This window comes from Bacillus sp. UNC41MFS5, assembly GCF_000686805.1.
In genome coordinates, this window is the sequence record NZ_KK366020.1 from 57,672 (window position 1) to 115,342 (window position 57,671).

At 40.6% G+C, this 57,671-nt stretch carries 56 protein-coding genes (2 of these 56 cut by a window edge); 41 read left to right on the forward strand and 15 right to left on the reverse strand.

The features are described from left to right. The 3 genes from BR30_RS38250 to BR30_RS0129000 form a co-directional block, all read left to right on the forward strand. Positions 1 to 80, forward strand: partial view of a hypothetical protein gene (locus BR30_RS38250; RefSeq protein ID WP_231507851.1) — the end only. The gene continues 97 nt to the left of window position 1, outside the view; 80 of the gene's 177 nt are visible here — the last part of the coding sequence; its start codon lies beyond the left edge, outside the window; its stop codon occupies positions 78 to 80. After that, positions 67 to 1,230: a Gfo/Idh/MocA family protein gene (locus BR30_RS0128995; RefSeq protein ID WP_026568090.1), complete on the forward strand. Its 1,164-nt coding sequence runs from the start codon at positions 67 to 69 to the stop codon at positions 1,228 to 1,230. Before BR30_RS38250 ends, BR30_RS0128995 begins: the two co-directional genes overlap by 14 nt. Before the next feature lie 182 nt (positions 1,231 to 1,412). Then, positions 1,413 to 2,855: an alkaline phosphatase PhoX gene (locus tag BR30_RS0129000; protein WP_026568091.1), complete on the forward strand. Its 1,443-nt coding sequence runs from the start codon at positions 1,413 to 1,415 to the stop codon at positions 2,853 to 2,855. Between the two features lie 153 nt (positions 2,856 to 3,008). Here BR30_RS0129000 and tatC read toward each other — a convergent pair whose 3' ends face one another. After that, the gene (gene tatC / locus BR30_RS0129005) at positions 3,009 to 3,731 is read right to left on the reverse strand and encodes a twin-arginine translocase subunit TatC (RefSeq protein ID WP_026568092.1); all 723 of its coding nucleotides are present in this window, start codon (positions 3,729 to 3,731) and stop codon (positions 3,009 to 3,011) included. 63 nt (positions 3,732 to 3,794) lie between these two features. After that, positions 3,795 to 3,992, reverse strand: coding sequence for a twin-arginine translocase TatA/TatE family subunit (locus BR30_RS0129010; protein WP_026568093.1), 198 nt, complete (start codon positions 3,990 to 3,992; stop codon positions 3,795 to 3,797). Positions 3,993 to 4,221: 229 nt separating this feature from the next. Between BR30_RS0129010 and hprK the strand changes: the two genes are divergently transcribed. Next, positions 4,222 to 5,157 (forward strand): HPr(Ser) kinase/phosphatase, encoded by a 936-nt coding sequence (hprK, locus tag BR30_RS0129015; RefSeq protein WP_026568094.1) that lies wholly within the window; start codon positions 4,222 to 4,224, stop codon positions 5,155 to 5,157. A gap of 49 nt (positions 5,158 to 5,206) precedes the next feature. On the opposite strand, the gene BR30_RS37065 is transcribed toward hprK, so the two are convergent. Continuing rightward, the gene (locus tag BR30_RS37065) at positions 5,207 to 5,353 is read right to left on the reverse strand and encodes a hypothetical protein (RefSeq protein WP_155928929.1); all 147 of its coding nucleotides are present in this window, start codon (positions 5,351 to 5,353) and stop codon (positions 5,207 to 5,209) included. Positions 5,354 to 5,509: 156 nt separating this feature from the next. Between BR30_RS37065 and BR30_RS0129025 the strand changes: the two genes are divergently transcribed. Then, positions 5,510 to 6,841, forward strand: a complete 1,332-nt coding sequence (locus BR30_RS0129025; RefSeq protein ID WP_026568095.1) for a hypothetical protein — start codon at positions 5,510 to 5,512, stop codon at positions 6,839 to 6,841. A 72-nt stretch (positions 6,842 to 6,913) separates the two neighbouring features. On the opposite strand, the gene BR30_RS0129030 is transcribed toward BR30_RS0129025, so the two are convergent. Beyond that, positions 6,914 to 7,957, reverse strand: a complete 1,044-nt coding sequence (locus BR30_RS0129030) for a CdaR family transcriptional regulator (RefSeq protein WP_026568096.1) — start codon at positions 7,955 to 7,957, stop codon at positions 6,914 to 6,916. 585 nt (positions 7,958 to 8,542) lie between these two features. On the opposite strand from BR30_RS0129030, the gene dapA reads away from it, so the two are divergent. The 7 genes from dapA to BR30_RS0129065 all read left to right on the forward strand — a co-directional run bounded on the left by dapA (position 8,543) and on the right by BR30_RS0129065 (position 15,583). Continuing rightward, the gene (gene dapA, locus BR30_RS0129035) at positions 8,543 to 9,439 is read left to right on the forward strand and encodes a 4-hydroxy-tetrahydrodipicolinate synthase (RefSeq protein ID WP_026568097.1); all 897 of its coding nucleotides are present in this window, start codon (positions 8,543 to 8,545) and stop codon (positions 9,437 to 9,439) included. Positions 9,440 to 9,465: 26 nt separating this feature from the next. Beyond that, the gene (locus tag BR30_RS0129040) at positions 9,466 to 10,788 is read left to right on the forward strand and encodes a gluconate:H+ symporter (protein WP_026568098.1); all 1,323 of its coding nucleotides are present in this window, start codon (positions 9,466 to 9,468) and stop codon (positions 10,786 to 10,788) included. A gap of 198 nt (positions 10,789 to 10,986) precedes the next feature. Next, entirely contained in the window at positions 10,987 to 11,874 is an 888-nt protein-coding gene (gene garR / locus BR30_RS0129045) for a 2-hydroxy-3-oxopropionate reductase (protein WP_026568099.1), read from the forward strand. A 162-nt stretch (positions 11,875 to 12,036) separates the two neighbouring features. After that, positions 12,037 to 13,389: a glucarate dehydratase gene (gudD, locus tag BR30_RS0129050; protein ID WP_026568100.1), complete on the forward strand. Its 1,353-nt coding sequence runs from the start codon at positions 12,037 to 12,039 to the stop codon at positions 13,387 to 13,389. 52 nt (positions 13,390 to 13,441) lie between these two features. Next, on the forward strand, positions 13,442 to 13,576 hold the full coding sequence (locus BR30_RS38595) for a hypothetical protein (protein WP_269320660.1): 135 nt from the start codon (positions 13,442 to 13,444) through the stop codon (positions 13,574 to 13,576). A gap of 50 nt (positions 13,577 to 13,626) precedes the next feature. Further along, entirely contained in the window at positions 13,627 to 14,754 is a 1,128-nt protein-coding gene (locus BR30_RS0129060) for a glycerate kinase (protein ID WP_026568101.1), read from the forward strand. A gap of 112 nt (positions 14,755 to 14,866) precedes the next feature. Next, the gene (locus BR30_RS0129065; RefSeq protein WP_026568102.1) at positions 14,867 to 15,583 is read left to right on the forward strand and encodes a FadR/GntR family transcriptional regulator; all 717 of its coding nucleotides are present in this window, start codon (positions 14,867 to 14,869) and stop codon (positions 15,581 to 15,583) included. A 203-nt stretch (positions 15,584 to 15,786) separates the two neighbouring features. Here the strand turns inward: BR30_RS0129065 and BR30_RS0129075 are convergent, their stop codons facing one another. The 3 genes from BR30_RS0129075 to BR30_RS0129085 form a co-directional block, all read right to left on the reverse strand. After that, positions 15,787 to 16,593: a 3D domain-containing protein gene (locus BR30_RS0129075; RefSeq protein ID WP_026568103.1), complete on the reverse strand. Its 807-nt coding sequence runs from the start codon at positions 16,591 to 16,593 to the stop codon at positions 15,787 to 15,789. A gap of 214 nt (positions 16,594 to 16,807) precedes the next feature. Further along, complete coding sequence (locus BR30_RS0129080; RefSeq protein ID WP_026568104.1) at positions 16,808 to 17,398, reverse strand: 3D domain-containing protein; 591 nt, start codon at positions 17,396 to 17,398, stop codon at positions 16,808 to 16,810. A 354-nt stretch (positions 17,399 to 17,752) separates the two neighbouring features. After that, positions 17,753 to 18,670 carry an aldo/keto reductase gene (locus tag BR30_RS0129085; protein WP_026568105.1) on the reverse strand — a complete coding sequence of 306 codons (918 nt, stop codon included), beginning with the start codon at positions 18,668 to 18,670 and terminating at the stop codon, positions 17,753 to 17,755. 363 nt (positions 18,671 to 19,033) lie between these two features. Here BR30_RS0129085 and BR30_RS0129090 point away from each other — a divergent pair, with 363 nt between their 5' ends. Then, entirely contained in the window at positions 19,034 to 20,578 is a 1,545-nt protein-coding gene (locus BR30_RS0129090; protein WP_026568106.1) for a flavin monoamine oxidase family protein, read from the forward strand. Between the two features lie 80 nt (positions 20,579 to 20,658). Here BR30_RS0129090 and BR30_RS0129095 read toward each other — a convergent pair whose 3' ends face one another. Next, entirely contained in the window at positions 20,659 to 21,198 is a 540-nt protein-coding gene (locus BR30_RS0129095) for a helix-turn-helix domain-containing protein (RefSeq protein ID WP_026568107.1), read from the reverse strand. Positions 21,199 to 21,231: 33 nt separating this feature from the next. Next, on the reverse strand, positions 21,232 to 21,939 hold the full coding sequence (gene rluF, locus BR30_RS0129100; protein WP_026568108.1) for a 23S rRNA pseudouridine(2604) synthase RluF: 708 nt from the start codon (positions 21,937 to 21,939) through the stop codon (positions 21,232 to 21,234). A gap of 263 nt (positions 21,940 to 22,202) precedes the next feature. On the opposite strand from rluF, the gene BR30_RS36330 reads away from it, so the two are divergent. The 3 genes from BR30_RS36330 (at position 22,203) to BR30_RS0129115 (ending at position 27,062) form a co-directional block, all read left to right on the forward strand. Further along, a complete protein-coding gene (locus BR30_RS36330) occupies positions 22,203 to 23,390 on the forward strand; it encodes a L,D-transpeptidase family protein (RefSeq protein WP_081825624.1) in 1,188 nt (395 codons plus the stop codon). Between the two features lie 1,876 nt (positions 23,391 to 25,266). Next, on the forward strand, positions 25,267 to 26,445 hold the full coding sequence (locus BR30_RS0129110) for a ParM/StbA family protein (protein ID WP_026568109.1): 1,179 nt from the start codon (positions 25,267 to 25,269) through the stop codon (positions 26,443 to 26,445). A gap of 11 nt (positions 26,446 to 26,456) precedes the next feature. Further along, the gene (locus BR30_RS0129115; protein ID WP_026568110.1) at positions 26,457 to 27,062 is read left to right on the forward strand and encodes a hypothetical protein; all 606 of its coding nucleotides are present in this window, start codon (positions 26,457 to 26,459) and stop codon (positions 27,060 to 27,062) included. A 234-nt stretch (positions 27,063 to 27,296) separates the two neighbouring features. Here the strand turns inward: BR30_RS0129115 and BR30_RS0129120 are convergent, their stop codons facing one another. Further along, on the reverse strand, positions 27,297 to 27,422 hold the full coding sequence (locus tag BR30_RS0129120) for a DUF4023 domain-containing protein (protein ID WP_026568111.1): 126 nt from the start codon (positions 27,420 to 27,422) through the stop codon (positions 27,297 to 27,299). 157 nt (positions 27,423 to 27,579) lie between these two features. Here BR30_RS0129120 and BR30_RS0129125 point away from each other — a divergent pair, with 157 nt between their 5' ends. Next, positions 27,580 to 28,521: a phosphotransferase gene (locus tag BR30_RS0129125; RefSeq protein ID WP_026568112.1), complete on the forward strand. Its 942-nt coding sequence runs from the start codon at positions 27,580 to 27,582 to the stop codon at positions 28,519 to 28,521. A gap of 40 nt (positions 28,522 to 28,561) precedes the next feature. On the opposite strand, the gene pepT is transcribed toward BR30_RS0129125, so the two are convergent. Beyond that, entirely contained in the window at positions 28,562 to 29,794 is a 1,233-nt protein-coding gene (gene pepT, locus BR30_RS0129130; protein WP_026568113.1) for a peptidase T, read from the reverse strand. Positions 29,795 to 29,890: 96 nt separating this feature from the next. On the opposite strand from pepT, the gene BR30_RS38600 reads away from it, so the two are divergent. After that, positions 29,891 to 30,013, forward strand: a complete 123-nt coding sequence (locus tag BR30_RS38600) for a hypothetical protein (RefSeq protein ID WP_269320661.1) — start codon at positions 29,891 to 29,893, stop codon at positions 30,011 to 30,013. A 61-nt stretch (positions 30,014 to 30,074) separates the two neighbouring features. On the opposite strand, the gene BR30_RS0129140 is transcribed toward BR30_RS38600, so the two are convergent. Next, positions 30,075 to 31,028 (reverse strand): nuclease-related domain-containing protein, encoded by a 954-nt coding sequence (locus BR30_RS0129140; RefSeq protein ID WP_231507852.1) that lies wholly within the window; start codon positions 31,026 to 31,028, stop codon positions 30,075 to 30,077. A 219-nt stretch (positions 31,029 to 31,247) separates the two neighbouring features. Here BR30_RS0129140 and BR30_RS0129145 point away from each other — a divergent pair, with 219 nt between their 5' ends. Genes BR30_RS0129145 through BR30_RS0129160 form a run of 4 tightly spaced genes read left to right on the forward strand, consistent with a single transcriptional unit; the run spans position 31,248 to position 34,420 of the window. Then, positions 31,248 to 31,871, forward strand: a complete 624-nt coding sequence (locus tag BR30_RS0129145) for a TetR/AcrR family transcriptional regulator (RefSeq protein ID WP_026568115.1) — start codon at positions 31,248 to 31,250, stop codon at positions 31,869 to 31,871. 43 nt (positions 31,872 to 31,914) lie between these two features. Next, complete coding sequence (locus BR30_RS0129150; protein ID WP_026568116.1) at positions 31,915 to 32,799, forward strand: ABC transporter ATP-binding protein; 885 nt, start codon at positions 31,915 to 31,917, stop codon at positions 32,797 to 32,799. A 6-nt stretch (positions 32,800 to 32,805) separates the two neighbouring features. Continuing rightward, complete coding sequence (locus BR30_RS0129155) at positions 32,806 to 33,603, forward strand: ABC transporter permease subunit (RefSeq protein ID WP_026568117.1); 798 nt, start codon at positions 32,806 to 32,808, stop codon at positions 33,601 to 33,603. Between the two features lie 16 nt (positions 33,604 to 33,619). Then, positions 33,620 to 34,420 carry an ABC transporter permease subunit gene (locus tag BR30_RS0129160; RefSeq protein ID WP_026568118.1) on the forward strand — a complete coding sequence of 267 codons (801 nt, stop codon included), beginning with the start codon at positions 33,620 to 33,622 and terminating at the stop codon, positions 34,418 to 34,420. Between the two features lie 40 nt (positions 34,421 to 34,460). On the opposite strand, the gene BR30_RS0129165 is transcribed toward BR30_RS0129160, so the two are convergent. Continuing rightward, on the reverse strand, positions 34,461 to 35,171 hold the full coding sequence (locus tag BR30_RS0129165) for a hypothetical protein (RefSeq protein WP_051633840.1): 711 nt from the start codon (positions 35,169 to 35,171) through the stop codon (positions 34,461 to 34,463). A gap of 125 nt (positions 35,172 to 35,296) precedes the next feature. Here BR30_RS0129165 and BR30_RS0129170 point away from each other — a divergent pair, with 125 nt between their 5' ends. The 12 genes from BR30_RS0129170 to BR30_RS0129220 all read left to right on the forward strand — a co-directional run bounded on the left by BR30_RS0129170 (position 35,297) and on the right by BR30_RS0129220 (position 48,928). Further along, on the forward strand, positions 35,297 to 36,040 hold the full coding sequence (locus tag BR30_RS0129170; RefSeq protein WP_026568120.1) for a gluconate 2-dehydrogenase subunit 3 family protein: 744 nt from the start codon (positions 35,297 to 35,299) through the stop codon (positions 36,038 to 36,040). A 200-nt stretch (positions 36,041 to 36,240) separates the two neighbouring features. Next, positions 36,241 to 37,956, forward strand: a complete 1,716-nt coding sequence (locus tag BR30_RS0129175) for a GMC family oxidoreductase (RefSeq protein ID WP_026568121.1) — start codon at positions 36,241 to 36,243, stop codon at positions 37,954 to 37,956. 34 nt (positions 37,957 to 37,990) lie between these two features. Continuing rightward, positions 37,991 to 38,143, forward strand: a complete 153-nt coding sequence (locus BR30_RS38255; protein ID WP_231507853.1) for a hypothetical protein — start codon at positions 37,991 to 37,993, stop codon at positions 38,141 to 38,143. Positions 38,144 to 38,209: 66 nt separating this feature from the next. Beyond that, positions 38,210 to 38,560, forward strand: a complete 351-nt coding sequence (locus tag BR30_RS0129180) for an ASCH domain-containing protein (RefSeq protein ID WP_026568122.1) — start codon at positions 38,210 to 38,212, stop codon at positions 38,558 to 38,560. A 144-nt stretch (positions 38,561 to 38,704) separates the two neighbouring features. After that, the gene (locus tag BR30_RS0129185; protein WP_026568123.1) at positions 38,705 to 40,435 is read left to right on the forward strand and encodes an ABC transporter ATP-binding protein; all 1,731 of its coding nucleotides are present in this window, start codon (positions 38,705 to 38,707) and stop codon (positions 40,433 to 40,435) included. Next, positions 40,435 to 42,303 carry an ABC transporter ATP-binding protein gene (locus BR30_RS0129190; RefSeq protein ID WP_026568124.1) on the forward strand — a complete coding sequence of 623 codons (1,869 nt, stop codon included), beginning with the start codon at positions 40,435 to 40,437 and terminating at the stop codon, positions 42,301 to 42,303. Before BR30_RS0129185 ends, BR30_RS0129190 begins: the two co-directional genes overlap by 1 nt. Before the next feature lie 271 nt (positions 42,304 to 42,574). Next, positions 42,575 to 43,780 carry an MFS transporter gene (locus BR30_RS0129195; RefSeq protein WP_026568125.1) on the forward strand — a complete coding sequence of 402 codons (1,206 nt, stop codon included), beginning with the start codon at positions 42,575 to 42,577 and terminating at the stop codon, positions 43,778 to 43,780. A gap of 316 nt (positions 43,781 to 44,096) precedes the next feature. After that, positions 44,097 to 45,269: an ABC transporter substrate-binding protein gene (locus tag BR30_RS0129200; protein WP_026568126.1), complete on the forward strand. Its 1,173-nt coding sequence runs from the start codon at positions 44,097 to 44,099 to the stop codon at positions 45,267 to 45,269. 329 nt (positions 45,270 to 45,598) lie between these two features. After that, complete coding sequence (locus tag BR30_RS0129205; RefSeq protein WP_026568127.1) at positions 45,599 to 46,477, forward strand: branched-chain amino acid ABC transporter permease; 879 nt, start codon at positions 45,599 to 45,601, stop codon at positions 46,475 to 46,477. Between the two features lie 15 nt (positions 46,478 to 46,492). After that, positions 46,493 to 47,467 (forward strand): branched-chain amino acid ABC transporter permease, encoded by a 975-nt coding sequence (locus BR30_RS0129210; protein WP_026568128.1) that lies wholly within the window; start codon positions 46,493 to 46,495, stop codon positions 47,465 to 47,467. Beyond that, positions 47,442 to 48,221 (forward strand): ABC transporter ATP-binding protein, encoded by a 780-nt coding sequence (locus BR30_RS0129215; protein ID WP_026568129.1) that lies wholly within the window; start codon positions 47,442 to 47,444, stop codon positions 48,219 to 48,221. The genes BR30_RS0129210 and BR30_RS0129215 overlap by 26 nt, the downstream gene beginning before the upstream one ends. After that, positions 48,221 to 48,928 (forward strand): ABC transporter ATP-binding protein, encoded by a 708-nt coding sequence (locus BR30_RS0129220; protein WP_026568130.1) that lies wholly within the window; start codon positions 48,221 to 48,223, stop codon positions 48,926 to 48,928. The genes BR30_RS0129215 and BR30_RS0129220 overlap by 1 nt, the downstream gene beginning before the upstream one ends. An 81-nt stretch (positions 48,929 to 49,009) precedes the next feature. Here BR30_RS0129220 and BR30_RS0129225 read toward each other — a convergent pair whose 3' ends face one another. Continuing rightward, positions 49,010 to 50,818: a TIGR04190 family B12-binding domain/radical SAM domain protein gene (locus BR30_RS0129225; RefSeq protein ID WP_026568131.1), complete on the reverse strand. Its 1,809-nt coding sequence runs from the start codon at positions 50,816 to 50,818 to the stop codon at positions 49,010 to 49,012. A gap of 284 nt (positions 50,819 to 51,102) precedes the next feature. Between BR30_RS0129225 and ybaK the strand changes: the two genes are divergently transcribed. From ybaK to BR30_RS37540, 3 genes are all read left to right on the forward strand, one after another. Further along, the gene (gene ybaK, locus BR30_RS0129230) at positions 51,103 to 51,579 is read left to right on the forward strand and encodes a Cys-tRNA(Pro) deacylase (RefSeq protein WP_026568132.1); all 477 of its coding nucleotides are present in this window, start codon (positions 51,103 to 51,105) and stop codon (positions 51,577 to 51,579) included. 94 nt (positions 51,580 to 51,673) lie between these two features. Then, the gene (locus BR30_RS0129235; RefSeq protein WP_026568133.1) at positions 51,674 to 52,777 is read left to right on the forward strand and encodes a PRK06851 family protein; all 1,104 of its coding nucleotides are present in this window, start codon (positions 51,674 to 51,676) and stop codon (positions 52,775 to 52,777) included. Between the two features lie 93 nt (positions 52,778 to 52,870). Further along, the gene (locus tag BR30_RS37540) at positions 52,871 to 53,503 is read left to right on the forward strand and encodes a hypothetical protein (RefSeq protein WP_197032436.1); all 633 of its coding nucleotides are present in this window, start codon (positions 52,871 to 52,873) and stop codon (positions 53,501 to 53,503) included. A 41-nt stretch (positions 53,504 to 53,544) separates the two neighbouring features. Here BR30_RS37540 and BR30_RS37545 read toward each other — a convergent pair whose 3' ends face one another. Continuing rightward, positions 53,545 to 53,703 carry a hypothetical protein gene (locus tag BR30_RS37545; RefSeq protein ID WP_197032437.1) on the reverse strand — a complete coding sequence of 53 codons (159 nt, stop codon included), beginning with the start codon at positions 53,701 to 53,703 and terminating at the stop codon, positions 53,545 to 53,547. A gap of 123 nt (positions 53,704 to 53,826) precedes the next feature. Between BR30_RS37545 and BR30_RS0129255 the strand changes: the two genes are divergently transcribed. The 4 genes from BR30_RS0129255 to BR30_RS0129270 all read left to right on the forward strand — a co-directional run. Further along, the gene (locus BR30_RS0129255) at positions 53,827 to 54,495 is read left to right on the forward strand and encodes a DNA alkylation repair protein (protein ID WP_026568135.1); all 669 of its coding nucleotides are present in this window, start codon (positions 53,827 to 53,829) and stop codon (positions 54,493 to 54,495) included. A gap of 71 nt (positions 54,496 to 54,566) precedes the next feature. Next, entirely contained in the window at positions 54,567 to 55,421 is an 855-nt protein-coding gene (locus tag BR30_RS0129260) for a Cof-type HAD-IIB family hydrolase (RefSeq protein WP_026568136.1), read from the forward strand. 16 nt (positions 55,422 to 55,437) lie between these two features. After that, positions 55,438 to 56,511 carry a PQQ-dependent sugar dehydrogenase gene (locus tag BR30_RS0129265; RefSeq protein WP_026568137.1) on the forward strand — a complete coding sequence of 358 codons (1,074 nt, stop codon included), beginning with the start codon at positions 55,438 to 55,440 and terminating at the stop codon, positions 56,509 to 56,511. 717 nt (positions 56,512 to 57,228) lie between these two features. Then, positions 57,229 to 57,671, forward strand: the 5' portion of a protein-coding gene (locus BR30_RS0129270) for a beta-glucoside-specific PTS transporter subunit IIABC (RefSeq protein WP_035446358.1). 1,480 nt of this gene lie beyond the right edge of the window; only the first 443 of its 1,923 coding nucleotides appear in the window; its start codon is at positions 57,229 to 57,231; its stop codon lies beyond the right edge, outside the window.

A 57,671-nucleotide genomic window follows, 5' to 3' on the forward strand; every position in this document is an offset into this window, starting at 1 on the left:
AAAGTTTCCAAATGATTTCTTTATATAAACTGTTAAACAAACGTCAAAAATCGATGAGGGATTTAGATGAGTTTAGTTAAGGTTGGTGTTATCGGGATAGGAAATATGGGTAGTTTACATGTTCAAATGTTGAGTAAAGGACAAATTAAAGGAGCTGTGTTAACGGCGGTTTGCAGCAGTAATGAAGGTCGAATAGCATGGGTTAAAGGCAATACAAATGAAGAGGTGAAAATTTTTAAGGAGGAAGAAGCTTTTTTCAATGAATCAGGAATTGATGCTGTACTAATTGCAACACCGCATTACAGTCATCCGGAATTAGCCAAAAAGGCCTTTGCAAAGGGGAAACATGTCCTTATCGAAAAACCGGCTGGCGTCTATTCCAAAAATGTACTAGAAATGAATGCTGCAGCGAAAACTTCTGGGAAAAAGTTTGGCATTATGTATAATCAAAGGGCAAATCCGCTTTATCAAAAAGTTCGGGACCTTATTCAATCAGGCCAACTAGGGGAATTAAAAAGGATGAATTGGATTATTACAAATACGTACCGCCCACAAAGCTATTATGATTCGAGCAAATGGAGAGCCACATGGAACGGAGAAGGCGGAGGTGTTTTATTAAATCAGGCACTTCACAAAATAGATGTTTTGCAGTGGACAACGGGGTATATGCCAAAGTGCATTCGTTCAATGAGCAGTTCTGGAAAGTATCATGATATTGAAGTGGAGGATGATGTAACTGCATTTTTGGAATATGAAAATGGAGCGACAGGTGTGATTATAGCTTCGACAGGAGAGGCACCAGGTACAAATCGCTATGAGATTGTTGGAGACCGCGGGAAAATCGTCGTTGAAAATGAGGAACTTACTTTTTACCAATTAACACAATCTGAGCGCGAATTTAATTCTTCTTATAAAGGTGGATTCGGCCAGCCTGAATCCCAAAGAATCGAAATTCCTGTAAAAAGTGATAATGCCAATCATGCAATCATTATTCAAAACTGGATTGATGCCATTGTTAAGGATTCACCCCTACTTTCACCAGGTGAAGAGGGTGTGAAAGCACTCGAAATATCAAATGCCATCTATTTATCCACATGGTTGAACGAAACGGTAGTATTGCCAATCGACCCAGACCTATATTATGAAAAATTGCAAGAAAAAATCAAGCATTCCACATTTATGAAAAAGAATGTAACAAACACTACATTGGATGTCAGTGGGACGCATTAGTACAGGAAATCAACAATCTAGCACTATTTATTAAAGTCAGTTTTATTTAATCCTCCGGAGTATTTTTACATTTCTTTAATCTTATTTACTTAATTCTTACATAATTTCCATTATTCCTTAAAGATAGCTAGCTAAACTATAAATAGTTAGTTAAAGCATTAATGAGGAGGAATATTGATTTTATGGAAAATCAAGTATCTAATAATGGCATGGATCGACGCAATTTCTTAAAAGTGGGTGGAATGAGCACGCTCGCCCTTACCCTTGGATCAACGGGAGTGTTAGCATTGGGTTCAAAAGCATTTGCGGATACCACCAATAATCCAACGAGCGGTTTTGGCGGTTATGGTCCTTTGATTTCGGATCCGAATGGAATTCTCGATCTTCCAAAAGGTTTCCATTACAAAATTATCTCTGAAGAGGGCGGTCAGCTGACAAACGGCGGTAAAATCCCGGGTGCCTTTGACGGAATGGCAGCTTTTGAAGGACCTAACAATACGACCATTCTTGTGCGTAATCATGAATTAAGCAATGGTGCAGCAAATCCGGTGATTGGCACTAAGCCATATGATGCCGCATCTGCAGGGGGGACAACCGCTCTAGTTGTAGGTCCAAATCGAAACGTTATCAAAGAATATGTAACCTCTTCCGGTACAATACGAAATTGTGCAGGAGGAGCAACACCTTGGGGTACCTGGCTGACTTGTGAAGAAACACGTACTGCGACACACGGATATGTATTCGAAGTGGACCCGCAGCAGCCGGAGAATGAAATGTCCAGAACCCCAATTAAGGATATGGGACGCTTTTCTCATGAAGCCTGTGCGATTGATCCGGCGACAGGATATGTTTACTTGACTGAGGATGCATCCCCAAGTTATTTCTATCGTTTTATCCCAAATGACACCACTCAACAGCCGGGTGCCCTGCAAAAAGGCGGCAAGCTTTATGCGGCGGCGATTGAAGAGGTGGCTGGCCCATCAGCAAGTACCTTTAAAACAGGACAAACATTTAAGATTGTCTGGAAGGAACTAGATCCTCATTTATGCCGTGAGGATGCCAAGGCACAAGGCTGTATTGAATTCAAAAAATTAGAGGGAGCATTCTTCCAAGCGGGTGTCTTTTGGTTTGATGACAGCTCTGCCGGCGAAAAAAGTCTTGGACGCATTTACCGCTATATTCCACACACTAATACCTTGGAGCTTTTCTATGAAGCAACAGATGCAAAAGACATGGAATCTCCAGATAATATTGCCATGACTCCATGGGGCGACCTTTGGTTCGTGGAAGATGGAGCAGGTGACGATCGACTTAGGGGGATTACACCTGAAGGCAAAATCTATCCTTTTGCACATAACCGTCTTAATGGATCTGAAATGACAGGTCCAACCTTCTCGCCTGACGGAAACACGCTTTTTGTCAATATTCAAAGCCCAGGAAAAACCTTTGCCATCTGGGGTCCTTTCCAACGTCATAACGCGGCACGTGCAAGGGAAATGTCCTATGCTACTCCTTCAAAGCAATTTGCACCACAAGTTTCTGACAAGCTGGTTGCGTTTGCTGAGCATAATGGAATGTCGATTCTGGAAGCCGCAGCATTTGAGCGCCACGGACTGAAGATTTAAACTTTATATGAATCTATAAAAAGATGTAAACAAGCCTCGTGTCTAGTTTACATCTTTTCTTTTTGACTTATATTGATATTTACATAGGTAAAGATGAGGGACGATTTCATAAAAAAGAGGTCTTAGCACATTGTCTAAGACCTTTTGATAATTTTACGCGGCTAGATTCAATTGTTGTTTTCGCCGATAAACAACCCTTGATAATAGGACGCTGCATTCATAGAGGAAAATCAAGGGGATGACTACCAAAATGTCTGATAGAAAATCCGGCGGGGTAACGAAGATTGCGATTAAAATTAGGACAAAATAGGCGTATTTTCGAATCTTTTGCAATCGATAGGGGTTCAGCACTCCGACACTTGTTAAGAACATAATAATCACTGGCAGTTCGAATAAAAACCCAAATGGCAGCGTCATATGAATTAAAAACATAAAGTACTTTTCTGTTGTAAAGAAGGTCATAAACATTTCCTCTGACATCGAGAGGAGGAATTGAAATACCGTAGGAAAAATGACAAAATAGCCGAAGCAAATTCCCAAAATAAATAGAAGGAATAGAGCTGGAATATATGCCAGCGTTACTTTACGTTCCGATTCTTTCAATGCAGGGCGGACAAACAGCCAGATCTGATAGGCGGCCATAGGAATGGTTCCTGCAATGGCAGCGACACTTGATAGGATCATATAGACCCATAAAATGTCGCTCGGTCCTAATATGGCCAGTTTCACTTCCAGATCCTTCACTAGCCAGTGATATATGTCCTTTACATAGATAAAAGATACAATGAAGAACAGGATAAAAGTACCTAGTACAAATATGAGACGTTTACGTAATTCTTCAAAATGACCAATAAGAGCCATATCGTGGTTTTTCATTGGGGCCTCCTTATGAAAAAGAAGATGCAAGCCTCCTTACATCCTCCCAAAATATGATTTGGATTAAATTGCCTTTTCCTCTTTTTTGTGCTGTGTTTTTACGGGTTCTTCATCGGAAACTAAATCTCTTGTTGATTTTTTAAACTCCTTCAATGTTGATCCAACTGCTCGTCCTAATTCCGGTAATTTTGAAGGGCCAAAAATGATTAAGGCGATTACAAGAATAAGAATCAAACCAGGAATTCCGATATTTTGTAACATTTAACATTTCCTCCTCTTATATGTTTTCCTTTGTTGGCTGTAAAGTGCTTAGTGGATTGTCCTTTCCACCTATGATTATAGGTTACTACCATGACTATGTTAATTAAGGGAGTGTAAAGAATTGTAAACACATGATTAATTCTGACTTTGGTAAATAGATGGGATGACTGTTCCAGTATTATTCAGTATAATTCAACTATAGGAAGACTATTAGGACGGTGAGTATAGGGTGAAAAAAATAACAGTTGAAAACTTGGTTCGGAAGTTTTCATTGAAAGTACTGGCCGGTGAAGATCAACTGCAGAAAATGATTACGCAATCACGGGTTCATCGCCCAGGCCTGGAATTTGTTGGCCATTTTGATTTTTTTCCAACAGAACGAGTTCAAATTTTAGGGAAAAAGGAAATTACTTATTTACATAAGTTAAGTAAAGAGGAACGTAGAATACGAATTGGAAATATTGTTCATTATCATCCTCCATGTTTTATCGTTACAGCTGGCGAAGAAGGACTTACCTATTTAACCCACCATTGTGTTGAACAGGGTATTCCCTTGTTAGTGACGAATAAACCTGAGATAACATCAGAATTTATTACCAAATTGGATGCATTTTTAGTAAAGGAATTAGCACCGGAAATCGCTGTGCATGGAGTTTGTATGAATGTGTCTGGTATTGGGATCTTACTTCGCGGGAATTCAGGGGTAGGAAAAAGTGAGACGGCGCACACATTAATCCGCCGGGGACACCGGCTGGTCGCGGATGATATTATTGTCCTAAAGAAGCTTAGTCCGCAAACCATTCTGGGAACTCATGATGGGAAAACCAAGGAATTTTTGGCGCTTCGTAGTATCGGTTTATTGAATGTGGTTCGCTTATATGGCCGCAAGGCTTTTCAAGATGAAACACGTATTGCTCTTGATATTCATTTAACTAAATGGGAAAAGGATGCCTTGTATAATGATTTAGATCAAGAGTTCCACTATACAGACTATATGGGTGTTAAGATTCCATCAATGGAAATCCAGCTCCAGCCTGGACGTGATGTGGCCGGGTTAATTGAAGCAGCAGCAAATAACTGGTATTTGAAGCAGCAAGGATACAGCGCAGCTGAAGAGTTCATGAGCAGGATTGAGGCGGATATTGTAAACTCTGGTATGGAATAATTATTTAAGTAAAAGAATTGTTCCACTTTGTGAACATAAAAAACTCGGATTAATTTTTCCGAGTTTTTTCTTGTAGAACACTTTCCGCAGTTTCGATTATGCCCCAGTCCATTAAATTTTTTCTTTTCACTTCTTCATATATTGTTGTACTTTCCCCTTCGTCATTCTTTCTTTCATTTGAATGCTCTTTTTCCATTATTCATCACCTCTTTTCATTTATTTTGGGTAAAAAAAGGCTAAATTACACGGGTAGTCACAGAAAATTAAATTGACTTCTTAATAGGATTCATATGAAAATGAAAAAAAACGAATAGGAGATTTATTCCCCATATTCAGTCAGGGAGAGGTTTTAATGCGGAGTTATCTCATTTTGGGGATGTGTGTATTATTTCTAATTCAGTATTTCGCAGGACTTGAATGGCTTCAATTTGTGGTAGTCGGACTTTCTTTAGCCGCCTTTTTGAGCAGTGCCTTTAAGGCAAACCGCTTTCCACGCTGGCTAGGTATTTTCATGATGACGGCCGGATTAGTGATTGAATGGAATAAGGGTACCGGAGTAGAAGGAATAAGTGATGGGATCTTTTTAATTCTGCCATTGCTTTGCCTGCTGACCTTGGCACCGTTATTATCGATTCCATTAAGATTAGGAGGTTACTTTGAGTCCATCGCTGTTCTATTGCGTAATTTATTGCATCAGCCAAAAAGGCTGTATGCGGGAATAACTAGTACTCTTTTTTTATTAGCTCCAATCTTAAACTTAGGTTCTGTTCGAATCATTCATGAATTTTTGGAAGAAATAAAGCTTCCTTCCCTCATGTCTGCGAAAAGCTATCATGTTGGATTTACCACGGCAATCTTGTGGTCACCGTATTTTGGGTCTGTGTCACTTGTCCTTCTTTATCTAAATATTTCGTTTAAAGACTATATCGCTTATGGAATCGGCTTATCGTTACTGTCTTTAGTAGTAGGGAATATTTTGTTTGCTTTCTGGGAGAAAGCACATCCTCTTGCGGATGAGTTGGCGCCGGTGGTACCATTGGAAAAATCACATCGGATTCAGTTGATTAAGTTAGTATTATTTGTGGTAATCCTGATGGGATCTTGTTTGATCATTGAGATATTGACTCATTGGTCGATGATTGTTGTTGTATGCCTGGTTTCTATCCTTATCCCCGTCTTATTTGGGATGATGACCAAAGGGTGGAAACGGCTGATCCCACCAATTGTCGATTTTCGAGACCGAACCGTACCCATGTTGAATAATGAAATTATGTTATTTATGAGTGCCGGTATGTTAGCCTTTGCTTTGAAAGGAACCAGTGCTGCCAATCGAGTTAGTTCCTTCCTCAGCCAATTGGCACACCAATCATTTCTCTTATTTGCTTTGGCTGTTATGCTGATTGTCTTATGTATCACTTATATTGGAATTCACCAGATTGCTGCAGTGGGCGCCTTAGCCATGCAATTAAATCCGGCCGAGTTAGGGATGAGTAATATAGGACTTGCGTTACTTCTTTTACTTGTCTGGTCGATTTCAACTGCGTTAAGTCCATTCTCAGGTTTGAACTTAATGGTCAGTCGTTTTTCCGGAATTTCAGGTGTCCAAACGGGACTGCGTGCGAATGGACTCCATCTATCAATCTTTGCTCTTATAGGGATTGTCATCATTTCATATATTGGTTGAAATATAGATTCAAAAAAAATCAGCCTTCACATTTGAACATGTGAAGGCTGATTTTTTATAAACAAATATCTTTTACTCTGAATCTTGCATTTTATAAATGACATACCCAGTATAGAGTTGAAATAAATCTGTGAATTTTTTGGGATTTTTGTTGGTTAAAATTTCAATTCTTTGTAAACGATAGGCTAAACTGTTCCGATGGATATGAAGTTCACTTGAAATAGCATTCATATCCCCACTGTTTTTTATATAGCAAAGAAGTGTGTCAACAAGCTCTTGGCCTTTAGGAGTGATTTCAAGTTCCTGAAAGAAATGACTAATTTCGCTAAATGACTGATCTTTATTGGTTAAATAATCAATAAACTTTAGCTCTTGATAATAGCAGCAAGTGGAAGGCATTCCTAGTTTTTCTGCGATATCGATTGCTCGTTTTGCTTCGTGCACGGATTTTGCTACATGCGTACTGCTATCACTGATTCCAATTTTAGTACTCTGCTGGGTAATCATCGGTTCTAATCGCTTTAAGAGATCACTATCAGATGGCACAATGAATAAAACATTAGATTTATTCAGTTTGAATGTATACTCCTGCTCTTGTAAATAAGGTTCTTTTATCGTTTCTCCCTTCACGATAATGGCCTTTCTTTCCATTTTTAGATTGATGCCAATAGCCTCCCCATTATTGATAAAGGCTGCATCATATTCATCTAGTCGAAATACCCACTGATATAAAAACTCCTCCTTCATTTGCTCTTTTATCCTGCGTTCTCTAAACAAAAATTCCTGGTTAATTAATAATTCCGCCGTAACACGGACTAACTCAGCAAAAGGTTCAACAATCGTAGGTTCCCCGCTTATTCCGATTACCCCAATTATTTCCTGCTTGAAATGAAATGGGATATTTACACCTGGCTTTGAAGAGCCTTCTGAATCATAAATGGAAACAATCTTTCCATGTTCGACCGCTGAGATGGCCCCTTGATGAAAAGTGCCGATTCGATCGGCGTTCCCACTTCCAATAATCATCCCCACTTCATCCATGATGTTTACATTATAAGGAATAACCATCATTACTTTATCCGCAATCTCCTGAGCTAGAACTCTATTTATTTTCATTGGCTGTTCCTCCTTTTAAGAATAAGGACTTCCTAGTAGTACTTGAATGATTTGTTTGTTTGCCTAAAAAATTTTAAAGATTCTTAGTAATTTGAATGCTTGATTTATTTGTAAGACAATTATACAATAAAAATGTAAACGGTTACTACAGATAATAAAAAGTTTAAAAAAAGTTTGATTTATTGTAATAAAACGGTCACATGAGCTATCTTGACTATTTTAAACTTTTATAAAACCATAATTCTCTTGTTCGTTTGCCTAAATAAATATAGGTATACTTTAGCAAACTGAATGAAGATATTTACAACGAAGCCGTTTACAATAGACATGTGAAGAAATTCACAAACAAACAAATCGTCAGTTAATCTTTAAATGTACTCCATTATCACATGTCTATTATCTATCACAACTTTCGCATAATTTTTCACATCAAGAGGTTATTATTAGATTACTAAGTTAGAAATAGTGCTAATCGAAATAATAATCTTTTATAAAATAAGAATATGTGAAGTGGTTCACAATATAGACATAATTAATGGAGTTTTAAGAAATTTGTACAAATGATAAGTAAGGAGGAGTTAAACAATGTTTAAAGCAAATGGGGTTATTCCTGCATTAGTCACACCTTTAGATAGAAATGGTAACTTAATGGAAGATGCTTTAAGAAAAGTAATTGATTACACGATTGCAGGTGGTGTTCATGGATTATTCATTCTAGGGAGCAGCGGTGAAATTTATGGGTTGACTCCAGAACAAAAGCGCCGGGTTGTAGAAGTCACCGTAGACCATACGGCTGGAAGAGTCCCAGTATATTGTGGAGCCAGCGAGATTACAACGAGAGACTGTATTCAAACAGCTCAAATGGTTGAAGAAATTGGCGGTGTGTCAGCGCTATCTGTCTTAACTCCGTACTTTATGTCACCAACCCAAACAGAGTTAGCTGAGCACTTTAAGACAATCGCCAAGTCAACAAATCTGCCAGTGATTCTTTATGGGAATGAAGCCCGTACCCAAGTGAAAATTGATGTGAAGACTTGCGAGGAACTTAGTAAGGTTGACAACATTATTGGGATTAAAGACTCAAGTGGAGATATGACAAAAACAGCTGAGTACTTACGAGTAACTCCTCGAGAATCTTTTTCCGTATTACTCGGACGCGACACTCTCATTTATGCAGGTTTATGTCATGGGGCCACAGGCGCAATCGCAAGCACAGGAAATATTGCTCCTAAATTAGTAGCAGATATTTACAATACATTTGTGGCTGGCGACTATCAAAAATCACTAGAATTGCAGCTAAAACTTGCTCCATTACGCTTAGCTGTGGACAAAGCAACATTCCCTGTTGTGTTAAAAGAAGGTTTAAGAATGGTAGGAATTGATGTGGGTTATGCATTTGCGCCTGCAGCAGAGATGAATCCAGAAAGTAAGAAAATCTTAGAAAATGTTTTAAAGGATCTAGAACTTTATCAAATTTATTAATTTCCTAAAGGGAAGGAAGAAATAACATGCCATTATTGTATGTTGCTTTAGCAGTTGTCCTTTTACTAGTTTTAATGATTCCACTGAAAATGAACGGGTTCATCGCACTTCTCTTGTCTTCTATATTTGTCGGTCTCCTCGTGGGAATGCCAATTGATCAAATTTGGGAAACCATTGGTGATGGTCTTGGAGGCCAACTCGGTGGAACGGCCCTTATTGTTGGTATCGGAGCTATGCTTGGAACCGTTATGGCTGATGCCGGAGCCGCACAACGTATTGCTACTAGTTTAGTAGATAAAATGGGAATTAAACGAGTTCAGCTTGCTATGTTAATCGCTGCCTTTGTACTTGGCATTACGATGTTTTATGAAGTAGCTTTTGTGTTAATAATTCCACTTGTATTTGTCATTGTTCGTCAAACAAAGTTAAATCTTTTATGGGTTGCGTTGCCAATGTCGATCGGGTTATCAACTTGTCACAGTTTTCTCCCGCCTCACCCGGGGCCAGCAGCCGTTGTTGGCATTTTCAAGGCCGACATGGGATTAACTCTTTTATACGGTTTAATTATTGCTATACCTGTAGCTACTCTTATCGCACTTACTTGGCCTAGACTTCCATTTGTTAAAAAGATTAATCCAATTATTCCTGATGGGCTTATAACGAACAGAACGTTTAAAGAAGAAGAAATGCCATCCTTTGCATCAAGTATTTTCATTGCTCTAATTCCAGTCGTTCTTATGGCCGTTGATGCTATCTCAACTGTATTTTTACCAGAAGGAAACGGTTTTAGGCATGTAATGGATTTCATCGGTTCCTCAGAAATGGCTTTATTAATTGCTCTGTTAATCGCTATGTGGCTTCTAGGGACAAGAATCGGCCGTCCTCTAAAAGATGTTATGCAGTCTTGTTCCAATGCAGTTAAGCCAATGGCAATGATCATCTTGGTTATTGGTGCGGGTGGTGCATTTAAGCAAGTCCTTGTTGATGGTGGAATTGCCGATTACATCAAAGATATTACAGCTGATTGGAACCTGTCTCCAATCGTACTCGCTTGGATCATTGCAGCTCTCTTACGTATTGCTCTTGGTTCAGCAACGGTAGCCGTTATGACTGCTGCTGGGGTGGTACTACCTATCGCTCAAGCATCCGGAGTAAGCATGGAATTAATGACACTTGCCGTTACATGCGGAAGTATCGCTTTCTCTCACGTAACTGATCCAGGATTCTGGATGTTTAAGGAATACCTCAATTTATCGGTACCTGAAGCAATAAAAATAAGAACAACATATACAACCGCACTTTCCATCCTTGGTTTAATCGGTGTATTAATACTCAATATGTTTTTTTGATAATTACTTTCTTTTGAATCAACCGGGCAGTAAATGATAATCCCCTCCCCATTTAGTTGGGATTTGCTGCCCGCCATGGTTTCAAATAGAAAAGCGAAAGCGCCTAGGCGCTGGAGCTGGACATCTATCTAACTAAGAAAGGTACCAACCAGTACCATTCTCTTAATAAAAAATTAAATTTGTAGGAGTGAAGTAATAATGAAGAAAATTGGATTTATTGGACTAGGAATTATGGGTAAGCCTATGAGCAAAAACTTGATCAAAGCTGGTTACCAGTTAATCGTTAGTGATTTTAATAAAGATGCCGTAAAAGAACTTGAACAATTAGGTGCAGAAGTAGAAACAACACCAAAAGCCATTGCGGAAAAAGCAGATATCGTAATCACCATGCTTCCAAACTCTCCAAACGTAAAAGCAGTTGCTTTAGGTGAAAACGGACTAATCGAAGGGGCACGTGAAGGATTAATCTATATTGACATGAGTTCCATCGCACCGGCTGCTTCTCAAGAAGTATATCGAGCATTAATCGAAAAGGGAGTTGAAATGTTAGATGCTCCTGTCAGTGGCGGAGAGCCAAAGGCAATTGATGGCACGATTTCTGTTATGGTTGGCGGTAAGAAAGAAGTATTTGAAGAAGTGCAAGAGGTTTTAGCAGCCATGGCTGGATCAGTGGTTCACGTCGGTGAAATCGGTGCAGGTAACGTAACAAAGCTTGCAAATCAAGTTATCGTTGCCTTAAACATTGCAGCTGTCTCTGAAGCATTTGTCTTAGCTCAAAAGGCTGGTGTAAATCCAGAAGCTGTCTATCAAGCCATCCGCGGCGGGTTAGCTGGAAGTACTGTATTAGATGCAAAAGCACCAATGATGTTAGACCGCAACTTCAACCCAGGTTTCCGTATCAACTTACACATTAAAGACTTAACAAATGCGATGGAAACTAGCCATGAGTTCGGCGCTCCAGCTCCATTAACCGCAGCTGTTCTTGAAATGATGTATCAATTGAAAGTAGACGGTCATGAATTCGATGATCACAGCAGTCTATTAAAATACTATGAAAAATTAGCGAATGTTGAAATTTCACGATAATTCATATTGAAAAAATACTATAGAGAACGTGGCATGGTCGAATTCTACGTTCTCTCTTTTTAAAAACTAGGCTGTGTTAAATTTATTTGTTGATTTTCGCTGTAATCAACGGTTAAGTTTAACACAGCCAAAAACTAAACCATTTTGATTGGAGATATCCCCATGAATACAGTTGAGAAAGTAATTAGTGCTACTCCAGTTGTGACAGATATGGAAGTATACCCAGTTGCGGGCCATGATAGTATGTTACTAAATCTTAGCGGTGCACACGGTGCATATTTTACTAGAAATATTATAATATTAAAGGACAGCAATGGTAATGTGGGTGTTGGTGAAGTACCTGGCGGCGAAGGGATTCGCAAAACGCTAGAAGATGCAAGAGTGATTGTAGTCGGCTCATCCATCGGTAATTATAACAATATCTTAAATAAAGTAAGAAAAGAATTTGCCGGCCGTGATTCAGCTGGCCGCGGTTTACAAACATTCGACTTACGAATCACCATTCATGCTGTTACTGCGATTGAAGCTGCCCTGCTTGATCTATTAGGAAAGCACTTAAATGTTCCTGTTGCTGCTCTTCTAGGTGAAGGTCAACAGTGTGATAAAGTAAAAACACTTGGTTACTTGTTCTATGTTGGCGACCGTAATCGGACGGATTTACCTTATTACGGCAATCCAGATTCTGAAGTGGAATGGTACCGAATCCGCCATGAAGAAGCGTTAACCCCTGAAGCAGTTGTTCGTCTTGCCGAAGCATCACAAGCGCTTTATGGCTTTAAAGACTTTAAGCTAAAAGGCGGCGTTTTAGAAGGGAAAGAAGAAATCAAAGCGATTAAAGCACTAAAAGAAAGATTCCCTGATGCCAGGATTACCCTTGATCCAAACGGTGCTTGGTCACTAAAAGAAGCGGTTGAGCTTTGTAAGGATATGCATGGAATTCTAACCTATGCAGAGGATCCATGCGGTGCGGAAAATGGTTACTCAGGCCGTGAAGTCATGGCTGAGTTCAGAAGACAAACAGGTCTTCCTACAGCAACGAATATGATTGCGACGGACTGGCGTCAAATGGGACACACGATTTCATTACAATCTGTTGATATCCCGCTTGCTGACCCGCACTTCTGGACGATGCAAGGTTCTGTGCGTGTAGCGCAGATGTGTAATGATTGGGGACTAACTTGGGGATCTCACTCCAATAACCACTTTGATATCTCACTTGCGATGTTTACCCATGTGGCTGCGGCAGCACCTGGTGAAATTACAGCAATTGATACACACTGGATTTGGCAGGAAGGAATCGAGCGTTTAACAAAGGATCCGTTCCAAATCGTGGATGGACACTTAGCGATCCCAGATAAGCCAGGTTTAGGTGTGGAAGTTGATATGGATCAAGTCTTGAAGGCGCATGAATTATACAATAATATGGGACTTAACTCTCGTGACGACTCAGTCGGTATGCAGTTCTATATCCCTGGCTGGAAATTTGATAACAAGCGTCCGTGCCTTGTCCGTTAAAAAAATTTAAGGGTGGCTAAAAAGGTCACCCTCCTCTTATAAAGGAAGGGCTATGTTAAAGCTTAATATTGATTTTGGCACCCTGGTGATTGGAGTGGAAGGCACGAAGACTCCTGCGGGAGGACGAGGAGGCTCCCCGGACCGCCCGCGGAAAGCGAAGTGCCTGGAGCGGAAATCAACAGGCTAGTTTAACAGAGCCCCAAAATAGAACTCACTAAATGTAAAGGACAGATTATTATGAAGTTTGTGTTAGCGCCTGATTCATTTAAAGAAAGTATGACGGCGAAGAAGGCTGCCCTTGCAATGGAAAAAGGGGTGAAAGCTGTTTTTCCTAACGCAGAATGTGTCATTGTTCCCATGGCTGACGGTGGAGAAGGAACAGTTGAGTCCCTAGTAAGTATGACAAACGGAGAGATCATAAAAACAGAAGTCATTGGTCCATTAGGAGAAAAAGTAATTGCGGAATATGGCCTCTTAGGCGAAGGACAAACGGCCGTGATTGAGATGGCCAGTGCAAGTGGTCTTGAATTAATTAAACCAAAAGAAAGAAACCCTTTACTGACAACAACCTATGGAACAGGTCAATTAATCAAACACGCATTAGACAAAGGCGTAAGGCGCTTCTTGATTGGAATTGGCGGAAGTGCTACCAATGATGGCGGAGCAGGAATGCTGCAGGCACTGGGAGTATCATTTAAGGATCAAGATGGAAATGAGCTTCCGTTTGGCGGTGGAGCGTTACATCGACTACATTCTATTGACATGAGCGGATTAGATGAACGGATTAAAACCGTTCAAATGGATGTTGCCTGTGATGTCACCAATCCACTAATTGGCGACAATGGCGCCTCAGCTATTTTTGGCCCCCAAAAGGGAGCAACACCTGAAATGGTGAGTAATCTTGACCAAAATTTAGCACATTTTGCTGAGGTGATTAAACAACAATTAGGTGAAGATATTGCCCATCTGGATGGCGCTGGAGCTGCAGGCGGACTTGGTGCGGGGCTATTGGCTTTTTTAAATGCCCAGCTAAAAAAAGGAATTGATCTAGTCATTGAGTATACCGGCCTCGAGGAGCAAGTTAAGGGGGCAGACTACGTTTTTACAGGAGAAGGCAGCATTGATGGCCAGACCTTGTTTGGTAAAACACCTTATGGCGTTGCTGCAATCGCTGAGAATTACTCTGTCCCGGTAATCGCTTTTGCCGGTAGAATTGGCAACGGAGTAGAGTCCTTGTACGATAATGGATTTACTGCCATTATTGGGATCTTAAAAGGAGTTACCACGTTAGAGGAAGCCCTTGAATGCGGGGAAGAAAACTTAGCTTTTGCGGCTGAAAATGTATGCCGTGTATTGAAACTATAGGATAAAACCGAACGCTGCCAATAGAATGCAGCGTTTTTTTTTACATCATGTGAAAAAGGAACGTTAATATATTATAATAGGCATACAAAATGGTAAAACAAGGAGCCTAAAAATGGACGAAACTCCTAAAAAAATAAAAGTTGATTCAGTAAACCGTAATACTTTATCTAAGCAGGTAACCGAAAGTATTATCCAGCTATTGGTTAGTGGTCAGATGAAGCCGGGAGAGAAACTTCCTACAGAAATGGAATTAATGGACATACTTAATGTCAGCCGTCCTGTATTACGTGAGGCACTTAGTTCTCTCGAATCATTGGGTGTTATTCATCGAAAAACGCGGGAAGGTACTTTTTTTAATAATAAAATTAGCAGTCATCCCTTTTCCATCATGCTATCCCTAGCGCACGATAATCTGCAGGCAATGGTAGAAGCCCGAATGGCCTTAGAATTGGGCTTAATTACGATTGCTGCTGAAAAAATCAGCGACGACGAGCTTAAAAGATTAAAACAAACGATTGATGCCATCGCCAACAATAAAGAAAATAACTATGGTGAAGCAGACATTGAATTTCACCGGATTATTGCCTTAAGTGCTAATAATCCAATTGTCGAAGGGATGATTGATACATTAATCGTTACCCTTTCCAGAATCAATAGTGAAATAAAAATTCGCGAACCAGAGCGGACCATTCAACATCACCAGGCTATTTATCGGGCATTGGAAAAAAGAGCTCCTTTTGAGGCATTTCATCAAATGTATTTACACCTTGATTATGTTCGCCAAAAGGTTTTAAAAGAGTATCCTGATTATAGAAAAAAGGAAGAATAGATTAGTTTAAAACTATGGGGCCATGCCTCAAAAATTTGAACATGAAAAAGTTGAACCGTTTCGCTTAGGTTCAACTTTTTTATTTTTTTCAAGGGAAGCTGAACATAAAGGTAAACATTATAAAAACAGGAATGTTTATTAGAATGCTACAATTAAAAAATGCCACCCCTCTATAAATAAAGGGGTGGCATTTTTTAGAAATATTAGTCTATGATGGTTACTTCCAATTGTTTTACCCCAAACTCAACGGCATCTTGTTCTGAAGGGATAAAGACATCAATTCTGTTTCCTTTGATTGCACCGCCAGTATCTCCAGCGACAGCTTCACCATAGCCTTCTACATATACCTTACTTCCAAGCGGTATAACGGATGGGTCAACGGCAATTACTTTCTTATCTGGGTTTGCCTTTAGGTTAATTCCAGTAGCCGTAGTGCCAGAACATCCCTCACATGAAGCTGTGTAAGCTGTGGCTCTCACCGTTATTTTCTTTGAACTTTCATTTTTCGTTGATGCAGCTTCCACCTTAGGTTCACTTTCCTTTGGTGCTTGTGCAGCTTGCTTGACAGCTTCTTTATGTACTGTCTGTTTGACTGTTTTTTCTGTTACAACTGTAGTAGTTGTAGTTGAAGTAGTAGTAATATTAGTAGTATTTAAACCTTCATAGATTAATAGATTTAATCCAGGATGGATGAGATCGGTAGTTAATTTGTTCCATTCTTTAAGTTGCGGAACAGTTACATGATAATCCATGGCGATGTCCCATAATGCGTCACCTTTTTTAACACTATAATGTTTTTCTGGAGCAATCGTTAATTGATCGCCAGGGTAAATTAGGTCCGTAGTTAGATTATTCACCTTTTGGATATTTTCTAAAGATATGTTATTTTCGCGTGATAGATCCCAAAGGGTATCCCCTTTTTCTACTGTAATCGTTGCAGCTTGTACATTAGCACTTACAGTTACTGAGAGTACAGCAACTGCTATAATTGATAGTATTCTTTTAAGCATTCTTTTACCCTCCATGTTCTTTGGTTGCTAAGTTTTCTAAATAGTAACATAGAATTTTCTGAAACAAAGAACAAAGAGATGTTAAATCGTTTACATCCGTGGCATTAATATTGCAATAATATTTCTATGGACAAATAAAAAACACTGCAACACATTAGAAATAAGTAGTGTTTGCAGTGTTTAGTCTGGATATTGGGATAGTTGTCTCTTCATCTTAATTTAAGATGGTCACCTTTAATTTTTTTACACCAAAATCGATTGCATCCTGTTTAGATGGAATAAACACATCAATTCGATTTCCTTTGATTGCGCTGCCTGTATCTGCGGCAATTGCTTCACCAAAACCTTCTACATAAACCTTACTGCCCAGAGGAATCACAGATGGGTCAACAGCGATGACCTTTTTATCTGGGTTTTTTTTGATATTAATTCCGGTTTTTGTAATACCTGAACATCCTTCACATGAAGCTGTATAGGCGGTAGCTTTCACGGTAATTTCCTTTGCCCTTTTACTGCTTGTTGTTTTTATGACCGGTGCACTCTTCTTTTTCTTTTTCTTTTTAGACTGTGCAATAACTGGCTTTGCAGATACTGGGAATGGTTCAGAAACGACTGGTACCGCTGGATTCACAGGTATATCTGTTTCAAGCAAATCTGCATCCTTTTGGAGATTTTCTAAGGTTTGATTATATTGATCCCATCGGGTATCGTCTTGTTTTACAGTAATTGTTGCGGCTTGTACATTAGCACTGACAGTTACTGAGAGTACAGCAACTGCTATCAATGTTTTAAGTTTTTTTAGCATTGTTTTACCCTCCCTGTTCTTTTTAGCTGCTAATTTTTCCTTATCGTAACATGGATTTTTTTGAAACAAATAACAGGGGAATGTTAAAAACTTTACATCTGTGGCAATTATATTACGATAGCATTTCATTGTTTTCATAATAGTTTGAAAATAATACTTTTCTACTACCATTAAAAGTGAAAAGCCCAGTAGTGGCAACTACTGAGCTAAATATCTATTTGTTACAATAGTGTTACATACTAAGAATTTGTCCTTATAATTATGTAAAAGTTTTCCTATCTTACCATTACTTTTTGCTTATAAAATCAAAACAAGGCACAACATTCGCTGCACCTTGTTTTTTAAGTGTTTCTTTTATGGAAGAATATTGCCGGCAGCGCGATAAATACGATACCATTCCTCACGTGTCAGTTGTATATCAGACGCCTTGCAGCAATCCTTTAATCTGTCGATATTCATTGTCCCGATTACTGGTTGCATATGGGCTGGATGACGTAGCAGCCAGGCAATCGCGATGGTTGTATTGCTGACTCCATATGTAGCAGCAATTTCATCAATCTGCTGATTCAATTCCGGAAACTTTTCGCTTCCAAGGAATACCCCTTCAAAGAACCCGTATTGGAATGGGGACCATGGTTGGATCGTGATATCGTTCAAGCGGCAATAATCAAGGATGCTTCCATCCCGATTAATTGCAGAATCATTCTCCATGTTGACATTGAATCCATTTGAGATCATCGTGGCATTCGTGATACTTAATTGCAGCTGGTTTGCTACAAGTGGCTGCTTCACAAATTTCTTTAGCAGTTGAATCTGCATCGGATTTTGGTTGGAAACGCCAAAATGACGAACCTTACCTGAATTTTCAAGGATATCAAAGGCCTCAGCCACTTCCTCAGGCTCGACAAGTGCATCCGGGCGGTGCAGGAGCAGTACGTCGAGATATTCAGTTTTCAACCGTTTTAATATCCCGTCGACAGATTCCAAAATATGTTCTTTAGAAAAATCAAACATTCCCTTACGAATCCCGCATTTCGATTGCAGAATAATTTTTTCGCGAATATCTGCATTCATGTGGATCGCATCAGCGAAAATTTCCTCACATGTGCCGCCGCCATAAATGTCGGCATGGTCAAAGAAGTTTGCCCCTTCTTCTAAAGCGGATTGAACAAAGCGCTCCGCCTCTTTCTGCTCCAGCGAGTTAATACGCATACAACCAACAGCTGCAACTGGCACTTCTAAAGAACTGCTTCCGAGTTTCATGGTTCTCATCATCTATTTCCCTCCATTTTGTGAAACTTGGTGAATGATGTCGATATGTAAAAGAAACGTTCAGTTTTGCTTGCGACAACATTACCAGACCATTCCCTTCTTATTTTGACACATACGATGAATGTCTAGCAATTTATAACACAACATGTGTATCGATTTCTGAAGAAACAGCCGCCTTTTCGTATCTAACAGAAGCTATTTCCATATTAAAGGAGGCTATTTAGAGAAGAAAATTATAAAGGTACCGGCTACTTGTCTCAGGCAGATTAGAACGCTGTGCATATTTTATTGATAAGTACTATCCGGCGATAGTTAATCAATCATTTAGCATGGTTTTATTTTTGCAAAAGGGGCTGGTTTTTCTTGGCACGAACACCATTAGCAAGTATACTGCAGAAATCATTTGCGTTGGCAGGTACTGAAATGGAGAAACAATCGGGTACTGGACAAGCTTTTACACTAGAACATAATCATTCACAAGATACTTTTCTTACACACGATAAGGTGCATAACGGTGTGCAATTGAATCCAAGGATTGTCATTGTGGGAGCAGGTTTGGCGGGACTTACCTGTGCTTATCGTCTTAAACAGGCGGGAATAAAAGCAACAATTTACGAAGCATCTGAACGGGTTGGTGGCCGTTGTTGGACAAGAAGGGATTATTTCAAAGACGATCAAATGGTCGAGCGCGGCGGGGAATTAATTGATACTTGCCATAGGGAGATTCAGGAGCTTGCAAAAGAACTGGGCTTAAAATTAGACCATTTAATCATGTCAGAAGCCTTCGATACCAAGCCATTTTATTTTTTTGATCAACGCCCGTATTCTTTTCAGGAGGTAACTGATGATTTTATCAAAATCCTCCCCAAACTACAAAAGGATCTGGAAGAAGCAGGTGAAATGACTCTTTATAATTGTTATACGGAGCGGGGATATGAGCTTGATCATATGTCGATTGTTGACTATATCAATGAAACGGTACCTGGAGGCGTCAGTTCTAGATTTGGCAAGCTTTTAGCTGTTGCCTATACCGTTGAATATGGAGCAGACGCCCATGTCCAGAGTGCACTAAATCTCCTTTATATGTTGGGGTCTGTAGAAAAAGCGAACTTTCGAATATACGGTGATTCAGACGAATGTTTTCATATTAGCGGCGGCAATGATCAAATTCCTGCTTTATTGGCAAAAAATCTTCAAGAACAAATAAATTTTAATGCTGAACTGATAAAAATAGACCAACACAATCATCATAATATAAAGCTTGTTTTTAAAAATAAAGAAAAGGAATGGGAAGTTTTGGCGGATAAAGTGATTCTTGCGCTCCCATTTAGTATTTTAAGAACGATAGATTATAAGAATGCAAGATTTTGCCCGTTAAAAGCGGAGGCGATTGAAGAGCTGGGAATGGGCATAAATACAAAGCATCATGTTCAATTTATCAAGCGATTTTGGAATGAACATGGAAATAATGGAGAAACATTTGCGGATACAGGCTATCAGCAAACGTTTGAATCATCACGGGCACAACCAGGCCAATCGGGAGTGATTGTTAATTATACAGGAGGTGAAACCGCGGCCCAGCAATTAGCCATCACAGACGAAAAGTTAAAAGAGAAGACGATTAACTTTTTGGACAAACTGGAACCTGTACTGCCAGGCAGCGTTAATAATTGGAACGGGTTAGCTGCCATCGACCATTGGCTGAGTAATCAATGGAGCAAAGGAGCCTATTCGTATTGGAAGGTAGGACAGTATACGAAATTCGCTGGCATTTTAGGAGAACGGGAAGGTAATATCTTTTTTGCCGGCGAGCACACATCGATCAAGCATCCGGGATATTTAAATGGTGCGGTCGAGACTGGAGAGAAAGCTGCACGAGATGTCATCTATGATTTGAAAATAAAGTAGGAACATAAATGAAAGGCTAACATTTATGGAAGCTGCTTGTTCCACTTTGTCAGCCTTTTTTGAATAAGGAGTGGGTTACATTAAAAAATGTCTCTTAGTTCACTATCCGAATAAATCGAAATGAGGACAACTGCTTTTCCCACACCGATATTTTTAACAAAATGCGGTACACTTGCGTTCCAGCTGAAGGAATCGCCTTCTTCAATGATCATCGAGTCTTCGCCTTGTTCTGCTAGTACTTTTCCCTCTAACACCAAATGGCACTCTTCCCCTTCATGAGCATTTAATTCACCCATAGAAGCACCTACCGGAAATTCGGCAAGCATCATTCTTAAGCCACCTTTTGAGGTTAAATGCTCTATTTTTAAGTGGTTAAAAGTAGAATGAGTCCGCTCATTCTTTCTAACAACGCGCATATGCTCCTTTTTTTCTAATAATAAATAGGGTAAAGGAACCCCAAGAAAGGTTGCGATTGTTTGTAGCGTGCTAATCGAAGGGGAGGTGTTATTGTTTTCGACATTGCTAATAAATCCTTTGGACAGCCCTGTCCCTTCACACATTTGAGCAATGGTGATTTTCTTTCGATTTCGTATCGCACGAATTTTTGCTCCTATTTCCAAATGACTCACCTCTGGTGATTCGATTATTCTTGCTTACCATTCTTTAGGTTGATAGTTTAAGTCTTCAAATAATTGATTCTTTTCTTTTTTCGACAAGTCGCGCCATTGTCCAATCGGTAGATTTCCTAGATGAATGTTCATAATTCTAGTCCGCTGCAGGCGGACAACACCGTATCCAAGCGCCGAGCACATCCGGCGGATTTGGCGGTTTAACCCTTGTGTTAAGATGATTTGAAATACATATTTTGACAACTGGGTTACTTTACATGGAAGTGTTTTTGTATCGAGAATTTCAACTCCTGCTGCCATCTTCTTTAAAAATTCAGGAGTAATCGGTTTGTCAACGGTAACGATATATTCCTTTTCATGCTTATTTTCGGCACGTAAGATTTCATTAACAATATCCCCATCGTTCGTTAGAAGGATGAGGCCGTCAGAATCCTTATCCAATCGTCCAATATGGAAGATTCGTAAGGGGTGATTGACTAAATCAATGATATTTCCTTTTATATGTCTTTCCGTTGTACTCGTAATACCAACAGGTTTATTTAAGGCGATATAGACATAGTTATGGGCAACTCTAATCTGGCTCCCGTTGATTCGAACATCATCTCCCGGTTCCACCTGACTGCCCATTACCGCTACTTGCCCATTAATCGTAACTTTTCCTTCACTAACTAACTTATCTGCTCCTCTTCTAGATGCCTTCCCAGACTCGCTAATAAACTTATTAATACGCATGATACACACCCTAAATGGAGAATTGTATTTTTACCATACCCAACTGCCATCGTTTTTTCAAGCCCTTCTGGTGCCTGACACCAGGTATAGGAGATTTTTATATTTTAACGTGGAGAGAAAATTGTCGAAAAGAGTGAGATTTTCAAATTAATTTTCTTAAAAAACAGGAAAGTAGGCTTACTTTTCCTTTGGTTTTTTGACAAAATATTCCGATTACGTATGTTACTTTTATAGTAATAATTACATAAATTGGGGAGATTACGATGAAAAAACTATCTATTATTTTTGTTTTGCTGTTTAGTATATTTCTATTTACTAGCCAAGCGGATGCAAGTGGCGGTTCACAGCTAATTATTATTAATAAGAAGACCAACACACTTGCCTTTTATGATAGTGGAAAACTAGTTAAAACATTTAGAGTGGCTACAGGTCGAACCAGGTCACTTACTCCGGAAGGCACATTTAGAATTGTTACGAAAATCGTTAATCGGCCCTATTATAAATTGAAAATTCCAGGAGGAGATCCGCGGAACCCTTTAGGTAACCGCTGGATGGGATTAGAAGCAAGAGGCACTTACGGCACAACCTATGCGATACATGGGAATGCCAATGAAAATTCAATTGGCACCTATGCAAGTTCAGGATGCGTTCGGATGCATAATTCAGAAGTACGCTGGCTTTATAGTCACGTTGATAAATATACATTAGTAATTATCACCCATTCAGATAGCAGCTTTGATTCTATTGCAAAAGCAAATGGTTATGGCAACGGCTGGGTCGAACTAAGCGGGAACAAGTATTATTATGTTGATGGTGATGTAAAAACAGGCTGGCAATCGATCAATGGAAAAAGTTATTTCTTTAATGACGAAGGGATCATGCAGACTGGATGGCTAACCCAGAATGGACAAAAATATTATCTCAATAAAAAAGGCGTCATGGCGACAGGCTGGCTCGAAAAAGGCGGTAAGAAGTACTATCTCGACCAAACGGGTGTGTTGAGAAAAGGCTGGATTGCTGACAGCGGAAAGAAATATTATCTAGACAATAAAGGGGTGTTGCAAACCGGCTGGTTATCAGTCGATACGAATCGATATTATCTAGACAACAATGGAGCAGTGAAAACAGGCTGGCTGGCGGATAGGGGGGAATGGTACTATCTTGATGATTCAGGCGTGATGACAACGGGTTGGATCAACTCAGAAGGCAGATGGTATTTCCTGAATGATCAGGGTGTTATGAAAAATACACAGGAACTCGTTAACAATAGTCAGTGGGATTATCTCGATAAAAATGAAGACACCGAATCGGACTGGTCAAATGTATTAGCCGAAAAGTACAAATTAAACAGTCATGATTCAGTCGTGACCGGCTGGTTGAATTACAAGGAGAAATGGTATTATCTCTACGTTAGCGAGGAAATGGTTGCCAGTGCGATGAGTGAAGGGTAAATAATGTAGGTTGGATAAAACGTCTTATAGATTAATAGACCTCTTAAAGCGCCTCTAAGAGGTGCTTTTTTTTGTAATGAATCCCTGGTATTTCTGGTATTCAAACAGACCTAAGTAAGCAAAAACCTACCTTCAGAAGCCTCTGAGGGTAGGTTTGATGTTAGGTTATTTGAAGATTAAAACTTGGATTCCTGTCTATTTGTTATCCTAATTTTCATCAGCATACAAGACAACAATTAAATGGGGTGAGCAAAAAAGAAAGACAAAATCGCGAGTTTACATTTTTGTCTACATGTTTACATTATGTACGCTTCGTGTTTACAAAAGCGTAAACATGTAGACAAACTGGTACACATCAAGTGATGGCGCTATGTATACAGGTTTGTAATCATTGTTTACAAAAATCCTGATAACAGCGGTACGATGAAAAATCGGTAGTTTACGATGTAAAGATCGGGACTATTTGATAACACAATCGTGATGAAAACCAGTGGGTGGGGTTAACCCTGAGGGAGATGATACTTCCTAATTATTGAAGGTGTTATGGAAATTACGAGGCAGCTCTTAACAATAGGCATTTGGGATATCTAGACAAAAATAAAGACATAGAATCAGATGGTACTTATCTCAAAAGAAGTAAAGTACAAATTGAACATTCATGAGTCAGTCGTGACAGGCTGATTGAATTACAATGGGAAATGGTATTACCTCTATGTTAGTGAAGATATGGTTGCCGGCTCTATGAATGATGGGTAGGGGACTATCCCCTTCTCCATCCTTTGATGATTATGTTCAACTTCGATGGTGTGTGTGTTTGCGTGAATGATTAAAGATTATAGGTTTGTGGTTACGAAAGAAATTATGGAGCTTGTATACATTTTTCGTAGACATGTCTACGAATTTGTACACCTGTTTACGTTTTGTATACTTCATGTTTACAAAACCGTTTTCATGTAGACAAACTTGTATACACAGTATAACAACGTCATGTATATAGGTCTGTTATCATTGAATACAAAAGCTGGAATAACGTCTTTGTGTGAAATCAGGATGGATTGCGAGGTTAGAGGAATGTTATTCTTTGGATCACTTGTGTCATGAAAACTCTCAGGGCAGCTCTGAAGACAGATGGTAAGATGGTACTTTCTTCATGATAATGAGGGCAGAAAGAACACTCAGGCTCTCCTCGCCAATAATCAGTGGGAATCATCTCGATAAAGATGAAGCTAATGATTCAAATAAGTCAAATTTATTTGAGTAAAACTACAAACTTATAGTAAATACCAAATGATGACGTTGTGGTTAAAATAAATAAAGTAATGGTAATACTTATATTTTTTGGCCGGGTAACGATGTTGGTTGGAGCGGAAATCCACTTCTAAGTTTAATACAGTCTATACTTGTAAGGAATAGTATAGTTTGCCAGCTTAATGAGTTTAGGTCAGTGTACTATGTTCTTTTCCTTCCTCATGATACTGAATAGTTAAAGCTCACCTTTGATGGTGTGTTTTTTTGCCAAGAAATATAATGAGTAAAATAGTGAATTAAATTGCAAATATACATCTTTGTAAACATGTTTACATTATTAGTATACTTGTTTACAATTTGTATACTTAATGTTTACAATGACGTTTACGTGTAAACAAATCTGTATACAGACCAAAGTAGAGCCGTGTATACAGATTTGTCGTCAATGTTTACAAAAATGTATACAACACACTAAAGTTTACATATTGTTTACATCATTACAGTTATATTTTTTTTGCTGAGAAATCTTGAAGAATCTATTAATCTTCTATAATCTAAGAGAAGGAACTAGAATTACATACTCACTATAAAAAATAATAAATCTATAAATTGAAAAGGAATGATATTTATGACTAAATCCAGAGTTGCAGCTATTGATGTTGGGAATGACTCTATTAAGGCCATTTTCGGAGAATTAGAATATGAATTAAATATTCCTAACATTATTGCTAGGGATACTGAAGATCGACCTGTAATTGGGATTGAAGAGCTTGATAATAAAAATCCATTAGATGGCATTCACATTAAAGTCCACTCCCCTGCTTTAAAAGAGAACAACGGAATTTTCCGTATTGGTAACTTAGCTACTAAAAGTATTAATGCCACTGAGCTAGACCCTGGCAGCAGCAAGTCAGAGGAAGATCAAACATTAATTATGCTTTTTGCAACATTAGCTTTGGATGCAGTAAAGGAAAATAACTCAAATGCTTTTCCACGCACCAAAAATATAATTGATGCTAATTATACTTTAGGAACAGGTCTTCCCCTTCGTGAAGTAAAAGAAGGCAAGGATGCTGGCTACCGCTCTAAATTAGTTGGTTCAGTCCATCAAGTTGAATTCCTTGTCACTCCAAAGTACCAAGGATTGAAAGTAAATATTAAATTTGATGAAGTAAAAGTATATCCTGAAGGTTTCGCTGCATTTATCAATCTTGTTTTGGATAACAGCGGAAAAATTATCAATAAGGATCTTATTGATAAGCGTATCTTAATTCAAGATATCGGTGGATTATCAACAGATATCGCAGTCATCAAAAATCGTAATGTTGATGATGATAAAGCCCAAGGGTTTAATCTAGGGGTTTCAGAATCATTAGAAGCTATTCGCGAAGAGATTAGAACAAAGCATGGCGTTGAACTGGATAGCCGCCGTGATGTGGTTGAGATTATCACGAAGAAAAGTGACCGCAACCATATTATGGTGAAAGGAAGCCGGACAAGTGTTCATGATATTACCGACCGAATCCTGCTTGATTTAGCTAAAAAGCAATATCGTTTATTACGTAATGTTTGGCAGAGAAACTCTCAAACGGAAATTTGCTACTTTGTTGGTGGCGGTGCCAACGTCTTAAAGGAATATCTTAAAACGTTGAATAACAATTTAGATGGTTATAATATTGATTTCTTTGAAGATGGGAAAGAAAGTATTTGGATGATGGCCAACGCTTATTATAAACTCATAATGGACTTTGTTCGAAAGACAGAAAAACAAACAGCGCCTAGAGTTGAACCTGTAAAAGCTAAATAAGGTGATTATATATGAAAAAACCAGCCTCAAACGAGGTTCAGCGGGGTCAAGCATTATCCTTTCGCATCCCCTCTGATACACCTGACCATATCTTAAAGCATTTACAAAAGTTGAAGGATACAGAGAGAAGGAATTTCTCCAGTAAAATTGCCGAGTTTGTGATGCAAGGTGTGAGTAGTTCAGTTTCGCGGGAAAAGGAGACCATTACGATCCCCCTTCCCCACAAGTTAACGAAAGCCCAGCGAAATTGGTTGAAGCATGAGCATTCAGAAGCCTTGCTGGGAAGTATTCTTTATCAGCTGATTTCTGACCCAGTTCGTTCAACTGCGCTGCTAGCATCATTAAACAGTCATTCAATTGATATCGATGAAGCTTTGTATCTTCAGGAAGAAGTATTTCCCGAGAAACTTCAGAAAGATGACAGTTATCTGCAGATTGCTGCTGGTAAGGAGGATCCACCAGCCCCTATCGACTTAAGTGATATGGATGATGACCTCAGTGAGTTTGACTGGGAAGATGCAAAAGAAAAGCAGCCGTTGATGGAAGAAGAGGAAAACGAAGTGGAGCCGGATATTGACGACTTACTTGGTGGTTTTCTTGCAAACATGAATAAGTAATTAAAAAGGGCCAACCTCACAGTATCGTGAGGTTGGCCCTTTTTTAAATGAGAAAGTATAAGTTTTTGAACTTAGATTACTGTCTAGCTCCAGCGCCCTAGCGGCTAGTGTCCTTCGCTCTCCACCCTACGATAAGTCAAGCACGAATGCGCCTCCGGCTCTTCGTGTTTCCTTTATCTCAGTTGGAGCGCTCCAGGCCATACGCCGCTGACCAGGGCGCTTGCGCTTTTCTTATTAATGCTGTTTATTCGGCATTCTTTGGCTTTTTTGACCAGTTGCTTGACGTTGTTTATTTTTTTGATCTTTTGCCTGCTTTTCATGCAGCTGTTCTACAAACTCATGCGTGCTACGGTTATCCATTCTACCTAACCTCCTTGAAAAATCGAACCACTGTTATTTTGACCAAGCTGTTTGAAAATATTCAGTAATGCTTTTCTCTTGTTTTGCATAAAGATTACCATTATATTCTATGTAAAAATAAATCTATGAAACTATTACTAGATTTGGTGGTGTGTTAATGGAGCTGCCTAACAATATTGTTCAGGCCAACGGTGTATTGAATGAGCAGTTAATTTTGAAAAAGGAAATTCTCTATAAAGGGATGAATGGAAGATTTGTCGAAAGATTTTATCTGACCCCTGAAACGAGCTATATTTTTAAGCCGCTAACAAATAATGGTCAATTAGGCAAAGAGGTCTGGGTTTATGAACATATTCTTCCCCATTTTCCTGCCATTTTTCCAAATATTATTTCTTACTCCATAAATGAATGTTCCGAACTTAACTGGATGATTCTTGAGGACCTTGGTCAGCTCTCACATGACTTTAATGAGGATGTTGTATTAGATGTCATAAAGTGGGCAGCATGGTGGCATTCCCTCCCAGTTGAACAATTGGGAAATGTACCTCTTAAGGGATTAAAGCCGAGAATTGAGGAGATTGAATCCGAGGTTTTTGTTAAGAAGGATGAAGTATATCGTTTATTGTCTTCTTTGAACATGGAGCGAGAATTCGTTGATGCTATTTTTGAGAAACTTAACGATTGGCAGCTTTCAAAGCTTCAAGTGTTGACCCACGGTGATTTACATGCCGGAAATTTTGCGGTTGCCGGAACCAAGTTGAAGATCTTAGACTGGGAGCACGCCCATCTTAATTCTCCACACTGGGACCTATACCATCTAATTGATATGTCCCATCCTCTTTTTCCGAAAAAAGTAACAAGTCCATTGCGGGAGAGAATCTTGAGAACTTATCTTGATCAGGTTACATATGAGCATGACAGTGCTTATTTTTTTACGGAGTATTATTTAGTGGCAACTGTGTTTTCGATTTGGATGCTGTTATTGATACAGAAGGATTTAAAGGGAAATGGCGGAAAATGGTCTGTTGAGCAGTTAAATGCTCAGTTTGAAGAAACGGTGTCGAGTCTTCATCAATGTGCAGCAGCAATGCTTGTATGAAAAAAGCTCACTTTGAGTTAGTCAAAGCGAGCTTTTTTAGTTATGCTTTTTGTTCAGTTAATTTGATGACTTCGATAACAGTGTTAGTGGCTTTGATCATATTATCCACGGAAATGAATTCATATTTACCGTGGAAATTTTCCCCGCCGGTGAAAATATTCGGTGTTGGCAGACCCATATAGGAAAGCTGTGATCCATCGGTGCCGCCGCGGATGGGTTTAACAATTGGCGTAATGCCAAGGCTCACCATCGCTTCATGAGCAATATCAACAATTTCCATCACCGGTATAATTTTCTCACCCATGTTGTAATATTGATCATTGAGTTCGAGTTGAATAGAGTCGCTGCCGTATTTGGACTTTAGTTCATTGACGATACCTTCAATCAACGTTTTACGTGCTTTGAAGTTGTCCATGTCATGGTCTCTGATAATGTAGTGGAGCTTGGTTAGTTCTACATCACCATTGAATGCTAACAGATGGAAGAAGCCTTCGTATCCTTCGGTATGTTCTGGTACTTCCTGTGCTGGGAGTTTGCTATGTAATTCCATCGCAATTTTCATCGAGTTGACCATTTTGTCTTTAGCGGAGCCTGGGTGAATATTATTTCCTTTGATTGTGACTTTCGCTGCAGCTGCGTTGAAACTCTCGTATTCTAATTCTCCAAGCGGACCGCCATCAACGGTATATGCATGCTTTGCATTGAAGGCCGCAACGTCAAACTTATGTGGTCCTCGGCCGATTTCTTCATCTGGAGTGAACGCAACGCGGACCTTACCGTGCTTTATTTCTGGATGGTTCAGCAGATAGGCCATGGCAGTCATGATTTCGGTGATACCGGCTTTGTTGTCTGCCCCTAGCAACGTTGTGCCGTCTGTTGTGATCAGGGTGTGGCCTTTATAGTCAGGAAGGCTTGGGAAATCCTTCGGTGACATCACTACTTTAAGTGCCTCGTTTAAGACGATTTCGCTCCCATCATAGTTTTCAACGATTTGCGGGTTCACGTTTTTCCCGGTAAAATCTGTGGCTGTGTCGACATGGGCAAGAAAGCCAATCGTTGGGACTTCCTTGTCTGTGTTTGACGGTAAGGTCGCCATCACGTATGCATTCTCGTCGATGGTGACTTCTTGCATTCCGATCGCTTGCAATTCTTCGACAAGCATCCGGGCTAACGTCCACTGCCCCTCAGTGGATGGACAAGTTTCGTTGTTTTCATTGGACTGGGTGTCCACTTTAACATAGGAAGTAAACCTTTCAATCAATTCGTTTTTCAATTCCACTACACTCCTCTTAATTGAGTTGAATTCATGAATATCATATCACTATGAGAGAGCGGTTACACGTTTTATAGATGAGGTGGTGTTTAGTGGATGGGGTTAGTGGCGGATGCCCGGACTTTACTGGCGGATAGCGGTAACTTACTGGCGATTGAGCTCTATTTACTGGCGGATAAGCCCGCATTACTGGCGAGAGCGAAAATAACTGGCGGATAAGCAACGAATACTGGCGGATAAGTTCCTGTTACTGGCGCATAGAAATCATTTACTGGCGACACTATGGAATAAAAATTGTCTCCCGGCTATTAGATCTTAAGTCCATAAAATAGCACCGATCTCGATAAGTTCCCTCACTTTGCAAATCCATACTCAGCAAAATACGCTTGGCTGTATGAATATCATCAACTCCCAAAAACTCCCGGCACTCCCGATTTGTGATTTGCCGTTTAAATATCAAAGACCATTCGCGTAATGTCCTTTGGTGGGCAATGTGATCGACCACACCGCAATGTTGGCAGCACCATGTCCGGGGGTGCTTAATCATGCCAAACTTCCCGCATGTGTTGCACCTTACTCCAGGTCGGAAATCACTGAAAGGAATTGAGTATGATTCACATATTGGTTTAGGAATAAAAGGTTGATGACTTTTCAAAAGTTCAGCAGACAGCCAATTAAAGGTCGCTTGGTCCAACTTATTTCCATGTTGTGGGATGCTATTCAAAAATGAGGGAATCAAACTGGGGAATAAAATTTTTGTGTTCTTAGGGGGAACAGCCACAATTTGTTTAGGATACGCCAATACAACGGCGCCGAATATCGGGATATCAATATTTCGACCCCATAGCCAATCGCAAATTAGTTCGCGATTACGCTCTAATTGGACAACCGGGCTCTCATACCCATCCTGGTGTCCATCCTCCTTTGTGCGGATCAGTTGAGGTGGATTATCCTTGAATTCCAGAACACAGCCAATATTCTTCACCTCTAATACCGTACCAAACCAAGGAGTAAGCACAAATGAATCCATTTGAAACTGTTCACGCCATGCAGGAGATAAATCATGGAAAATATGGTGTTCCTCAGAAAACGGGTGCTTCTGGAAGACTTCAGCAACCCTCTCCTCTCCGCCAATCCCCGCCTCGACGGACCCTCGTTTTGCCGCCAAGACTGGCTGGAGCGAATGGCTAACGGATAACCGCTGCTGCGCGGCAATTAATCCTTCCAACGTCAATGATACATCTCTGGATTTTATTAAAATCGTCCATCACCTCTGTAAAATAGTACCTTCAACCTGCATCGTAGCACATCCCCATAGGCCATACTATACATCAAATAATCATTTCATATTTTTGTAAAAAATATAGCTTGACTGCTATTGACCAGATGAGTCAACGGGAGTACAATGTGGTTGACTGATGTGGTCAACAATGAAAAAAGGAGGGCCGCAACCATGTTTTCGAAGTTTCTCAACCTAGATAAAGAAAAACAAGATCGAATAATAAATGCTGCCATTAAGGAATTTGCCGAGAAAGGATATGACCGGGCATCGACCAATGAAATTGTCAAAGAAGCGGGTATTTCGAAGGGATTGCTGTTTCATTATTTTCAAAACAAGAAGCAATTGTTCTTATTCGTCTTTGATTACTGCTACGAACTCATAGTCGATGAATTTTACAAAAAAATTAATCTTCAAGAGACAGATTTCTTTAAACGAATGCGTCAAGCGATCATCGTCAAAATGGAAATGCTCTCAACTTATCCAGATATCTTTAAGTTCATCCAAGAGGTATTTATGGAGGACTCGGCTGAAATAAAGTTGGAATTTGATAAAAAGAAAGCAGAACTGACACATATCAATATCGAAAAGGCATATGAGGGAATTGATTTTTCGAAGTTTCGGGAGGATGTTGATCTCACGAAAATCATAAAAATGATTAGCTGGACGTTTGAAAAAATGAGTGATGAGGCGATAGAAAAAGCAAAGTTGTCCCCGGGCCACGAGATTGATTATCAAACAATCCAAGCCGAAGCAGAGGCGTATTTTGAAGTCATGATTAAGTGTTTTTATAAATAAACATTTGAGGTTAAATACCAACGAACATTAGGAGGGTGTCACGATGAATGTAATTGAAATTAACCATCTTACCAAGACCTATGGGAAATCAAGAGGGATCACTGACATTAGCTTTCATGTCGAAGAAGGTGAGATCTTTGGGTTCATTGGTCCAAACGGCGCGGGTAAATCAACAACGATTCGGACCCTTTTGTCGCTGATTTACCCAACAAGCGGCAGTGCCACTATTTTTGGCAAAGACTCTGTTCAATTTGCACCAGAAATTAAAAAGGAAATTGGTTATTTGCCTTCTGAAGTTTTTTACTATGACAATATGAAGGTTAAGGACCTATTAAAATATTCAGCTAGTTTTTATAAAAAAGATTGCAGTAAGAGAATCAAAGAATTGGCTGCGATTATGGACTTAGATCTCAATAAAAAAATTGATGACCTTTCCTTAGGAAATAAAAAGAAGGTTGGGATTGTTCAAGGGCTGCTCCATGAACCAAAGTTAATTATTCTCGATGAACCAACAAGTGGTCTTGACCCGCTGATGCAGCAGAAATTTTTTGAGCTTTTAGAAGAAGAGAATAAAAAAGGCGCAACGATTCTCTTTTCATCACATATCCTCAGTGAAGTGCAGCGACTATGTAACCGGGTGGCTATCATTAAAGAAGGTAAGATTGTTACGGTTGAAAAGATTAGTACTTTACAAGAAAACAACTATAAGAAGTTCAAAATGGAAACGACAGCGCCGCTGGATCCAAACTATTTCAACATCAGCGGGGTTAACAATTTAGAAGTTAAAGACAACATTACCAGCTTTTTATTTAAAGGGAATATTAATGCCATCATGAAAAAACTTGCCGATATTGAGCTAGTGAATTTATGGATAGAAGAGCCAGACCTCGAGGAGATCTTTATGCACTATTATGAAAAGGAGGCCTAGAAAACTATGAATATATTTTTTCATGAGTTGAGGGCGTATCGGAAATCCACAATCATCTGGTCTTGTTCGTTAGTGCTGATTATTGCTCTGTTTATGTCGTTTTATCCTGCTTTTGCAAAGGATGCAGAGGGCTTTCAAAAAATTATGGAAGGATATCCTGAGGCGATTAGAAATGCGATTGGTTTTAACCTCGGCAATTTCTTTACGATTCTAGGCTTCTATTGCTTTCCGTTATCGTTCATTACATTGTGCGGGGCGATTCAGGCGATGAACCTTGGCACAAGCATTGTCAGCAAGGAAGTCCGCGAGAAAACAGCAGATTTTCTGTTAACAAAACCAGTTACGAGGACAGCGGTGCTTACATCGAAACTGGTGGCGGCTTTAGTCTCAATCGTCATTACCAATATTATTTATCTAGTTGTTACAATGATCATGGTTTATCAAGTCAAGACAGATGATTTTAGCGTGAAAATATTACTGTTGCTTACGCTTACCTTGTTTTTTATTCAGTTGATTTTCCTTGCAGTCGGAATCATGATTTCAGTCATTGTTCCTAAGATTAAATCTGTCCTTTCCGTTTCACTAACAACCGTATTTGCATTCTACTTTTTGGGGATGTTTAGCAGCACGACTGGGGAAGAAGCAAAACGCTATATTTCGCCATTTAAATATTTTGACACTGCCTATATCATCAATCATTCTGGCTATGAAGCGTCCTTTCTAGTTGCTGGGGCCGTTATTATCATTCTAGCAATTACGACAAGTTATTTTGTTTATCTAAAAAAGGATATCCATGCTGTATAGCGAAGGAGGTTAGGTTATGAATATATTTGTAAAAGAACTGAAATCGTATCGGAAGTCGCTGATTTTTTGGAGCATCGGTGTTTTCCTTATGGTAGCATCAGGAATGGCTAAATATGCTGCGTATTCCTCATCGGGTCAATCCATCAATGATTTGATGGCTGATTTGCCTAAATCGCTAAAGGCGGTCATGGGGGTTGGAGTGGTCGATTTATCGAAGATTAGCGGTTATTATTCATTATTGTATATATATTTGTTATTAATGGCGACGATTCATGCGGCGATGCTGGGTGCATCGATTATTGCGAAAGAAGAGCGTGACAAAACAGCGGAGTTTTTATTCGTCAAGCCAGTTTCCAGAACGAAGATTATTACAGCAAAACTGTTTGCTGCGTTCACGAATATCGTTATTTTTAATCTTGTTACCTTGATTTCATCAATAACTCTTATTGAAAAATACAACAACGCTGGTGAGGCAGTTAATGGTGAAATTGTCCTCACCCAGGTGGGCATGTTTATTTTACAAGTCTTGTTCTTAGTCATCGGCAGTGCGCTGGCTGCTGTAAAAAAGAGACCGAAAACAGCTCCATCGCTAGCAACGGGTATCCTGCTGTTAACATATATGTTATCGATTGTGATTGATTTGAATGAGAACATGGAAGGCTTGAAATATTTAACCCCCTTTAAATATTTCGAGGCTAAGAATCTAATGTTAGGCAGTGGACTTGAACCAATATATATTGTTATATCAGTAATCGTAACTGTCCTATTATTAGCGGTTACCTTCACTATTTATCAAAAGAGAGATTTGAATGCATAAACAGAGGCCTGATTTTTATCAGGCCTTTTCATTTCAATGATTATTTTTCCCGTGTCATTTTAATGAGGGTATTGATATCGCTTGAAAGCTTGCCATAGGAAGGATTTTTGGCCTTTATATTGGCTTTGATTCCATCAATCAGCGGCAATGCTTTAGGGCTTGTAATCGTTAAGACCTGAACATTGCCGTTAAAGGCTTTATCGATTACTTCCTTCGCTCGATCCAAATTATCATCATTATTCAACTTGTCGGGGTCAACCCCGTCAAGATTCCCCTTGCCTGACAAGCCAGAGGTGCTTTTTAGCACCTTATTTTGAAGCTCATCATAACGAGTCGAGGTCACTTCTTGTTTGGCACGTGCCAAAATAACGGTGTCATCTAGGACAAATACTTTAATCCCAGGGATGCCCTCTCCAGAAAGGCGAGATTCCAAATGGGAGGATATTCCACCGTCATGAAGGCTGGAGCTGCCAATCAAACTATATACATTAGTGCCTACTCCTTCGGTTGTTTGGCTGTTGCGATTGGTTGTACTTTTCTTTGATCTATCTACGCTTGGGATTACATTGACACTATTTTGATTGTGGACATGCCCATTTCCTTTGTTGTTCACCGACTGGTCATGATAGTTGATATTTTCTGCAGCCCCTACTTCATTTTCCTTTATTCCGTTTTGACTTGCACAAGCCGTTAGCATCAACACCGCACCAAAGAATGGGATGCCCCAGATTTTCCATTTTCTTTTCAACATAAAAATGCCTCCTTTTTTTAAAATTATTTTCTCCGCTGCTATTTCTAAGTATGAGTGGATTATTTTGGGAACATATTAAAATTAGTTGATTGAGAATAATGTCGAAAAATCATGGAGGTTTAAAAATGGCTGAAGAACAAAAACAGAATTCTGAAACCTTATCAAGAAGAAAGTTTTTACGCAATACAGGCTTCACTGTTGGCGGTCTAGCTGTTGGTGGTGTCTTGGGCAGTCTCATCCCTCGAAAGAATAATACTGAAGAAAAAACAACAACTACGACCAAGACAGAAAATTTTAATCAGGCGTTGATGTATTTTACACCTGAACAGTTCCAGTTAACTGAGGCTGCAACTGAACGAATTTTCCCAGAAGATGAGTCTGGACCAGGTGCAAAAGCACTTGGGGTAGCTTTCTTCATTGACCACCAGTTAGCTGGCGATTGGGGCTTTAATGCTCGGGAATATATGCAGGCTCCTTTTTATAAAGGAGAAAAAGTCCAAGGATACCAAGGCCGCTTAAGGCGCAGGGATATCTTTGATATTGGCTTAAGGGAACTTCAAAATCACAGTATGGCGGTACATAAGAAGAAATTCACCGAACTAAAAGGTGAAGAACAGGATGCCATTTTGGGTGATTTTGAGCAGGATAAGGTGAATTTAACGACTATCTCCCCAAGTGGATTTTTCCTGATGCTGAGAAGCGCTACGCTAGAAGGAGCCTATAGTGATCCACTCTATGGAGGAAATCGAAATATGGACGGCTGGAAAATGCGAAACTATCCAGGCAGTCAAATGGCATACACAGATGTTATTGAAAAAGACTTTAAGAAAATAAATCCGCAAAGCTTAAAAAACCATTTGAATCACTAAGAAAAGTGGAAGCGCCCGTTTAGCGGCGTATGGCCTGGAGCGCTCCAACCGAGATAAAGGAAACACGAAGAGCCGGAGGTGATTCGATGTTGACTTATCGTAGGGCGGAGAGCGAAGGACACTAGCCGCTGGGCGCTGGAGCTAGACAGTGATTAAATTTCAATGATTCATTTCTAACTACGATGAGGCAGGTGGCAGCGATGGCAAGGAAATTACCGAAAGTCGATGTAGTGATTGTTGGTGTAGGTTGGGCAGGTGGAATCATTGCCTCTGAACTGACAAAAAAGGGACTGAAAGTCGTTGGTTTGGAGAGGGGCAAGGAACGTAAAACGGAAGATTACTTTATGGTTCATGACGAGCTTCGTTATGCATTACGGTATGGATTGATGCAAGATCTATCGAAAGAAACGATTACTTTCCGGGGAAATGAAAGAATTCGTGCCTTGCCGATGCGGCAGTATGGCTCGTTTTTGCTTGGCGATGGTTTAGGAGGTTCGGGTGTCCACTGGAACGGACAGACTTTCCGCTTCTTGCCCTACGATTTTGAAATCTATAGCAAAACCGTTGAAAGGTATGGAAAAAATAAAATTCCAGCCGGGATGACCATCCAGGATTGGGGCATTACCTATGATGAACTGGAACCCTATTATGATAAATTTGAAAAACTGACAGGTATTTCCGGGGAAGAAAATCCTCTTGCCGGTAAACGGTCGGATAAGTATCCTACGCCGCCAATGAAAAAGTCACCGCCGCTCAAGATGTTTGAAGAAGCGGCGAAAAAGTTGAAATTGCACCCGTATATGATGCCGTCTGCGAATCTTTCAGAATCCTACAAAAATCCAGATGGAGTCTCTCGGGCAGCCTGTCAATATTGCGGTTACTGCGAGCGCTTTGGATGCGAATATGGAGCAAAGGCGGACCCCGTGGTGACCGTTATTCCTGTCGCCAACAAAACAGGCAATTTTGAAATAAGAACCCATTCAAATGTAAGAAGAATATTAAAAAAGGGCGATAAAGTAACGGGGGTTTTGTACACAGATGTGACAACCGGTGAGGAAATTGAGCAGCCGGCTGATATTGTTGTCATGACCAGCTATGTGTTTAATAATATCCGTCTATTATTAATGTCGGACGTAGGTAAAGCTTATGATCCGCAATCAGGTAAAGGCGTCATTGGGAAAAATTATGCGTATCAAGTCATCAAAGGAAATGCAGTTGGCTTTTTTGATGATAAAGAGTTCAATACCTTTGCCGGTGCGGGATCGCTAGGCATGGTTTGCGATGATTATAATGGTGATAATTTTGACCACTCTAAGGTCAATTTTATCCATGGCGGAATGGTGTCGCTTAGTCAAACGGGCATGAGGCCGATTCAAAATAACCCGGTTCCGGGCGGCAAACCAACCTGGGGAAAAGAATTCAAGGAAAAGTCAGTCAAATATGCGAACCGCTTTTTATCTGTAGGTTCTCAAGGCTCCTCCATGCCTTTTCAGCACCATTATCTAGACCTTGACCCAACTTATAAAGATGCATACGGAGACCCGTTAATTCGAATTACCTTTGATTTTGAAGATCAAGACCGGAATATGGCCAAGTTCCTTGCCTCTAAATGTGCAGATGTCCTAAAAGAAATGGGCGCCAATCATATTGATACGATGAAGGATTTAGGCCCATATGATATCACTACCTACCAATCCACCCATAATACTGGTGGTGTCATCATGGGGGCTGATCCGGCAACCTCGGCAGTAAATAAGTATTTGCAAATGTGGGATTATGATAACTTATTTGTCGTGGGGGCAACTGCGTTTCCACACAACTCCGGTTATAATCCAACCGATACAGTCGGTGCCTTAGCCTACCGTGCGGCCGAAGGCATTCTTAAATACCGGGATAAAGGCGGGCAAGTGGTTTAAATTCGTTTGAAGAAGATACGTTTATTTTGGCACCATGTTGATTGGAGCGGAAGGTGCGAGACTCTTGCGGGAGTACGGGGCAGGGGGGACCCCACAGGCGCTTAAGCGCCGAGGAGGCTCCCCGGCACGCCCGCGAACCGCACGCACCTGGAGCGGAAATCATCATGCCCTTATTACATCTGCTTGAAAATTGGATTTAACCATCTTGATAGTGTTAATATATATAAATGAATTGGAAATAGGAGGAGAAAAAATGACAACTGTAAACGATAACAATACCCTGCCACCAAAAACTTGCTCGGTAGATCGCTTAGTAACGATGGAAGCCGATGTAAAAAAAGTCCTTGCGGGTGAAAAAACAGCGACACGCCGTAATGGCCGTTATGCAGACCCTGGTGAAATCATGACATTAGAAGGCCGTGATTTTGTGGTCGATCGCGTCTATTCCCAAGCATTAGGTGAACTAACAGATGACGATGCCCGCCGTGAGGGCTTTGAGACGGTAGAAGAGTATAAACAGTCGATTCTAAGCTATCATCCTGGAATGCCTTGGCTGCCGCAAATGCGAGTTTGGGTTCATGAGTTTAGCCCAGTTCAAAAATAGGTATATCAGACACGTGGTCCATTCATCAATGGGCCGCTTTTTTTATGGACAAATACTCCAAACTGGAAGTTAATTATTTGGTTAAATCACTGGAAAAAATTATAATAAGCCTAGAGGAAGATTTCCGACGGCTGGGGTGATAGGATGAGATTTTTATCAAAATACATAAAGAAATACTGGAAATCTTTTAGCATAGCGGTTCTATTTCTTACCTTTGAGGCCCTAAGTGACTTACTTCAGCCAACCATTATGGCGAAAATTATTGATGAAGGCGTCGCCAACAAGGATATTCACTATGTGTTGAAAATGGGCGGACTGATGCTGCTCATCACGGCCGGCGGTGCTGTTGCTGCTTCAACTAGAAGCGTGGTTGCTAGTATTGTTTCTCAAAACTTTGGGACAGAGTTAAGATCGGACTTATTTAAAAAAATTCAAATGCTTTCGTTTAAAAACATTGATAAATTTGACCGCGCCTCGTTGGTGACAAGGCTGACGAATGACGTTACTCAGGTTCAGGTTTTTGTCAACGGGTTAATGCGAATTTTCGTTAAAGCTCCGTTACTCGCAATCGGCGGGTTAATTATGGCGACGCGGTTAAACTTGCAGCTCTCGGTTGTTCTGGCTGTGGTGGTCCCGATTGTGGCATTGTTGATTATTTTTAACCTACGATTAGGCTTCCCACGCTTTTCTCGTGTCCAAAAAGCACTGGACCGGGTGAACAGTGTGATGCGAGAGTACTTATCCGGTGTCAGGGTGGTTAAAGCCTTCAATCGGTTTGATGTCGAGGTTGGCAAGTTTAAAGCGGTGAATGACGACTATAAACAGCAATCAATCGCAGCGAACCGTCTTATGGCCACCTTTAGCCCCCTAATTATGTTGACTGTAAATCTTGGCATTGTCGCTGTCCTTTGGATTGGCGGAAACGGCGTGGATACCGGTGACATTCAAGTAGGACATATTATTGCCTTTATCAACTATATGACGCAAATATTATTTTCACTGATGATGATTTCGATGGTCTTTAACATGTTTGTCAGAGCCAAAGCCTCGGCTGGGAGAATCAATGAAGTATTTTTACAAGAGGATCCCCCTACTTGGAATGAACGGCAGGACGAATCTTTTACAGAAACAGGACGAATCGAATTTGAAGATGTTTCTTTTTCATATGAAGGCGGTGTGGGCGATCCCGTCTTAAAAAAAATTAATCTCACTATTCTGCCCGGAGAAACGGTTGGAATCATCGGTTCAACCGGATCAGGGAAAAGTACACTCGTCGGACTAATCCCCCGCTTTTATGATAGTGTGAGCGGAACGATAAAGGTCGATGGTGTTGATAGTAAACTGGTAGACCCGAAGATTTTACGGGAGAAAATTGCGATGGTGCCGCAGATGAATATTTTATTCACAGGTAGTGTCGCAGAAAATATTCGCTGGGGGAAGGAAGAAGCAACCGATGCGGAGGTGGTAGCAGCCGCAACTATCGCGGGGGCCCATGATTTTATCGAGAGATCTCCGGAAGGTTACCAAACGAGAATCGGTCAGGGCGGCGTTAATTTTTCAGGCGGACAAAAGCAGCGGATTTCGATTGCCCGGGCGTTGGTGAAAAAACCAGAAATTTTGATATTAGATGATAGTACAAGTGCCGTGGACGTCGCCACAGAAGCAAAAATCAAGGAGGCCCTAAAAAAATATGCGAAGGGGCTTACTTGTTTGTTGATTGCGCAGCGAATCACCTCGATTATCGATGCCGATAAAATTGTCGTCCTCGACCACGGCGAGCTAGTTGGGGTGGGAACCCATCAGGATCTATTAAAGGATTGCCGCGTCTATCAGGAAATTTATCAATCACAAGTCGGCAAGGAGGTGTCGCATTAATGTCAAAGGAAAACGTACAGACTACCTCCACCCCCGCTACCCCGCCGCCGATGAGGCCAGGCGGTTTTGGCGGTGCCCATCGCCGCGGACCCGGACCTGTTGTGAAGCCGAAGAACTTTAAAGGAACACTAAAAAGGCTATGGGAATACTTTGGCAAAGAACGAAAAATGCTTTCGGTCATTTTTATTTTTATCGTGATCGATTCAGCGCTCGTGCTGCTCGCCCCCTTCCTGATTGGGAAAGCGATTGATGCGATGAGCAGTAAGGGCGGCAAAGTCGATTTTGGCTTTCTTGAGGTGATGATTGTCATTTTGGTAGCTGCCTATGTGACCGACAGTCTGCTTACTTTTTTACAAGGCTGGCTGATGGCAGGTGTATCGCAGCGGATTGTCAAACGCTTACGAGATGCCCTTTTTAAAAAATTACAAAGATTGCCGGTATCGTTTTTCGACGCTCGTTCACACGGGGAGTTAATGAGCAGGCTTTCAAACGATGTTGATAACGTGAGTAACACCATCTCTCAATCCACGACGCAATTAATGTCCGGGGTGGTCATCATTACCGGGTCATTAATATTGATGCTCCTAATAAGCCCGTTATTAACGCTAGCCAGTTTAATCACCGTACCACTTGTCTTTTTATTAACGAGGACGATTGCGAAGCGGACCAGTGTTTTTTTTAAAGACCAACAAGTCGAGCTTGGAAAATTAAATGGACATATTGAGGAAACCATCTCTGGTATTGAAATTGTTAAAGCCTTTAACCATGAGGAAAAAGTCATCGAAGAGTTTGATGTGGTCAATACGAGACTGCGTGAGGTCGGCCTTAAGGCGCAAATCTGGTCTGGGTTTTTAATGCCAATCATGAACGTGATCAATAACTTAGGCTTTGCCGTTGTCGCTGTGGTTGGCGGAATCCTTGCGGTAAAAAGCATCATTACGATTGGGGCGATTGCCAGCTTTATTACCTACTCGAGGCAATTCGTCCGGCCGCTAAATGATTTGGCGAATATTTTCAACATCCTTCAGTCCGGTGTTGCCGGGGCAGAGCGTGTCTTTGAAATCATTGATGAACAAGAGGAACCGCTCGACCATCCTCAGGCAATAAGTTTGGAAAATCCGAGAGGACATGTCGTTTTTGAAAATGTTAGTTTTGGATATCGGCCTGATGTTCCCATTTTAAAAAATGTGAGCTTTGAAGCTGATATCGGCAGCAGTACTGCCCTCGTTGGTCCAACTGGTGCGGGAAAAACAACGATCGTAAACCTGCTGACAAGATTTTATGATGTGACCAGCGGCCGCATTCTCCTTGATGGTCATGATATTCGTGAGTACACACGTGACAGTCTGCGGAGATGCTTTGGATTTGTCCTCCAGGATACGTATTTATTCTCAGGAACGATCAAGGAAAACATCAAGTATGGAAATGCACAGGCAACTGACGACGAGGTCGAGCGTGCGGCGAAGATGGCCAATGCCGACACGTTTATTAAGCGGCTGCCTAACCAATATGAAACCGTCTTAACCGAAAATGGCGGCAATTTAAGTCAAGGACAGCGGCAGCTTTTAGCGATAGCGAGAGTGATTCTGGCGAAGCCTGCTTTGCTCATCTTGGATGAAGCGACGAGCAGCATTGACACCCGAACAGAGCTTCATATTCAAGAGGCCTTGCTATCCTTGATGGAGAACCGGACCAGTTTCATCATTGCCCACCGCCTCAACACGATTCAGGGGGCTGATACCATCATGGTCATCGACCACGGGGAAATCATCGAGAGCGGTAATCACGAGAAGTTAATGAGCCTAGAAGGTAAATACTATAGTATGTTTTATAATCAATTCAAAAACGTGGAAGCGGGTTTAGAATGATGTGGAGACTGGGAAGCCAGTCTCCTTTTTTTGTGCTCAATACAGTTCTCAATGCTCGCGGAGACGCATTTTTTCTAAAACGGTAAATGCCCTCCATTTCATGTCGTTTCCTATAAAATCACAAATCTCTATATCAAAAAATGACACTAAATAATGACAAGTGTAAAGACACTTGGTAGAATACTAATGATTAATAGAATTATTCTGTACCTAAACTTTAGAAATTTAGGGAATAATGTAAAAAAATAGCTGCGAACATAGGGGGATCGACATGAACAACAAAAAGGAAATATCAGGCCGGAGATTGCTAGGCATCGCCGGGATGGGCTGGATGTTCGATGCTATGGACGTGGGCATGCTTTCATTCATCATCGCAGCCTTAAAAGTAGAATGGAATCTAACTCCTGGACAGATGGGCTGGATTGGGAGTATCAATTCAATCGGTATGGCCGTTGGGGCACTTATTTTTGGCCTAATGGCAGATAAAATTGGCCGCAAAAATGTATTTATCATCACCTTATTATTATTTTCTATCGGGAGCGGTCTTTCCGCGCTTGCAACAACACTAGGCGCTTTTTTAGCGCTAAGATTTTTCATTGGTGCAGGTCTTGGAGGGGAACTACCGGTTGCCTCGACCCTTGTATCAGAAAGTGTCCCTGCTGAAAAACGCGGCAGAGTAGTTGTCCTGCTGGAGAGTTTTTGGGCAGGCGGATGGTTGGTATCCGCCCTTATTTCCTACTTTATCATCCCAAAATATGGCTGGCAGATTGCCTTAATTATTAGTGCTATTCCTGCTTTGTATGCCTTATATTTACGAATTGGTTTACCTGACTCACCGCGCTTTACAGCATTAAAGAAGACGGAAAGAATCTCTGCTTTCCAAAGCTTTGCAAAATTATGGTCGAAGGAATACCGCCGTCAAACTGCGATGCTGTGGATTGTCTGGTTTTGCGTCGTCTTTTCCTATTATGGGATGTTCCTATGGCTTCCAAGTGTCATGGGTATGAAGGGCTTTAGCTTAATAAAAAGCTTTGAATATGTGTTAATTATGACCTTAGCACAGTTACCAGGTTACTTCACGGCCGCATGGTTTATCGAAAAATTTGGGCGGAAATTTGTCTTAGTCGTTTATTTACTCGGAACAGCAGTCAGTGCCTATTTCTTTGGAACAGCAGATTCTACCGCCCAATTGCTGACCGCAGGAATTCTGTTATCTTTCTTTAATCTTGGAGCTTGGGGCGGTCTTTATGCCTATTCACCAGAACAGTACCCAACGATCATCCGTGGAACGGGGACTGGGATGGCAGCTTCGTTTGGACGGATTGGCGGGGTTCTTGGGCCATTATTGGTAGGGTCGCTTGTTACAAAAAACGTGCCGATTTCAACAATCTTCACGATTTTCTGTATCGCCGTCCTTGTTGGTGCTCTTTCAGTCCTCTTTTTGGGAAAAGAAACGAAAAGAAAAGAATTAGTATAATAATTTTGGGTGTAGAGATTCCTTATTTTGGAGTCTCTTTCTTTTATTGTAAACAGGGAAACATATTTAACCAAAATATTTGAAAAACAGTAGGTATCCACCTAATAAAAGTAAATCCTTTTCAACTTTAGTGGAATAAAGCTTCTGTCTTAATAAAACAGTATTTTTAATATATTGCAAATTATTTTAAAATAATGTATAATACCACTAGACGAACCCCTAAATATTATGTACAATGTTTTCAGAATATTATCTTTTTTTAAAACAGTTAGACAAAAGAGTTGGGAAAATTTTTCAAAAAATTAGGGGGTAAGTCATGAGGAAGAGAAAATTAGCTGGAGTATTTATGTCTTTTATGGTAGCAGCAGGGGTGTTGGCAGGATGTAACTCAAGTGCTAGTGGTGACGGGGAAAAAGGCGGCGATATTAAAATTGGTGCTAACCTCGAACTATCTGGCGGAGTAGCTTCTTATGGTCAGTCGGCAAAAGAAGGTATTGAATTAGCCATCGAAGAAATCAACAAAAAAGGTATTAATGGCAAAAAATTAAAATTAGTGACAGTCGACAATAAGTCGGATGCAGCTGAGGCAACGAATGGTGCACTAAAACTTGCCACCCAAGATAAAGTTGTGGCAATGATCGGTGCAGCAACTAGTACAAACACACTAGCTCAAGTACAGATTGCTCAAGATAATAAAATTCCATTAATCACACCAACTGCAACAAACGCTACGATTACAAATAAAGACGGAAAGCTAAATGACTTTGTCTTCCGTACATGCTTTATTGACCCATTCCAAGGTACAGTTGCAGCGAACTTTGCAACCAATGATTTAAAGGTTAAAAGCGCAGCTGTTTTAATTGATAGCTCAAGCGACTACTCTAAAGGTCTTGCTGCTTCTTTCAAAAAGAATTTTGAAGCTAATGGCGGGAAAATTGTTAAAGAAGAAGCATATGTGGCAAAGGATACAGATTTCCGTGCTACTTTAACAAATATTAAAGCAGCAAATCCAGAATATATCTTTGTTCCTGGTTTCTATGAAGAAGTAGGGTTAATTATCAAACAAGCTCGTGAACTTGGCTTAAATGTACCAATCATGGGTGGTGATGGTTGGGATTCTCCTAAACTAGTAGAAATCGCAGGCGCTCAAACACTTAATAACACATTTATTACAAACCACTACTCATCAGGTGATAGCGATAAGAAGGTTCAAGACTTCGTTACAGCATTCAAAGCGAAATACGATGGTAAATCTCCGGATGCCTTTACAGCTCTAGGTTATGACACTGTATATTTCCTTGCAGATGCAATTAAGCGTGCTGGAAGCAGTGATTCTAGTAAAATTCAAAAGGCTCTTGCAGAAACTGATGGATTAGAACTTGTTTCAGGAAAAGTGAAGCTTGATAAAAACCATGATCCAATCAAAGCCGCTGTTATCCTTGAGTACAAAAACGGTGAACAACAATTTAAGACAAAGATCAACCCTTAATAGAAAAGCGGAAGCGCCTTGCCCAGGGGCGACAGGCATAAGACGAGCCGGCGAGAAGGTTGCACTTTAACCTTCTTGACGGATTGGCTTATGACCCCGAGCCCCTAGGCGCTGTAGCTAGACAAATAGAAAAGCGGAAGCGCCTAAGCGCTGGATTGAGCTCAATAGTATCTGCTAGACAAATTTTCATAGTTTGCCAAAGGGATAGGGAGCGTAATGTCTCCCTATTCCACTTTCTAAAAGAAATGCAAGTTTCCCAACATGCAAACGTTGTTTAATTGTATTTAAAAAAAGATTCGTAGAAGTCGGTCCAAAGGAGTGTAAGACATATGGAATTAATTCAGCAGCTTGTCAATGGAATTTCCTTGGGCAGTATTTATGCACTAATCGCCCTAGGATACACAATGGTATACGGTATTGTAAAACTAATTAACTTTGCCCATGGGGATGTCTTCATGGTCGGTGCCTTTATAGGTTTTTATTCCATTACTATTCTTGATTTAGGATTTTTCCCAGCATTACTTATTTCAATGGTTGCCTGTGCAATCTTCGGTGTATTAATCGAGAGGATTGCCTATAAACCTCTCCGGAATGCAACAAGAATCGCTGCCCTTATTACAGCGATTGGAGTCTCATTGTTTATCGAGTATGGAACCATTTATATTCGCGGTGCTCAGCCGGAAGCTTATCCAGATGGAATCGTTCCACTAAAAACCCTTGAGATTTTTGGGGTGAAAATCAGCGGTCAGTCCATCCTTATTTTAGGAACATCCGTCATCTTAATGATTTTACTTCAATTTATCGTTCATAAAACAAAAATTGGTAAAGCCATGCGTGCTGTATCACATGACATGGATGCTGCAAGATTAATGGGTATCAATGTAAATAACACGATTTCAGCAACTTTTGCAATCGGATCTGCCCTAGCAGGAGCAGCGGGCGTGGTCTTTGGGGTATACTATACAAAAATCGAGCCGTTAATGGGAATTATCCCAGGGCTTAAAGCGTTTGTCGCAGCTGTTTTAGGCGGAATTGGAATTATTCCTGGCGCGATGACCGGCGGTTTATTATTAGGTGTCATTGAGTCACTTGTTAGTGCTGCAGGTTACTCTCTATGGCGAGACGGTGTAGCGTTTGTTGTGCTTATCTTAATTTTGATTTTCCGTCCAGCTGGTTTATTTGGTAAAAATATCAGGGAAAAGGTGTAAGGAGGTCTTTAAGCAATGACAATGTTAAAACAAGCAAAATTTTTCTGGACCTCGATCGTGTTAGCCGTTATATTTTCGGTCGTCATGCAATTTTTAATTAATGGTGGTTCATTGAATCAGTTTTATGTAAATACGCTATTTTTTATTGGTATTAATATTATTCTTGCGGTAAGTCTTCATTTAATTATTGGTATTACCGGTCAGTTTTCGATTGGACATGCCGGGTTCCTTGCTGTTGGCGCCTATGCCTCAGCCATTATGACAATGAAACTTAGCCTCCCGTTTCCAGTGGCCCTTCTTGTTGGCGGTGTAGCTGCAGCAGTAGCAGGTCTCATTATTGGGATTCCGTCCCTTCGATTAAAAGGTGATTATCTAGCGATTGCCACACTTGGATTCGGAGAGATTGTGAGAATTGTCTTCTTAAATATTGATTACGTCGGCGGAGCAAGCGGAATGACTGTCTCCCACTTTACCACATGGCCTTGGTTGATCGGTTGTGTTATTTTAACAATTGTAGTGATTGCGAACTTTACAAATTCGACTCATGGGCGAGCATGTATTTCGATCAGAGAAAATGAAATTGCTGCCGATGCGATGGGGATTAATACAACCTATTATAAGGTAACAGCTTTTGCAATCGGTGCATTTTTTGCTGGAATTGCCGGTGCATTATATGCTCATAACTTTTATATTATCCAACCAACAAACTTTGGCTTTTTGAAATCATTTGATATTTTAATCTTTGTCGTTCTAGGCGGGTTAGGAAGTATGTCAGGAGCGGTGATTGCTGCAATCCTGTTAACAATCATTTCGACCTATCTATCTAGCTATCCAGAGGTTCGGATGGTTATTTACAGCCTTGTCCTAATTGTGATGATGCTTTTCCGTCCGCAAGGTCTGCTCGGCACAAAAGAAATTACCTCATTCTTTAAAGTTGGTAAAGCGGCTAAAGGAGGAGTAAAGCATGACAACAAAAACCCAATTGCTTAAAGTAGAAAATGTCGGGATTCGTTTCGGCGGTTTAAAAGCTGTATCAGATGTAAATGTGGAATTAAATCAGGGTGAACTTGTCGGTTTAATTGGCCCCAATGGTGCAGGTAAAACCACATTTTTTAACTTGCTAACAGGTGTCTATGTTCCAACGGAGGGAACCATTTCGTTAACAGGTGATAAACTTAATGGCTTAGCACCTTATAAAATCACTAAAAAAGGAATCAGCCGGACATTTCAAAACATTCGCTTGTTTAGTGATCTGTCTGTTCTCGATAATGTAAAGGTCGCTTATCATTCACTGGCAAAGCATTCGATGGTAAGCTCTATCTTCCGCCTTCCAACTCACTTTGCTGGTGAAAAGGAAATGGAAGAAAAGGCAATTGACTTCTTGAAAATCTTTAAGTTGGAAAATGTGATGCATGAAAAGGCGAAGAACTTACCGTATGGACAGCAGCGTCGCCTCGAAATTGCCCGGGCATTGGCAGCCGGCCCAAAATTATTGCTGCTCGATGAGCCAGCCGCCGGAATGAATCCACAGGAAACAGAAGAACTAATGAACTTAATTGCGTTAATCCGTGAGAAATTTTCATTAACAATCCTCTTAATTGAACATGATATGGGCCTTGTTATGGGTGTGTGTGAGCGCATCTATGTGCTTGACCATGGTCAATTAATTGCGGATGGGACACCAGAACAAATCAGAAATAATCCAAAAGTCATCGAAGCCTATCTTGGAGAGGAGGTCTCCTAATGCTAAAAGTGAATGATATAAATGTTTATTATGGTAATATCCACGCGTTGAAGGGGGTTTCCCTCGAGATCAATCAAGGAGAAATTGTTACGTTGATTGGTGCCAATGGTGCGGGGAAAAGTACGCTTTTACAAACCATATCAGGACTATTGAAGCCGAAAAATGGTGAAGTATTGTTTGAAGGCGAGCATGTAGCCGGGAAGGTTCCGCAATTAATTGTGAAACGGGGAATTTCACAAGTACCGGAAGGCCGCCGTGTGTTCTCGAACATGTCTGTGGAAGAAAATCTTGAATTAGGTGCGTACTTAAGGAAAGATAAAAAGGGAATTCAAGAAGATTTTGAAAAAGTTTATCAGCTGTTCCCACGGTTGTTAGAGCGTAAAAAGCAGCAATCTGGGACCCTTTCTGGTGGAGAGCAGCAAATGCTTGCGATGGGACGAGCATTAATGGCTAGGCCGCGTCTCTTACTGTTAGACGAGCCGTCCATGGGTCTTGCACCGCTATTAGTAAAAACGATTTTCAAGATTATCGAGGAAATCAATAAAACGGGCACAACGATTCTATTAGTAGAGCAAAACGCCAATATGGCCCTCTCGATTGCCGACCGTGCTTATGTTATTGAAACAGGAAAAATTGTCGCTTCTGGAACAGCTGCAGAGCTTAACTCAAGCGACCAAATTAGAAATGCTTATCTTGGCGGGCATTAAAACCGAAAAGCTCTAGCGCCTAGGCACTAGAGCTAGATATCAAAAAGGAGTTGGGACCCCCAACTCCTTTTAATTTTAACATTATCTTTTCATTTTCCGTTGTTCAGGATCTAGCCGGAATTGCTGGCGGCGCTTCGGTTGCATTAGATGTCTAATTTTGTTTGCATAATCTTCATACAACTGTTCCAATCCTACAAATGTTAGTGAAAAGAAGTTAGCATAATTCTTTTGGACTTCCCACTTTAACTCGTTCTTTCCACAAATACTATATTTATTTAGCTCTTCTATTTCCTCCTGAATCTTCGCTAATTCAACTCCTTGCTGCTCTTCAGGAAGCGAGAGAACATAATCTATTTTTACGATGTAATTAATCGATTTCTCAATCTTCCAATTAATTTCTTGATATCCTTCTTCATCAATCAGCTCGTATTTTAATTTAAATTCATTTAGTAGTTTAGCAGATTCATAGGTTGAATTCACAATATCATCACGGGTCATATCTTTAGTTTCATAGCTGAGCATATGCTTCCAAGATGGCTGGGTAATCGCCTTGCGGTGGTCCTCAAGGGTATGGCAGAACTTTTTATAGCCGTGCAGCTCTGGATTTTCAAAAGCTGGGCTTGCAGGGTCAAGGAACGGTGCAAGCGGTGCGACAAAATAGTATATTCGTTTATCTTGCTGACAAGCAAGATGAATCTTTTCACAGAAATCAATGTTTTCTAAGGCGCTGTCATATGTTTGTCCTGGAATTCCAACCATGAAGAATAAATCGATTTTTTTACAGCCATGCTTTAAGGCAAAATTGAGCGTATCAATGACTTTTGAGTTGGTACAATTAAATTTTCCATTATAACGTCTAATCTTTTCATCATGGGTTTCAAGCGTGATTTCAATACTATATTTGGGAACACTTTCATTCATTTGTTGAAAGAACTCTTCATCTGCATACTGGAATAATTCAAAAACGACTTCATTTTTAAGATTGAGTTCTTTCAGCCGGCTAAAAAACTCTTTGACATATTCACGTCCACCCTGGCGCAAATCATGGAGGATAAAAATGGGTGCCTGGCTAAAGCGGGAAATGAATTTAATATCTTCGACGAGCTTTTCGGGTGACCGTAAGGCGAGCGAACTACGGTTACAGTTTTGATCATAAGCATCCTTAGAACCGCCGCAAATCAGGCAGTTTTGCGAGCAGCCTCGCGCCGTCAGTAAGGCGGTATTCGGGTACTGCAGCCAGCCATTGTATGGCAGCGGGTCAAGGAAGTTCCGATATTTAAAGACAGAGCGTATCGCATAGCGATATCCTGGAACATCCAGATCATCTAAATCCTTAGGTACATAGGTAAGCGGATTGTAGCCAACATCACTTCCCTTCTTCCACGTTAAATTGGGGATGTCAGCATAGTGGGTATTTCCTTGTTCGATTTTATTCATCAATAGAAGCATCAGTTTTTCAGTGGAATCGCCGCGCATCACAAAATCGATACAAGGATATTCAATCAGTTCCTTATGATAATAGGTCGAAGACAGGCCGCCAAAAATCACCGGGATATCGGGATGAAGTTTTTTAACTACTCTAGCTAACTCGATACTGCCATGAGCGTGTGGAAGCCAGTGAAGGTCAATTCCGAAAGCCTTTGTTTGGATGTTCTTTAACTTTGCTTCGACATCAAATTTGTCACTCATGAGCATTCGATTGGCGATATTAATGATTTTCACTCGAAGACCGTACCTTTCCAGGTATTCCGCGATACTGGTAATGCCAATCGGATACATCTCAAATACGGGTGATGAGGGAACTACATCACTGATGGGGCCGGCAAGCAGGGAGTTTTTTCGAAAATCATAGACGCTTGGAGCATGCAAAAGGACTAAATCGTATTTCATTTATTTCACCTCATGGAAAATAGTATAAAGAACAGCGTCTTTCTATAGGGTTAAAATATTTTTTGTGAAGTATGGAACATAAACTATTTTTCAATAGGAATAATGAAAATATTATCTTTTTTGGAAATGAAAGTAATTTATTGTTGTTAAGTTTAGTGTACTATAATAATTGTTTATTAGAGTGACAAATGGGTGACAGATATTGGGTGATTTTGTGTAAATTCTGCTAATCCAGTATGCTAGAAACTAGTTTAGAGTCTTCAAAGTCAGGGAGGAATTATAACGTGGCACAATCTAAAACAAATGCGATGCGCATTTTAGATGCAAAAAAGGTCAGCTATGAAATGCTTACCTATGATAATAAAGACGGAAAAATTGACGGTGTTTCTGTTGCCGAAAAAATAGGCAGAGACCCTAAGGAGGTCTATAAGACGCTCGTTGCACAGGGGGCCAGCAAGAATGCCTATGTCTTTGTTATTCCCGTTGCTGAGGAATTGGATTTAAAAAAGGCAGCAAAAGCAGCTGGTGAAAAGAATGTGGAGATGCTTCCCGTCAAGGATATTCAGAAATGGACAGGATATATCCGCGGCGGCTGCTCGCCTATTGGTATGAAAAAGGAGTATAAGACGATTATTGATGAGCACGCCAATGAGCTGGATACTATCATTGTCAGCGCCGGGAAAATTGGTGTCCAAATCGTTTTAGCCCCTGCCCAATTGCAAGAGGTCACAAAAGCTGACATTGTCCCAATCATTAAGTAAGATTTTTTTACTAGGCACTCACCTATAGGTGGCAATCGCATAAGATAGGGTGAAATTATCTTACGAGTGTCACGATAAAAGGGAGTGTTGATCAGTGGCAGGAAAAATTAAAAATTATTTTGCTGGCGGTAATACAGCTAGAGGTTTTCATAATTTATATGATTCCAATCTTCAAGATCTCGACCGGTTATTTATTTTAAAAGGCGGTCCAGGAACAGGTAAATCTTCACTCATGAAAAAAATCGGCAATGAGTGGCTTGAAAAGGGCTTTGATGTTGAATTCTTACATTGTTCTTCTGATAATAATTCCATAGATGGTGTTTTGATCCCGGCGTTAAAGGTGGGAATTGTCGATGGAACTGCCCCGCATGTGATTGAACCAAAAGCACCAGGTGCGGTGGATGAGTATATTAACCTCGGCGAGGCTTGGAATGCTCGTGCCTTAGCCATCCATAAAAGTACAATCATGAAGTTAACTAATCAAATCAGCCAGTCCTTTCATAAGGCCTATGATACGTTTAAAGAAGCATTGGATATTCATGATGATTGGGAAAAAATCTATATCAACAGCATGGATTTTAAGAAAGCGGACCAATTAACGAACAAATTAATTGATACCATCTTTGGAAAAATGAAGCTAAGTAAAAAATCAGATATCCGTCACCGCTTTTTAGGAGCAGCAACGCCAAAAGGAGCGGTCGATTATGTTCCGAATCTAACGGAAGAGATTCCAAAACGTTATTTCATTAAAGGGCGCCCGGGCTCTGGTAAATCAACCATGCTGAAGAAGCTTGCGGCGGCGGCTGAAGTCAGAGGGGTGGATGTAGAGGTTTACCATTGTGGCTTTGACCCGCACAGCCTCGATATGGTCATTTTCAGGGAACTAGGAATTGCGATCTTTGATAGTACTGCCCCTCATGAATATTTCCCAAGCAGAGATGGCGATGAAATCATTGATATGTATGAATTACTAATCGCTCCAGGGACAGATGAAATCTTTGAAGATATCATCACTAAAATTTCAACCAATTATAAAAATAAGATGAACGAGGCAATCTCCTATTTAGCTCGGGCGAAGGAACTTCATGATGAGCTAGAGGAAATATATATTGCAGCGATGGACTTTTCCGTTGTTGAAGGAATCCAGAACAAAATAGCCGAGGAAATCAGGGAGTTAGCGGCGAGTAAAGTAGAGTAAAAATACTTTCAAATAGGACTAAAATATTACCTTTCACCAAATTAGGCAGGGCGCATACGTTAAAGGGAAAATTAAATAAAAGGGGACTTAACCTTGGATCATTTCAATTACCCTCAGGGTCATGGTAAAATGCCTAATTTTCCTTATGAAAACAACCTCCGGCAGACACAAACACAACCGCCGCCGCATGGAGGAGGCTATCAACCACCATCGCACGGAGGAGGCCATCAACCGCCGCCGCATGGAGGAGGTCATCAACCACCATCGCACGGAGGAGGCCATCAACCGCCGCCGCATGGAGGAGGTCATCAACCGCCGCCGCACGGGGGAGGTCATCAACCGCCGCCGCATGGGGGAGGTCATCAACCGCCGCCGCATGGGGGAGGTCATCATCCGCCATCACATGGAGGAGGCTATCAACCGCCGCCGCATGGGGGAGGCTATCATCCGCCATATGGAGGAGGCTCCCATTATGATGGTCCTCCGGCTGGACCGCCTCCCACCTATATTCCGCATGAATCAGCTGGCTTATATGCGGTTGACCCAGGAGGAATTAGGCACTGTCTGTACCGTTATACCTATATTTGGTTGAGAAACGGAAGTAGCTTCTGGTATTATCCAACCTACGTGGGCAGAAACTCCATCGGTGGGTACCGCTGGAGTGGAAACCACTGGATATATTATGGAACGGACTTAAGCAGAATCCGTTCATTTAGTTGCCACTAATTAGAAAGAACTGTCCTAAATTGGGCAGTTCTTTCTTTTTTTTAAGAGTTTGGATTTGTTTTGCTTTTCTGCCCTTTGGTGTTGCGCTTATTACCTTTGCTGTTATCACCGCTGACAAACTCGCTGGAAAATTCAGCTTCCGACTGTCCTGCTTGCGGTGAGTTTTGATTCTTACTGCCTTTGTTGTATTTCTTCGTCATCATTGATCCCTCCTTTTCTACTATGGTTTAGTTTGCATTCGAGTAAGTTGTTTATTCAGGTAAAATAAAGGTAATATTTGAATGATTAGATAGCTGACGGGAATTTTTTGAAAGGGTGATTGGATGCAGTCAAAGATAGACTTGTTAACAAAACTATTTGAAGAAAATCGAAATGAAGCAAATGCAGGACCGATGGAGAAATATATGAAAGACCACTTCCCCTTCCTTGGCATCAAGAAGCCTGATCGAAGTGTGCTGGAGAAGCAGTTTTTTCAAGAAACAGGGCTGCTAAAGGAGCCGTTTAACCAGGAATTTATTCGTGAACTTTGGGCGAAGGATGAACGTGAATACCAATATACAGGATTGGTTTACATGGAAAAGTCGCTGAAAAAACTTGTGAAAAGTGATTTATCTTTCATGGAGGAATTGATTCAAACGAAATCGTGGTGGGATACGGTGGATGCAATTGCTCCCAAACCGGTTGGGGAAATTGCCAAAGGGTTTCCTGACGTCGTGGCGGAGACAATTGATTGCTGGGCCACCCATGATTACCTCTGGCTCCGCAGGGCAGCACTTCTTTTTCAATTAAAGTATAAAGAGAACACAAATGAAGAACTGCTTTATCAATACATACGCCTGAATGCAGACAGTAAGGAATTTTTTATCCAAAAGGCCATTGGCTGGGCGTTACGGGAATATTCGAAGACCAATCCGGCATCCGTGAAAAAATTTATCGAAGCAACCAAGCTAGCACCGTTAAGTGTTCGGGAAGGAAGTAAGTATTTAGCTTGAGCATCTGGGAGATAATGTTTTTGATAATCTGTTAAAATGGCAATAATGAAATGGGATAGAGGGTGGACAGCATGATAAAATGTATTGCAACAGATATGGATGGAACACTATTGAATTCAGTTCAACAAATCAGCTTAGCGAATAAGGAAGCTATTTTAAAAGCGCAGTCACAAGGCGTTGAAGTGGTGGTTGCAACAGGTCGGTCGTATCAAGAGGCTACTTACGTACTTACTGAGGCGGGTTTAACCTGCCCGGTTATTTGTGTGAATGGTGCGGAAGTACGTTCCAAAGAGGGGGACGTCCTTTCAGCGACTCCAATTGGGAAACCATTAGCTCGAGAGGTTGCTGCAAGGCTTACGGAAAAGGACGTGTATTTTGAAGTTTACACAAATCAGGGGGCCTTTACGCTCGACCCGGACAAGGCCGTTTCCATTCTTGTTGATATTGTAATGAGTGCGAACCCAGAAGCCAATCAGGCTGAGATTATTGAAGCTGCAGGGGCAAGAATCCGAGATGGCTTAATCCAAACAATTGAAGATTATGAACGGCTGTTTGCGAATGATCAGTATCAAATCTATAAATTTCTTGTCTTCTCGTTTGATGGGGAAAAATTAGAAGCGGCAAATCAAGCATTAGCAGACTTAGAAGAACTAGCTATCGCATCTTCTGGTCATGAAAACATCGAAATCACCCACCGTGAGGCTCAAAAAGGAATTGCACTCGAGTCTTTTGTGAAAGAAAGAGGAATTGACTTAGCGGAAACGATGGCGATTGGTGATAATTATAATGATGTGTCGATGTTTGAGAAAGCCGGCAGATCAGTGGCGATGGGGAATGCAAATTATGAGATCAAGTCTCTTTGTGATGTGATTACAGACACAAACGTTGAAAGCGGAGTGGCGAAAGCGATTCTCGAAGTGATCTAAAGAAAGGCAGGAGTCAATGAATAAGGTTTGTTCTATTTTACTTGTGATGGTAGTGATGTTGTCGGGCTGTTCTCTGTTTGAAAAAAAGGACGAAGGAATTGAAGGAGACGAAGCCGTTGTTACGCAGCAGACTAATGTCGAAGTGATGGCTCAAAAGCTGCAAGTCCCTTGGTCAATTGATAATGTGAATCAAGCATTTTACATCAGTGAGCGAACCGGAAGTATCGTGAAGATTGAAAACGGTAAAACAGAACGTCAATCAGTCCGTTTAGCACAGCCGCTAGCAAAAGCGGCCGAAGCAGGGCTGCTGGGCTTTGTTCTAGACCCTCAGTTTCTTGAGAACCAAAAGGCGTATGCCTATTATACTTATAGTGAAGATGGACAGGGGCAGTTTAACCGACTCGTTGTTCTAAGGACGAATGGTTCGGTCTGGACCGAAGAGAGAATCCTGATCGACCGGATTCCGAGTGCAACTTACCATCATGGCGGCAGGCTGAAAATTGGTCCGGATGGAATGCTCTATATCACGACGGGTGACGCGACCACTCCGGAAACCGCACAGAAGGTGAATAGTATCAATGGGAAGATTTTGCGAATGACATTGGATGGCAAGATTCCATCCGACAATCCATTCCCGAACTCGTATGTCTACAGTTATGGGCATCGTAATCCGCAGGGATTGGTGTGGGTGGGGAACACCTTATATGCAAGTGAGCATGGGCAATCGGCTCATGATGAGATCAATCGGATTTCCCCAAGGGCTAATTATGGATGGCCAGTTATTCAAGGGACCGAGCAGAAGACTGGGATGGTAACACCAATATATCAGTCCGGTGATGAAACATGGGCTCCGTCCGGACTGGCCGCAGTCGATGGGAAGCTGTATGCCGCAACATTAAGAGGCAACGCCGTTCGTGAATTTGGATTGAGCCAGAAACAGACTCGCTCGGTGGTTATTGGTCTGGGGAGAATCCGAGACCTATATATCGATGGTGACTACCTCTACTTCGTAAGCAACAACACCGACGGCCGCGGAAACCCGGACGAGAACGATGATAAACTATATCGTGTGTTATTAAGGGATTTATAAGTGAAAGGGTGTCAGGCACCATGTGAATACTTCACATGGTGCCTGACACCCTTCTTTGTCGATTTTTGTGAAGGTATGAAAATTCATAGGCGGAGAATTTCCGGTTAATGTATATAGAGGACGCTTAAGAAGCAGATTTAAGCGGAGATATTCCGGTTAATTGTTCTAAATAAGACAAAATCCAAAGATTTGGATAATATAAGCGGAAAATCTTCCTTTATTTTCAAGGAAATATGGGCATTTCCCAATTTAAACGGAATTTTTTCGTTTATTTTTAAACAAAGTGAAAGTAACATTCAGTTATAACAGAAGCTTTAGAAAAAAATAAATGAAAGCGTTGACATGTTTATTTCATCGTGATATTATCAATGTATAAATTAAATACACCCTATCCTTTAGGGTTGTTACTGGTCGTGCAGGCAAAACCTAAATTGTCGTCTCATAACATTTGTTTGAGGCGTGCAATTTAGGTTTTTTTATATTCTTGAGACACTTTGATCCGGAAAAAGGGACTCGGGGTGGCTGCCTACCTGTAACGGTGTATTTCATTAAAAACTTAATAATATTTTACAGGATTGTTACTGGTTCGGCAGGCAAAACCTAAATTACTCAACACGTGAGGATTAGTTCCTTATGGTTGGTTAATTTAGGTTTTTTGTTTTCTTGGGACTGGAAGCGGATACAAATTTGGTTTTATAAAATTTGGAGGTGTTTTTAATGGCTAAAAAAGATTACACAGGATTAACAAGCAACATTCTAGAGTTAGTCGGTGGAAAAGAAAATATCAACAGTGTCTTTCATTGTGTGACAAGACTACGTTTTAAATTAAAAGATGAGAAACTCGCCAAAACAGAAGAGATTAAAAATTTAGAGGGCGTTGTAACCGTAATGCAGAGCGGTGGGCAATATCAGGTGGTTATTGGAAACCATGTACCTGATGTCTATGCGACATTCTTACAAGTAGCCAATATTAACGGAGCCGCTGAAAGTGATTCAGAAGAAACAAACAAAGCAGGCTTAGGTGCTAGATTTATAGATATGATTTCAGGAGTTTTTACTCCAATCCTCGGCGTTTTAGCCGCAACAGGTATGATTAAAGGTCTCGCTGCCTTAATCCTTGCTTTAGGCTGGGTGACAGCGACATCAGGCACTTATAACTT

Bases quoted from the DNA above. Each gene is read 5' to 3' on its own strand.
- dapA (WP_026568097.1), top strand. From the start codon at position 8,543: ATGTTTAAAGCAAATGGGGTTATTCCTGCATTAGTCACACCTTTAGAT.
- BR30_RS37545 (WP_197032437.1), bottom strand. From the start codon at position 53,703: ATGACGAAGAAATACAACAAAGGCAGTAAGAATCAAAACTCACCGCAA.
- BR30_RS36330 (WP_081825624.1), top strand. From the start codon at position 22,203: ATGAAAAAACTATCTATTATTTTTGTTTTGCTGTTTAGTATATTTCTA.
- garR (WP_026568099.1), top strand. From the start codon at position 10,987: ATGAAGAAAATTGGATTTATTGGACTAGGAATTATGGGTAAGCCTATG.
- BR30_RS0129260 (WP_026568136.1), top strand. From the start codon at position 54,567: ATGATAAAATGTATTGCAACAGATATGGATGGAACACTATTGAATTCA.
- tatC (WP_026568092.1), bottom strand. From the start codon at position 3,731: ATGAAAAACCACGATATGGCTCTTATTGGTCATTTTGAAGAATTACGT.
- BR30_RS38600 (WP_269320661.1), top strand. From the start codon at position 29,891: ATGGGGTTAGTGGCGGATGCCCGGACTTTACTGGCGGATAGCGGTAAC.
- BR30_RS0129195 (WP_026568125.1), top strand. From the start codon at position 42,575: ATGAACAACAAAAAGGAAATATCAGGCCGGAGATTGCTAGGCATCGCC.
- BR30_RS0129155 (WP_026568117.1), top strand. From the start codon at position 32,806: ATGAATATATTTTTTCATGAGTTGAGGGCGTATCGGAAATCCACAATC.
- BR30_RS0129115 (WP_026568110.1), top strand. From the start codon at position 26,457: ATGAAAAAACCAGCCTCAAACGAGGTTCAGCGGGGTCAAGCATTATCC.
- BR30_RS0128995 (WP_026568090.1), top strand. From the start codon at position 67: ATGAGTTTAGTTAAGGTTGGTGTTATCGGGATAGGAAATATGGGTAGT.
- BR30_RS0129060 (WP_026568101.1), top strand. From the start codon at position 13,627: ATGAAGTTTGTGTTAGCGCCTGATTCATTTAAAGAAAGTATGACGGCG.
- BR30_RS0129185 (WP_026568123.1), top strand. From the start codon at position 38,705: ATGAGATTTTTATCAAAATACATAAAGAAATACTGGAAATCTTTTAGC.
- BR30_RS0129215 (WP_026568129.1), top strand. From the start codon at position 47,442: ATGACAACAAAAACCCAATTGCTTAAAGTAGAAAATGTCGGGATTCGT.
- BR30_RS0129010 (WP_026568093.1), bottom strand. From the start codon at position 3,992: ATGTTACAAAATATCGGAATTCCTGGTTTGATTCTTATTCTTGTAATC.
- BR30_RS0129220 (WP_026568130.1), top strand. From the start codon at position 48,221: ATGCTAAAAGTGAATGATATAAATGTTTATTATGGTAATATCCACGCG.
- BR30_RS0129145 (WP_026568115.1), top strand. From the start codon at position 31,248: ATGTTTTCGAAGTTTCTCAACCTAGATAAAGAAAAACAAGATCGAATA.
- BR30_RS0129075 (WP_026568103.1), bottom strand. From the start codon at position 16,593: ATGCTTAAAAGAATACTATCAATTATAGCAGTTGCTGTACTCTCAGTA.
- BR30_RS0129190 (WP_026568124.1), top strand. From the start codon at position 40,435: ATGTCAAAGGAAAACGTACAGACTACCTCCACCCCCGCTACCCCGCCG.
- BR30_RS0129080 (WP_026568104.1), bottom strand. From the start codon at position 17,398: ATGCTAAAAAAACTTAAAACATTGATAGCAGTTGCTGTACTCTCAGTA.
- BR30_RS0129255 (WP_026568135.1), top strand. From the start codon at position 53,827: ATGCAGTCAAAGATAGACTTGTTAACAAAACTATTTGAAGAAAATCGA.
- BR30_RS0129085 (WP_026568105.1), bottom strand. From the start codon at position 18,670: ATGAGAACCATGAAACTCGGAAGCAGTTCTTTAGAAGTGCCAGTTGCA.
- BR30_RS0129040 (WP_026568098.1), top strand. From the start codon at position 9,466: ATGCCATTATTGTATGTTGCTTTAGCAGTTGTCCTTTTACTAGTTTTA.
- BR30_RS0129180 (WP_026568122.1), top strand. From the start codon at position 38,210: ATGACAACTGTAAACGATAACAATACCCTGCCACCAAAAACTTGCTCG.
- BR30_RS0129210 (WP_026568128.1), top strand. From the start codon at position 46,493: ATGACAATGTTAAAACAAGCAAAATTTTTCTGGACCTCGATCGTGTTA.
- BR30_RS0129150 (WP_026568116.1), top strand. From the start codon at position 31,915: ATGAATGTAATTGAAATTAACCATCTTACCAAGACCTATGGGAAATCA.
- rluF (WP_026568108.1), bottom strand. From the start codon at position 21,939: ATGCGTATTAATAAGTTTATTAGCGAGTCTGGGAAGGCATCTAGAAGA.
- BR30_RS0129025 (WP_026568095.1), top strand. From the start codon at position 5,510: ATGCGGAGTTATCTCATTTTGGGGATGTGTGTATTATTTCTAATTCAG.
- BR30_RS0129205 (WP_026568127.1), top strand. From the start codon at position 45,599: ATGGAATTAATTCAGCAGCTTGTCAATGGAATTTCCTTGGGCAGTATT.
- BR30_RS0129160 (WP_026568118.1), top strand. From the start codon at position 33,620: ATGAATATATTTGTAAAAGAACTGAAATCGTATCGGAAGTCGCTGATT.
- BR30_RS37065 (WP_155928929.1), bottom strand. From the start codon at position 5,353: ATGGAAAAAGAGCATTCAAATGAAAGAAAGAATGACGAAGGGGAAAGT.
- BR30_RS38595 (WP_269320660.1), top strand. From the start codon at position 13,442: ATGTTAAAGCTTAATATTGATTTTGGCACCCTGGTGATTGGAGTGGAA.
- BR30_RS0129125 (WP_026568112.1), top strand. From the start codon at position 27,580: ATGGAGCTGCCTAACAATATTGTTCAGGCCAACGGTGTATTGAATGAG.
- BR30_RS0129000 (WP_026568091.1), top strand. From the start codon at position 1,413: ATGGAAAATCAAGTATCTAATAATGGCATGGATCGACGCAATTTCTTA.
- BR30_RS0129200 (WP_026568126.1), top strand. From the start codon at position 44,097: ATGAGGAAGAGAAAATTAGCTGGAGTATTTATGTCTTTTATGGTAGCA.
- BR30_RS0129170 (WP_026568120.1), top strand. From the start codon at position 35,297: ATGGCTGAAGAACAAAAACAGAATTCTGAAACCTTATCAAGAAGAAAG.
- BR30_RS0129225 (WP_026568131.1), bottom strand. From the start codon at position 50,818: ATGAAATACGATTTAGTCCTTTTGCATGCTCCAAGCGTCTATGATTTT.
- gudD (WP_026568100.1), top strand. From the start codon at position 12,037: ATGAATACAGTTGAGAAAGTAATTAGTGCTACTCCAGTTGTGACAGAT.
- BR30_RS0129120 (WP_026568111.1), bottom strand. From the start codon at position 27,422: ATGGATAACCGTAGCACGCATGAGTTTGTAGAACAGCTGCATGAAAAG.
- BR30_RS38255 (WP_231507853.1), top strand. From the start codon at position 37,991: ATGTTGATTGGAGCGGAAGGTGCGAGACTCTTGCGGGAGTACGGGGCA.
- BR30_RS0129165 (WP_051633840.1), bottom strand. From the start codon at position 35,171: ATGTTGAAAAGAAAATGGAAAATCTGGGGCATCCCATTCTTTGGTGCG.
- BR30_RS0129265 (WP_026568137.1), top strand. From the start codon at position 55,438: ATGAATAAGGTTTGTTCTATTTTACTTGTGATGGTAGTGATGTTGTCG.
- BR30_RS0129110 (WP_026568109.1), top strand. From the start codon at position 25,267: ATGACTAAATCCAGAGTTGCAGCTATTGATGTTGGGAATGACTCTATT.
- BR30_RS0129065 (WP_026568102.1), top strand. From the start codon at position 14,867: ATGGACGAAACTCCTAAAAAAATAAAAGTTGATTCAGTAAACCGTAAT.
- BR30_RS0129030 (WP_026568096.1), bottom strand. From the start codon at position 7,957: ATGAAAATAAATAGAGTTCTAGCTCAGGAGATTGCGGATAAAGTAATG.
- BR30_RS0129175 (WP_026568121.1), top strand. From the start codon at position 36,241: ATGGCAAGGAAATTACCGAAAGTCGATGTAGTGATTGTTGGTGTAGGT.